Origin of the sequence: Mycolicibacterium chubuense, assembly GCF_001044255.1 — a bacterium.
GTDB lineage: Bacteria > Actinomycetota > Actinomycetes > Mycobacteriales > Mycobacteriaceae > Mycobacterium > Mycobacterium chubuense.
The window spans coordinates 1-53608 of sequence record NZ_JYNX01000015.1 but is presented as its reverse complement, the minus strand read 5'-3'; the positions used below and the strand labels follow the sequence as shown (position 1 = coordinate 53608).

At 69.4% G+C, this 53608-nt stretch carries 58 protein-coding genes and 1 pseudogene (1 of these 59 cut by a window edge); 37 read left to right on the top strand and 22 right to left on the bottom strand.

From position 1 onward, the window contains the following. Positions 1-556, bottom strand: partial view of a DUF3558 domain-containing protein gene (locus MCHUDSM44219_RS03140; protein WP_048416770.1) — the 5' portion only. 17 nt of this gene lie to the left of the window's left edge; 556 of the gene's 573 nt are visible here — the first part of the coding sequence; it begins with the start codon at positions 554-556; its stop codon lies off the left edge, out of view. A 140-nt stretch (positions 557-696) separates the two neighbouring features. On the opposite strand from MCHUDSM44219_RS03140, the gene MCHUDSM44219_RS03135 reads away from it, so the two are divergent. From MCHUDSM44219_RS03135 to truB, 3 genes are read left to right on the top strand one after another with little or no spacing between them, the layout of a single operon-like run. Beyond that, positions 697-1644, top strand: coding sequence for an ACP phosphodiesterase PptH (locus MCHUDSM44219_RS03135; RefSeq protein ID WP_048416769.1), 948 nt, complete (start codon positions 697-699; stop codon positions 1642-1644). Then, positions 1641-2318 carry a 4'-phosphopantetheinyl transferase PptT gene (gene pptT, locus MCHUDSM44219_RS03130; protein WP_048416768.1) on the top strand — a complete coding sequence of 226 codons (678 nt, stop codon included), beginning with the start codon at positions 1641-1643 and terminating at the stop codon, positions 2316-2318. Before MCHUDSM44219_RS03135 ends, pptT begins: the two co-directional genes overlap by 4 nt. Next, positions 2315-3196 (top strand): tRNA pseudouridine(55) synthase TruB, encoded by an 882-nt coding sequence (gene truB, locus MCHUDSM44219_RS03125; RefSeq protein WP_048416767.1) that lies wholly within the window; start codon positions 2315-2317, stop codon positions 3194-3196. The genes pptT and truB overlap by 4 nt, the downstream gene beginning before the upstream one ends. 1 nt (position 3197) lies before the next feature. Here truB and MCHUDSM44219_RS03120 read toward each other — a convergent pair whose 3' ends face one another. Next, entirely contained in the window at positions 3198-3629 is a 432-nt protein-coding gene (locus MCHUDSM44219_RS03120; protein ID WP_048416766.1) for a type II toxin-antitoxin system Rv0910 family toxin, read from the bottom strand. A gap of 12 nt (positions 3630-3641) precedes the next feature. Further along, a complete protein-coding gene (mntR, locus tag MCHUDSM44219_RS03115; RefSeq protein ID WP_048416765.1) occupies positions 3642-4343 on the bottom strand; it encodes a manganese-binding transcriptional regulator MntR in 702 nt (233 codons plus the stop codon). 93 nt (positions 4344-4436) lie between these two features. On the opposite strand from mntR, the gene MCHUDSM44219_RS03110 reads away from it, so the two are divergent. From MCHUDSM44219_RS03110 to bla, 6 genes and pseudogenes are all read left to right on the top strand, one after another. Beyond that, on the top strand, positions 4437-5411 hold the full coding sequence (locus MCHUDSM44219_RS03110) for a bifunctional riboflavin kinase/FAD synthetase (RefSeq protein WP_048416764.1): 975 nt from the start codon (positions 4437-4439) through the stop codon (positions 5409-5411). A gap of 122 nt (positions 5412-5533) precedes the next feature. Then, positions 5534-5803 carry a 30S ribosomal protein S15 gene (gene rpsO / locus MCHUDSM44219_RS03105; RefSeq protein ID WP_048416763.1) on the top strand — a complete coding sequence of 90 codons (270 nt, stop codon included), beginning with the start codon at positions 5534-5536 and terminating at the stop codon, positions 5801-5803. 30 nt (positions 5804-5833) lie between these two features. Next, complete coding sequence (locus tag MCHUDSM44219_RS28340) at positions 5834-6649, top strand: methyltransferase domain-containing protein (RefSeq protein WP_053081167.1); 816 nt, start codon at positions 5834-5836, stop codon at positions 6647-6649. Between the two features lie 279 nt (positions 6650-6928). Beyond that, positions 6929-9220, top strand: coding sequence for a polyribonucleotide nucleotidyltransferase (locus tag MCHUDSM44219_RS03095; RefSeq protein ID WP_048416762.1), 2292 nt, complete (start codon positions 6929-6931; stop codon positions 9218-9220). After that, positions 9198-10553 (top strand): M16 family metallopeptidase, encoded by a 1356-nt coding sequence (locus tag MCHUDSM44219_RS03090; RefSeq protein ID WP_048416761.1) that lies wholly within the window; start codon positions 9198-9200, stop codon positions 10551-10553. The genes MCHUDSM44219_RS03095 and MCHUDSM44219_RS03090 overlap by 23 nt, the downstream gene beginning before the upstream one ends. Beyond that, a pseudogene (bla, locus tag MCHUDSM44219_RS03085) lies at positions 10550-11357 on the top strand (class A beta-lactamase); the annotation flags it as partial. The gene MCHUDSM44219_RS03090 and the pseudogene bla, both read left to right, overlap by 4 nt. An 84-nt stretch (positions 11358-11441) precedes the next feature. Here the strand turns inward: bla and MCHUDSM44219_RS03080 are convergent. From MCHUDSM44219_RS03080 to MCHUDSM44219_RS03070, 3 genes are all read right to left on the bottom strand, one after another. Then, complete coding sequence (locus MCHUDSM44219_RS03080; protein WP_048416760.1) at positions 11442-11999, bottom strand: DUF4334 domain-containing protein; 558 nt, start codon at positions 11997-11999, stop codon at positions 11442-11444. 43 nt (positions 12000-12042) lie between these two features. Next, complete coding sequence (locus MCHUDSM44219_RS03075) at positions 12043-12510, bottom strand: 2,4'-dihydroxyacetophenone dioxygenase family protein (protein ID WP_048416759.1); 468 nt, start codon at positions 12508-12510, stop codon at positions 12043-12045. Positions 12511-12628: 118 nt separating this feature from the next. Further along, positions 12629-13915 (bottom strand): PucR family transcriptional regulator, encoded by a 1287-nt coding sequence (locus MCHUDSM44219_RS03070; RefSeq protein ID WP_048416758.1) that lies wholly within the window; start codon positions 13913-13915, stop codon positions 12629-12631. A gap of 134 nt (positions 13916-14049) precedes the next feature. On the opposite strand from MCHUDSM44219_RS03070, the gene MCHUDSM44219_RS03065 reads away from it, so the two are divergent. Beyond that, the gene (locus MCHUDSM44219_RS03065; protein WP_048416757.1) at positions 14050-15411 is read left to right on the top strand and encodes a WS/DGAT/MGAT family O-acyltransferase; all 1362 of its coding nucleotides are present in this window, start codon (positions 14050-14052) and stop codon (positions 15409-15411) included. A gap of 30 nt (positions 15412-15441) precedes the next feature. Beyond that, positions 15442-15837 carry a YchJ family protein gene (locus MCHUDSM44219_RS03060; protein ID WP_048416756.1) on the top strand — a complete coding sequence of 132 codons (396 nt, stop codon included), beginning with the start codon at positions 15442-15444 and terminating at the stop codon, positions 15835-15837. A gap of 3 nt (positions 15838-15840) precedes the next feature. Here the strand turns inward: MCHUDSM44219_RS03060 and ald are convergent, their stop codons facing one another. Further along, positions 15841-16956, bottom strand: a complete 1116-nt coding sequence (gene ald / locus MCHUDSM44219_RS03055) for an alanine dehydrogenase (RefSeq protein ID WP_048416755.1) — start codon at positions 16954-16956, stop codon at positions 15841-15843. A gap of 95 nt (positions 16957-17051) precedes the next feature. Here ald and aldR point away from each other — a divergent pair, with 95 nt between their 5' ends. After that, a complete protein-coding gene (aldR, locus tag MCHUDSM44219_RS03050; protein WP_048416754.1) occupies positions 17052-17564 on the top strand; it encodes an HTH-type transcriptional regulator AldR in 513 nt (170 codons plus the stop codon). Between the two features lie 3 nt (positions 17565-17567). Here aldR and hypB read toward each other — a convergent pair whose 3' ends face one another. Next, positions 17568-18344, bottom strand: coding sequence for a hydrogenase nickel incorporation protein HypB (gene hypB / locus MCHUDSM44219_RS03045; RefSeq protein ID WP_048416753.1), 777 nt, complete (start codon positions 18342-18344; stop codon positions 17568-17570). Continuing rightward, a complete protein-coding gene (locus MCHUDSM44219_RS03040) occupies positions 18337-18702 on the bottom strand; it encodes a hydrogenase maturation nickel metallochaperone HypA (protein ID WP_048416752.1) in 366 nt (121 codons plus the stop codon). The genes hypB and MCHUDSM44219_RS03040 overlap by 8 nt, the downstream gene beginning before the upstream one ends. A 120-nt stretch (positions 18703-18822) precedes the next feature. On the opposite strand from MCHUDSM44219_RS03040, the gene hypF reads away from it, so the two are divergent. The 4 genes from hypF to hypE are packed head-to-tail and all read left to right on the top strand — an operon-like array spanning position 18823 to position 23555. Further along, the gene (gene hypF / locus MCHUDSM44219_RS03035) at positions 18823-21141 is read left to right on the top strand and encodes a carbamoyltransferase HypF (protein WP_048416751.1); all 2319 of its coding nucleotides are present in this window, start codon (positions 18823-18825) and stop codon (positions 21139-21141) included. Next, positions 21114-21389, top strand: coding sequence for a HypC/HybG/HupF family hydrogenase formation chaperone (locus MCHUDSM44219_RS03030; protein ID WP_048416750.1), 276 nt, complete (start codon positions 21114-21116; stop codon positions 21387-21389). The genes hypF and MCHUDSM44219_RS03030 overlap by 28 nt, the downstream gene beginning before the upstream one ends. After that, positions 21386-22492, top strand: a complete 1107-nt coding sequence (gene hypD, locus MCHUDSM44219_RS03025) for a hydrogenase formation protein HypD (protein WP_048416749.1) — start codon at positions 21386-21388, stop codon at positions 22490-22492. The genes MCHUDSM44219_RS03030 and hypD overlap by 4 nt, the downstream gene beginning before the upstream one ends. Beyond that, positions 22485-23555: a hydrogenase expression/formation protein HypE gene (hypE, locus tag MCHUDSM44219_RS03020; protein ID WP_048416748.1), complete on the top strand. Its 1071-nt coding sequence runs from the start codon at positions 22485-22487 to the stop codon at positions 23553-23555. Before hypD ends, hypE begins: the two co-directional genes overlap by 8 nt. Positions 23556-23558: 3 nt before the next feature. Here the strand turns inward: hypE and MCHUDSM44219_RS03015 are convergent, their stop codons facing one another. Continuing rightward, the gene (locus MCHUDSM44219_RS03015; protein ID WP_048416747.1) at positions 23559-24620 is read right to left on the bottom strand and encodes an AraC family transcriptional regulator; all 1062 of its coding nucleotides are present in this window, start codon (positions 24618-24620) and stop codon (positions 23559-23561) included. Positions 24621-24841: 221 nt separating this feature from the next. Between MCHUDSM44219_RS03015 and MCHUDSM44219_RS03010 the strand changes: the two genes are divergently transcribed. The 9 genes from MCHUDSM44219_RS03010 to MCHUDSM44219_RS02970 all read left to right on the top strand — a co-directional run bounded on the left by MCHUDSM44219_RS03010 (position 24842) and on the right by MCHUDSM44219_RS02970 (position 33270). Continuing rightward, positions 24842-25369 (top strand): DUF1641 domain-containing protein, encoded by a 528-nt coding sequence (locus MCHUDSM44219_RS03010; protein WP_053081166.1) that lies wholly within the window; start codon positions 24842-24844, stop codon positions 25367-25369. Positions 25370-25443: 74 nt separating this feature from the next. Beyond that, entirely contained in the window at positions 25444-26409 is a 966-nt protein-coding gene (locus MCHUDSM44219_RS03005) for an NADH-quinone oxidoreductase subunit B family protein (RefSeq protein WP_048416746.1), read from the top strand. Between the two features lie 32 nt (positions 26410-26441). After that, positions 26442-28052, top strand: a complete 1611-nt coding sequence (locus tag MCHUDSM44219_RS03000; RefSeq protein WP_048416745.1) for a nickel-dependent hydrogenase large subunit — start codon at positions 26442-26444, stop codon at positions 28050-28052. 76 nt (positions 28053-28128) lie between these two features. Continuing rightward, complete coding sequence (locus MCHUDSM44219_RS02995; protein WP_082162005.1) at positions 28129-28902, top strand: hydrogenase maturation protease; 774 nt, start codon at positions 28129-28131, stop codon at positions 28900-28902. Between the two features lie 5 nt (positions 28903-28907). Further along, positions 28908-29150 (top strand): hypothetical protein, encoded by a 243-nt coding sequence (locus MCHUDSM44219_RS02990; RefSeq protein ID WP_048416781.1) that lies wholly within the window; start codon positions 28908-28910, stop codon positions 29148-29150. Between the two features lie 16 nt (positions 29151-29166). After that, positions 29167-30402: a tetratricopeptide repeat protein gene (locus tag MCHUDSM44219_RS02985; protein ID WP_048416743.1), complete on the top strand. Its 1236-nt coding sequence runs from the start codon at positions 29167-29169 to the stop codon at positions 30400-30402. Then, complete coding sequence (locus MCHUDSM44219_RS02980; protein WP_048416742.1) at positions 30399-31250, top strand: NifU family protein; 852 nt, start codon at positions 30399-30401, stop codon at positions 31248-31250. Before MCHUDSM44219_RS02985 ends, MCHUDSM44219_RS02980 begins: the two co-directional genes overlap by 4 nt. Then, the gene (locus MCHUDSM44219_RS02975; RefSeq protein ID WP_048416741.1) at positions 31247-32440 is read left to right on the top strand and encodes an NHL repeat-containing protein; all 1194 of its coding nucleotides are present in this window, start codon (positions 31247-31249) and stop codon (positions 32438-32440) included. Before MCHUDSM44219_RS02980 ends, MCHUDSM44219_RS02975 begins: the two co-directional genes overlap by 4 nt. Then, entirely contained in the window at positions 32437-33270 is an 834-nt protein-coding gene (locus tag MCHUDSM44219_RS02970) for a hypothetical protein (RefSeq protein ID WP_048416780.1), read from the top strand. The genes MCHUDSM44219_RS02975 and MCHUDSM44219_RS02970 overlap by 4 nt, the downstream gene beginning before the upstream one ends. Here MCHUDSM44219_RS02970 and MCHUDSM44219_RS02965 read toward each other — a convergent pair. From MCHUDSM44219_RS02965 to MCHUDSM44219_RS29720, 3 genes are read right to left on the bottom strand one after another with little or no spacing between them, the layout of a single operon-like run. Next, entirely contained in the window at positions 33257-33628 is a 372-nt protein-coding gene (locus MCHUDSM44219_RS02965) for a hypothetical protein (RefSeq protein WP_048416740.1), read from the bottom strand. The two genes, MCHUDSM44219_RS02970 and MCHUDSM44219_RS02965, sit on opposite strands and share 14 nt — an antisense overlap. A 27-nt stretch (positions 33629-33655) precedes the next feature. Then, positions 33656-34939 carry an HNH endonuclease gene (locus MCHUDSM44219_RS02960; RefSeq protein WP_048416739.1) on the bottom strand — a complete coding sequence of 428 codons (1284 nt, stop codon included), beginning with the start codon at positions 34937-34939 and terminating at the stop codon, positions 33656-33658. A gap of 37 nt (positions 34940-34976) precedes the next feature. After that, complete coding sequence (locus MCHUDSM44219_RS29720) at positions 34977-35156, bottom strand: hypothetical protein (RefSeq protein ID WP_131722272.1); 180 nt, start codon at positions 35154-35156, stop codon at positions 34977-34979. A gap of 51 nt (positions 35157-35207) precedes the next feature. Between MCHUDSM44219_RS29720 and dapB the strand changes: the two genes are divergently transcribed. Both dapB and MCHUDSM44219_RS02950 read left to right on the top strand, forming a co-directional pair. Continuing rightward, entirely contained in the window at positions 35208-35945 is a 738-nt protein-coding gene (gene dapB / locus MCHUDSM44219_RS02955; RefSeq protein WP_048416738.1) for a 4-hydroxy-tetrahydrodipicolinate reductase, read from the top strand. Beyond that, on the top strand, positions 35942-36409 hold the full coding sequence (locus MCHUDSM44219_RS02950) for a hypothetical protein (RefSeq protein ID WP_048416737.1): 468 nt from the start codon (positions 35942-35944) through the stop codon (positions 36407-36409). The genes dapB and MCHUDSM44219_RS02950 overlap by 4 nt, the downstream gene beginning before the upstream one ends. A gap of 16 nt (positions 36410-36425) precedes the next feature. Here MCHUDSM44219_RS02950 and MCHUDSM44219_RS29915 read toward each other — a convergent pair whose 3' ends face one another. Further along, positions 36426-36968: a TetR/AcrR family transcriptional regulator gene (locus MCHUDSM44219_RS29915; RefSeq protein ID WP_053081165.1), complete on the bottom strand. Its 543-nt coding sequence runs from the start codon at positions 36966-36968 to the stop codon at positions 36426-36428. An 84-nt stretch (positions 36969-37052) separates the two neighbouring features. On the opposite strand from MCHUDSM44219_RS29915, the gene MCHUDSM44219_RS02940 reads away from it, so the two are divergent. The 3 genes from MCHUDSM44219_RS02940 (at position 37053) to MCHUDSM44219_RS02930 (ending at position 39997) form a co-directional block, all read left to right on the top strand. Beyond that, positions 37053-38978 (top strand): FUSC family protein, encoded by a 1926-nt coding sequence (locus MCHUDSM44219_RS02940; protein ID WP_157868743.1) that lies wholly within the window; start codon positions 37053-37055, stop codon positions 38976-38978. Positions 38979-39055: 77 nt separating this feature from the next. Continuing rightward, positions 39056-39454, top strand: a complete 399-nt coding sequence (locus MCHUDSM44219_RS02935) for a flavodoxin family protein (protein WP_048416778.1) — start codon at positions 39056-39058, stop codon at positions 39452-39454. Positions 39455-39529: 75 nt separating this feature from the next. Then, positions 39530-39997 carry a hypothetical protein gene (locus MCHUDSM44219_RS02930; RefSeq protein ID WP_048416735.1) on the top strand — a complete coding sequence of 156 codons (468 nt, stop codon included), beginning with the start codon at positions 39530-39532 and terminating at the stop codon, positions 39995-39997. On the opposite strand, the gene MCHUDSM44219_RS02925 is transcribed toward MCHUDSM44219_RS02930, so the two are convergent. After that, positions 39991-40911 carry an HpcH/HpaI aldolase/citrate lyase family protein gene (locus MCHUDSM44219_RS02925; RefSeq protein ID WP_048416777.1) on the bottom strand — a complete coding sequence of 307 codons (921 nt, stop codon included), beginning with the start codon at positions 40909-40911 and terminating at the stop codon, positions 39991-39993. The two genes, MCHUDSM44219_RS02930 and MCHUDSM44219_RS02925, sit on opposite strands and share 7 nt — an antisense overlap. Before the next feature lie 5 nt (positions 40912-40916). After that, the gene (locus MCHUDSM44219_RS02920; RefSeq protein WP_048416734.1) at positions 40917-41654 is read right to left on the bottom strand and encodes a dienelactone hydrolase family protein; all 738 of its coding nucleotides are present in this window, start codon (positions 41652-41654) and stop codon (positions 40917-40919) included. A 42-nt stretch (positions 41655-41696) separates the two neighbouring features. Between MCHUDSM44219_RS02920 and MCHUDSM44219_RS02915 the strand changes: the two genes are divergently transcribed. Genes MCHUDSM44219_RS02915 through MCHUDSM44219_RS02905 form a run of 3 tightly spaced genes read left to right on the top strand, consistent with a single transcriptional unit; the run spans position 41697 to position 44184 of the window. Next, a complete protein-coding gene (locus MCHUDSM44219_RS02915) occupies positions 41697-42497 on the top strand; it encodes a thymidylate synthase (protein ID WP_048416733.1) in 801 nt (266 codons plus the stop codon). After that, positions 42494-42979 carry a dihydrofolate reductase gene (locus tag MCHUDSM44219_RS02910; protein WP_048416732.1) on the top strand — a complete coding sequence of 162 codons (486 nt, stop codon included), beginning with the start codon at positions 42494-42496 and terminating at the stop codon, positions 42977-42979. Before MCHUDSM44219_RS02915 ends, MCHUDSM44219_RS02910 begins: the two co-directional genes overlap by 4 nt. Beyond that, positions 42976-44184 (top strand): winged helix-turn-helix domain-containing protein, encoded by a 1209-nt coding sequence (locus MCHUDSM44219_RS02905; protein ID WP_048416731.1) that lies wholly within the window; start codon positions 42976-42978, stop codon positions 44182-44184. The genes MCHUDSM44219_RS02910 and MCHUDSM44219_RS02905 overlap by 4 nt, the downstream gene beginning before the upstream one ends. On the opposite strand, the gene MCHUDSM44219_RS02900 is transcribed toward MCHUDSM44219_RS02905, so the two are convergent. Both MCHUDSM44219_RS02900 and MCHUDSM44219_RS02895 read right to left on the bottom strand, forming a co-directional pair. Then, the gene (locus MCHUDSM44219_RS02900) at positions 44129-45538 is read right to left on the bottom strand and encodes an APC family permease (protein WP_048416730.1); all 1410 of its coding nucleotides are present in this window, start codon (positions 45536-45538) and stop codon (positions 44129-44131) included. The two genes, MCHUDSM44219_RS02905 and MCHUDSM44219_RS02900, sit on opposite strands and share 56 nt — an antisense overlap. 22 nt (positions 45539-45560) lie before the next feature. Continuing rightward, complete coding sequence (locus MCHUDSM44219_RS02895) at positions 45561-46478, bottom strand: proline iminopeptidase-family hydrolase (protein ID WP_082162003.1); 918 nt, start codon at positions 46476-46478, stop codon at positions 45561-45563. A 101-nt stretch (positions 46479-46579) separates the two neighbouring features. Between MCHUDSM44219_RS02895 and MCHUDSM44219_RS02890 the strand changes: the two genes are divergently transcribed. From MCHUDSM44219_RS02890 to MCHUDSM44219_RS02875, 4 genes are read left to right on the top strand one after another with little or no spacing between them, the layout of a single operon-like run. After that, positions 46580-47344, top strand: a complete 765-nt coding sequence (locus MCHUDSM44219_RS02890; RefSeq protein ID WP_048416728.1) for a FadR/GntR family transcriptional regulator — start codon at positions 46580-46582, stop codon at positions 47342-47344. Between the two features lie 19 nt (positions 47345-47363). After that, complete coding sequence (thyX, locus tag MCHUDSM44219_RS02885) at positions 47364-48116, top strand: FAD-dependent thymidylate synthase (RefSeq protein ID WP_048416727.1); 753 nt, start codon at positions 47364-47366, stop codon at positions 48114-48116. A 19-nt stretch (positions 48117-48135) separates the two neighbouring features. Continuing rightward, positions 48136-49044, top strand: a complete 909-nt coding sequence (gene dapA / locus MCHUDSM44219_RS02880) for a 4-hydroxy-tetrahydrodipicolinate synthase (RefSeq protein WP_172506251.1) — start codon at positions 48136-48138, stop codon at positions 49042-49044. 11 nt (positions 49045-49055) lie between these two features. After that, the gene (locus MCHUDSM44219_RS02875) at positions 49056-50732 is read left to right on the top strand and encodes a ribonuclease J (RefSeq protein WP_048416725.1); all 1677 of its coding nucleotides are present in this window, start codon (positions 49056-49058) and stop codon (positions 50730-50732) included. A gap of 181 nt (positions 50733-50913) precedes the next feature. Here MCHUDSM44219_RS02875 and MCHUDSM44219_RS02870 read toward each other — a convergent pair whose 3' ends face one another. The 4 genes from MCHUDSM44219_RS02870 to MCHUDSM44219_RS02855 form a co-directional block, all read right to left on the bottom strand. Further along, positions 50914-51786 carry an SAM-dependent methyltransferase gene (locus MCHUDSM44219_RS02870; RefSeq protein ID WP_048416724.1) on the bottom strand — a complete coding sequence of 291 codons (873 nt, stop codon included), beginning with the start codon at positions 51784-51786 and terminating at the stop codon, positions 50914-50916. Continuing rightward, positions 51783-52601, bottom strand: a complete 819-nt coding sequence (locus MCHUDSM44219_RS02865; protein WP_048416723.1) for a mycofactocin-coupled SDR family oxidoreductase — start codon at positions 52599-52601, stop codon at positions 51783-51785. The genes MCHUDSM44219_RS02870 and MCHUDSM44219_RS02865 overlap by 4 nt, the downstream gene beginning before the upstream one ends. Positions 52602-52603: 2 nt before the next feature. Next, entirely contained in the window at positions 52604-52918 is a 315-nt protein-coding gene (locus tag MCHUDSM44219_RS02860; protein WP_048416722.1) for a putative quinol monooxygenase, read from the bottom strand. Positions 52919-52992: 74 nt separating this feature from the next. Further along, on the bottom strand, positions 52993-53445 hold the full coding sequence (locus MCHUDSM44219_RS02855; protein ID WP_048416721.1) for a DUF2834 domain-containing protein: 453 nt from the start codon (positions 53443-53445) through the stop codon (positions 52993-52995). Between the last annotated feature and the right edge of the window lie 163 nt (positions 53446-53608).

Sequence of the window (53608 nt, the reverse complement as noted above, 5' to 3'; positions counted from 1 at the left end):
GGGCGAGCTCATGGGCGCGCTGCAGGTTGGTCTGCATGCAGTCCGGGTCGGGCTCGGAGTAGATCGGCGAATAGAACAGCGACTGCTGGATGAGGCCGTAGCTGGTCTTGAACGCGATCATGCAGGTGATCCACCAACGGTTGTTCCAGTCCGTCGGCTTCATGATCCAGTACTGCGCCGCGCGATGGCCGTCGATGTCGAGCTCCACGGCGTCGGGCGGCAGCGTCTGCTCATAGGTGCGCCACACGAACGCCTCGACGGCCATCTGGTAGTTGCCGGCGTCGTAGTGGCACCGGAGGCTGTCCTCCGGGTCCGGCGGCGTGAAGGCCAGGCCGATGCGCTGCACCACGTCCAGCGGGATGTCGCGGCACGGATCGAAGGGGTCCGGATCGGTGAGATCGAGCACGGGGGACTTGATCGTGGTCATCGGCGCGTCGGTCGACCGGAGCTCGACGGCGCCGGTGCCCAGGCGCGCGTCCGGCTGGGCCTGCCACACCACGATCACCGCCGCGACCAGCGCACACAGTGCCGAGAGCAGTCGCACCTTGGCGAACATCGCACCCCTTTGTCCCGGTTCGTCCGTCGCGTCCCTGCCCGGAGTGTAACGGGCGGTGACGCGCCGCACGGCGAGAACTTAGAACCTGTTCTAGTTGCCGGACGGCCTCGCTGTCGGCGCCACCAGTAGGCTGACGGGTTGTGAGTTCCGAGGACCGACGCCCCACCCTGTGGGCGGTCAGTGATCTTCACACCGGGCACACCGGCAACAAACCGGTCACCGAGTCGCTGCACCCCGCCTCTCCCGACGACTGGCTGATCGTGGCCGGCGATGTCGCTGAGCGCACCGATGAGATCCGCTGGGCGCTCGACGTGCTGAGGAAGCGCTTCGCGAAGGTGATCTGGGTGCCGGGCAACCACGAGCTGTGGACCACCAACCGCGACCCGATGCAGATCTTCGGTAAGGCGCGCTACGACTACCTGGTCAACATGTGCGACGAGATGGGCATCGTCACGCCCGAGCATCCGTTCCCGGTGTGGACCGAGGAGGGCGGGCCGGCGACCATCGTGCCGATGTTCCTGCTCTACGACTACTCGTTCCTGCCCCAGGGCGCGGGAACGAAGGCCGAGGGCCTGGCGATCGCCAAGGACCGCAACATCGTCGGCACCGACGAGTACCTGCTGTCCGCCGAGCCGTACGCCACACGCGACGCCTGGTGCCGGGACCGGGTGGCCTACACCCGCAAGCGGCTCGAAGACCTCGACTGGATGATGCCGACCGTCCAGGTCAACCACTTCCCGATGGTGCGTGAACCCTGCGACGCGCTGTTCTATCCCGAGTTCGCCATGTGGTGCGGCACCACCGCCACCGCGGACTGGCACACCCGCTACAACGCCCTCTGCTCGGTGTACGGGCACCTGCACATCCCGCGCACCACCTGGTATGACGGGGTCCGCTTCGAGGAGGTGTCGGTCGGCTACCCGCGGGAGTGGCGCCGCCGGCGGCCCTACCGGTGGCTGCGCCAGATCCTGCCCGATCCGCAGTACAGCCCGGGCTACCTCAACGAGTTCGGCGGGCATTTCCAGATCACCCAGGAGATGCGCGATCACGCCGAGAAGATGCAGCAGCGGATCAGGGACCGGACGTGATCGCCGCGACGCTGCTCGCCGGGGTGCTGCCCGGCGAGCTCGATGCGCTGGCCGCGGCCGAATTGTATTCGGATCCGCGGGAATTGGCGCCGCTGCCCGAAGAGGAGCCACTGATCGCGAAGTCGGTGCCCAAGCGGCGCAACGAGTTCGTCACGGTGCGGTACTGCGCGCGCCAGGCGCTCGTGGAGCTGGGAGCGGACCCGGTGCCGATCCTCAAGGGGGAGAAGGGCGAGCCGTGCTGGCCCGACGGTTTCGTCGGCAGCCTCACCCACTGCGAGGGTTTCCGCGGGGCCGTGGTCGGGCGCCGCGGCGAGGTCCGCTCGGTGGGCATCGACGCCGAGCCGCACGACGTCCTTCCGCAGGGGGTGCTCGACGCCATCAGCCTGCCCGCCGAGCGCGGCGAACTGCAGGCGTTGGGTGACGGCGTGCACTGGGATCGGGTGCTGTTCTGCGCCAAGGAGGCGACGTACAAGGCGTGGTTCCCGCTGACGCGGCGGTGGCTGGGGTTCGAGGACGCCCACATCACCTTCGATGCGGACTCCTCCGGGCAGGCGGGCACGTTCACCTCGACGATCCTGATCGACCCGGAAGCCCTGTCGGGGCCGCCGCTGACGTCGCTGACCGGGAGGTGGGCCGTCCGCAACGGGATCGCGTTGACCGGGATCGTGTTGTGAGTGCCCCGGGTCTGGTCGTCGTCGACAAGCCGGCGGGCCTGACGAGTCACGACGTGGTGGGCCGGTGCCGACGGCTCTTCGGCACCCGCAAGGTCGGGCACGCCGGGACTCTGGATCCGATGGCCACCGGTGTGCTGGTGGTCGGCATCGAGCGAGCCACCAAGATCCTCGGGCTGCTGACCGCGGCCGACAAGGGGTACACCGCCACCATCCGTCTGGGTCAGACCACCTCCACCGAGGACGCCGAAGGTGAACTGCTGCAGTCTGTTTCGGCGTCACAGGTGACCGACGGCGCGATCGAGGACGCGGTCGCGGCGCTTCGCGGGGACATTGCACAGATTCCGTCGTCGGTCAGCGCCATCAAGGTCGACGGGAAGCGCGCCTACGCATTGGTGCGGGAGGGCCACGACGTCGAACTGGCCGCCCGTCCGGTGCGGATCGACCGGTTCGACGTACTGGCGGTGCGCCGGGGTCCCGAGACGGTGGATGTCGATGTGGCCGTGGACTGCTCGAGCGGAACCTACATCCGCGCGCTGGCCCGCGATGTCGGCGACGCGCTGGGCGTGGGCGGGCACCTGATCGCGTTGCGGCGCAACCGGGTCGGCCGCTTCGGTCTCGATCAGGCGCGCACGCTCGAGCAACTCGCGGACGCGCCGACGCTGTCCTACACGCTGGACGAGGCGTGCCTGCAGGCGTTTCCGCGCCGCGACCTGACCGACAGCGAGGCGGTCGATGCCGGCCACGGCAGGCCGTTGGCACCGGCGGGGATAGACGGCCTGTATGCCGCGGTCGCGCCGGACGGCCGCGTGATGGCGCTGCTCGAGGATGCCGGACCGCGGACGCGGTCAGTGGTCGTGATCCGGCCGGCGACGCTGTGACTCAGGCGTAGAGCGTCTCGAACTGCTTGATCGACTTGTCGATGTCGCCCTTCACCGCGCGCACGGCCGCGGCGCCGATCGGGCCGAACAGCGGGGCGCCGCCCAGATCCATCCGCACCGTGAACGTGCACCCCTGCGCGGTGTCGGCCACGGACATCGCCAGCTTGTACCGGGTGCCGCCGACGCCCTCTCCGGTGATCGCCAGCGCGCTCGGCGGGTCGAACTCCCGGATCGTCCACGTGACGCGGTTGCGCATGCCCTTGGCGCCGGCCACCCCGACGATCGTCGTGCCGACGGTGAGCTCGTCGGGCAGCTCCGAACGCCAGCCCTGATGCATCGTCATCCAGTCCCCGAGTGAGGACAGGTCGGCCACGTGCTGCCAGGCTTCCCCGGCCGGCATCGGCAGGGATCGGGACAGTTCCAGCTTCGCCATCAGTGCGTACTCCTATGCAACGACCCAAATCGCTTCTGCGGCAGGGCTTCCCAGGTCTACGGTGATCTCCGCGGCTGCATCGGTGCCTGGACTCTGCACGGCGACGGAGATCATGCCGGCGAAGTCGCGGCGGGCCACGACGCGCACGTGCGAGTCCAGGCTGATGCCGACGGTGTCGAAGTATCGCAGCATCTCCGGGTCGGCGTCGGAGATCCGCGCGACGGTGCCGGCCTCCCCGTTCTGGCATGCCGAGAGCTGACGCGCCGGAGGAGTGGGCACCCGGCCGTCGGCGGCCGGGATCGGATCGCCGTGCGGGTCACGGGTCGGAAAGCCGAGCTTGGCGTCGATGCGGTCGAGCATCCGGTCCGACACCGCGTGCTCGAGCACCTCGGCCTCGTCGTGCACCTCGTCCCAGCCGTAGCCGAGCTCGCGCACCAGGAACGTCTCCATCAGCCGGTGGCGGCGCACCATCGCCAGCGCGGCCCGGCGGCCGGCCTCGGTCAGGGTCACCGCGCCGTACTTCTCGTGGTCGACCAGCCCCTGGTCGGCGAGCTTGCGGATGGATTCCGACGCGGTGCTGGCCGAGACGCCGATCCGTTCGGCGAGCAGCTTGGTGCTGACCTTCTCGTGGGACCACTCCTGGGCGGTCCAGATGACCTTGAGGTAGTCCTGGGCCACCGTCGTCAGTTCGGCGGGCTTCTGGTCAGGACTCACAGCAGAAGAGTTTAGGCAAACATCACCTGATCCGTGGATGTCGCTTCGCCGCTGCTGTAGGCCAGGGTTGCCCGCACGCCGTAGGCTGACGGCGTGCAGCGCTGGCGGGGTCAGGACGACATCCCCACCGACTGGGGCCGATGCGTCGTCACCATCGGTGTGTTCGACGGGGTGCACCGCGGACACCAGGAGTTGATCGGCCGTGCCGTGAAGGCCGGCCGTTCCCGTGGCGTGCCGACGGTGCTGATGACCTTCGATCCTCATCCGATGGAGGTGGTCTTCCCGGGCAGCCATCCCGCCCAGCTCACGACGCTGACGCGGCGCGCCGAGCTGGTCGAGGAGATGGGCGTCGACGTCTTCCTGGTCGTGCCGTTCACCGCTGACTTCATGAAGCTCACGCCCGAGCGCTACATCCATGAACTGCTGGTCGAGCGCCTCCACGTGGTCGAGGTGGTGGTCGGCGAGAACTTCACGTTCGGCAAGAAGGCGGCGGGCAACGTCGAGTTGCTGCGCAAGGCCGGGGAGCGCTTCGGGTTCGCTGTCGACTCGGTGAACCTGGTCGCCGAACATCATCGCGACGAGACCGTGACGTTCTCGTCGACCTACATCCGGTCGTGCGTGGACGCCGGTGACATGGTGGCCGCCGCCGAGGCGCTGGGCCGCCCGCACCGGGTGGAAGGCGTCGTGGTCCGCGGTGACGGCCGGGGCCGGGTGCTCGGCTTCCCGACCGCCAACGTCGCCCCGCCGATGTACTCGGCCATCCCCGCCGACGGCGTCTACGCCGCCTGGTTCACTGTGCTCGGACACGGTCCGGTGGTCGGCACCGTCACGCCGGGGGAGCGCTACCAGGCGGCGGTGTCCGTCGGGACCAACCCGACGTTCTCCGGCCGCACCCGGACCGTGGAGGCGTTCGTCCTGGACACCACTGCCGATCTGTACGGCCAGCACGTCGCCGTCGACTTCGTCGCCCGGCTGCGGGGCCAGGAGAAGTTCGGGTCGGTGGACGAGCTGGTGACGGCGATGAGCGCCGACACCGAACGGGCCCGCACCATCCTCTCGGCCCGCTAGCTCGCGATTCGGTCCTGCCGGTCGCCGCTGCTAAACTCCCACCTCGACCGGGCGTGTGCTGCAGTTCGCGGTGGCTGCGCCTCTGACGTTCCCCTCGCGGACCGAATCGATGGAGTTGTTTCGTGGCGCTCACTGCCGAACAGAAGAAGGAAATCCTGGGCCAGTACGGCCTGCACGACACCGACACCGGCTCCCCGGAGGCTCAGGTCGCGCTGCTCACCAAGCGGATCTCCGATCTCACCGAGCACCTCAAGGTGCACAAGCACGACCACCACTCGCGTCGTGGTCTGCTGCTGCTGGTCGGCCGTCGCCGCCGGCTGCTCAAGTACGTCGCCCAGGTCGACGTCGCGCGCTACCGCTCGCTGATCGAGCGCCTCGGCCTGCGCCGCTGACGTTCCCCGGCGCGGGGCTACCGTCGCAGCATGACGACACCCGAGTACGCGCTGGGTAGCGACGACGACGAGATTCAACGACTGCAGGCGCAGGCCGCGATCATCGCCGAACCGACCGCGGTGCTGTTCCGGCGCGGCGGTATCGCACCGGGCATGCGTGTGCTCGACCTCGGCAGCGGTCCCGGTGACGTGTCGTTCCTGGTTGCCGACATCGTCGGGCCCGACGGCCATGTCGTCGGTCTCGAGCGCGATCCCGCCCAGCTCGAGGTCGCCGAGCGACGCCGCGACGCCCTGGGGCTGTCGAACGTCGCGTTCAGTGAGGGTGACGCCAGAACCTTCGTCGCCGACGAGCCGTTCGACGTGGTGGTCTGCCGGCTGCTGCTGATGCACCTGCCGGATGCGGTCGACGTGCTGGCCCATCATCGGCGCAATCTGCGACCCGGCGGCGTCTTCGTCGCCGTCGACTACGACATGAGCGGCGTGCGGGCCCGTCCGGAGGTGGAGCTGTTCACCCGCGTCGGCGCATGGCTGGAGGCCGGATTCCGGCACGCGCAGGCGGATCCGAGCGTCGGGATGCGGTTCCCCGTCCTCTTCGACGAGGCCGGCTTCGCCGACGTCGGCACCCTGGGGTTGCAGATGTACTGGCCGCCGAGGGACCGGCAGGCGGCGGGCTACGTCGTCGGGGTGGTCCGTGCGCTCCGCGACGCCATCGTGGCCTCCGGTGTCGCCACCGAGCGCGAGCTGGACCTCGACACCCTCGAACAACGCCTCGGCGAGGCGGTCAGCGCAGCCGGCGCTGTCTGGACCACGCCGACGATCGTGGGAGGCTGGGGCCGGCGGAGCTGAGCCCGGGCGTTTTCCGTCGGGGAGCGGCCGCAGAGTACGATGGCCTGGTTCGGCTGCCGTTTCGGTCCGCCGGGCACTTGGGTGCGGTCATCGCAGACCCGCGAGAGCCGTTCCCGCGCGTCATATCGCCGACCCGCTTGATCGCGCGGTCTTCGGTAGTGGCTGCCGGAACGAAAGCCGGCAGCTTCGACTGATGGCCGTCGCCGCATCAGGCCCGGGGTTTGCACGCTGTGACGACGCGAAACAGCTGATTGAGCCAGAGAGGCCGTACGGACGTCTATGTCTGTAGTTGAAATTGAAGACGGCGTGTTCGAATCCACCGCCGTGATCGACAACGGGAGCTTCGGCACCCGCACCATCCGCTTCGAGACCGGCCGGCTGGCCCAGCAGGCCGCCGGCGCCGTCGTCGCCTATCTCGACGACGAGACCATGCTGCTGAGCGCCACCACCGCCAGCAAGGCGCCCAAGGAACACTTCGACTTCTTCCCGTTGACCATCGACGTCGAGGAGCGGATGTACGCCGCGGGCCGGATCCCCGGCTCGTTCTTCCGCCGTGAGGGCCGTCCGTCCACCGACGCGATCCTGACCTGCCGGCTGATCGACCGGCCGCTGCGGCCGTCGTTCGTCAGCGGCCTGCGCAACGAGATCCAGGTCGTCGTGACCGTGCTCAGCCTGGATCCCAAGGACCTGTACGACGTGCTCGCGATCAACGCCGCCTCGGCGTCGACGCAGATCTCCGGGCTGCCGTTCTCGGGTCCGGTCGGCGGCGTGCGCGTCGCGCTGATCGAGGGCCAGTGGGTGGCGTTCCCGACCGTCGAGCAGCTCGAGAAGGCCGTCTTCGACATGGTCGTCGCGGGCCGCAAGGTCGGGGATGACCCCAATGATGTCGCGATCATGATGGTCGAGGCCGAGGCCACCGAGAACGTCATCGAGCTGGTCGCCGGCGGTGCGGGTGCACCGACCGAAACCGTGGTCGCCGAGGGCCTGGAAGCCGCCAAGCCGTTCATCGCGGTGCTGTGCGACGCGCAGGCCGAGCTGGCCGGTGCGGCCGGCAAGGAGACCGCCGACTACCCGCTGTTCCCCGAGTACGGCGAGGACGTCTACTACTCCGTGGCGTCGGTGGCCACCGACGCGCTGAGCGAGGCGCTGACGATCGCCGGCAAGAACGAGCGCAACGACCGCACCGACGAAATCAAGGTCGAGGTGCTGGGCCGGCTCGCCGAGCAGTACGCCGGCCGGGAGAAGGAGATCGGCGCCGCGTTCCGGTCGCTGACCAAGAAGCTTGTGCGCCAACGCATCCTGACCGATCACTTCCGCATCGACGGCCGCGGCGTCACCGACATCCGGGCGCTGTCCGCTGAGGTGGCCGTGATCCCGCGGGCGCACGGCAGCGCGCTGTTCGAGCGTGGCGAGACCCAGATCATGGGTGTCACCACACTCGACATGGTCAAGATGGCCCAGCAGATCGACTCGCTCGGGCCGGAGACCTCCAAGCGCTACATGCACCACTACAACTTCCCGCCGTACTCGACCGGTGAGACCGGTCGCGTCGGTTCGCCCAAGCGTCGCGAGATCGGCCACGGCGCGCTCGCCGAGCGGGCGCTGGTGCCGGTGCTGCCCAGCGTGGAGGAGTTCCCCTACGCGATCCGCCAGGTGTCCGAGGCGCTGGGCTCCAACGGCTCGACGTCGATGGGCTCGGTGTGTGCCTCGACGCTGTCGCTGCTCAACGCCGGTGTGCCGCTGAAGGCTCCGGTCGCGGGCATCGCGATGGGCCTGGTGTCCGACGACATTGAAGTTGAAGCGGTGGATGGCACCAAAACCCTGGAGCGCCGCTTCGTGACGCTGACCGACATCCTCGGTGCCGAGGACGCGTTCGGCGACATGGACTTCAAGTGCGCGGGCACCAAGGACTTCGTCACCGCACTGCAGCTCGACACCAAGCTCGACGGCATTCCGTCCCAGGTCCTGGCCGGTGCGCTGGCGCAGGCCAAGGACGCCCGGATCACCATTCTCGAGGTGATGGCCGAGGCCATCGACGAGCCCGACGAGATGAGCCCGTACGCGCCGCGGATCACCACGATCAAGGTTCCGGTCGACAAGATCGGTGAGGTCATCGGGCCCAAGGGCAAGATGATCAACTCGATCACCGAGGAGACCGGTGCCTCGATCTCGATCGAGGACGACGGCACGGTGTTCGTCGGCGCGTCCAACGGCGAGGCGGCCCAGGCGGCGATCGACAAGATCAACGCGATCGCCAACCCGCAGCTGCCCAAGATCGGCGAGCGGTTCCTCGGAACCGTGGTCAAGACCACGGATTTCGGCGCCTTCGTGTCGCTGCTGCCGGGTCGTGACGGTCTGGTGCACATCAGCAAGCTGGGCCGCGGCAAGCGGATCAACAAGGTCGAGGACGTGGTCAAGGTCGGTGACAAGCTCCGCGTGGAGATCGCCGACATCGACAACCGCGGCAAGATCTCGCTGGTCCTGGTCGCTGAGGACAGCGAGGACAAGACCACCGAAGCAGCCGGTACAGAGGCACCCGCACCCGCTGATGCCGCGACCGCCAGCAGCTGACGCGGCGGCGCTGCGCCGGGTGCGCGGTGGCGGCGGGACGGTCGACAAGTCCACGGCGATCCGCCGTACGGATCTGCCCGGTGGCCTGCGCGTGGTCACCGAGCACATCCCGCACGTGCACTCGGCGTCGGTCGGGGTGTGGGTCAACGTCGGGTCCCGCGACGAGGGCCGCAGCGTGGCCGGCGCCGCGCACTTCCTCGAGCACCTGCTGTTCAAGGCGACGCCGACCCGCACGGCGGTGCAGATCGCCCAGGCGGTCGACGCCGTCGGCGGCGAGCTGAACGCGTTCACCTCGCGGGAACACACGTGCTACTACGCGCACGTGCTGGACTCGGATCTGGCGCTCGCCGTGGATCTGGTGGCCGACGTGGTGCTGCGGGGCCAGTGCTTCGCCGACGACGTCGAGATCGAGCGCGACGTCGTGCTCGAGGAGATCGCGATGCGCGACGACGACCCTGAGGACACTCTGGGCGACGTGTTCCTCTCGGCGATGTTCGGCGACCATCCGGTGGGCCGGCCGGTGATCGGCAGCGTCGACTCCATCTCGGCGATGACGCGCACCCAGCTGCACTCGTTCCACCTGCGTCGCTACACCCCCGATCGGATGGTGGTGGCGGTGGCGGGCAACATCGACCATCGCGAGGTCGTCGCGCTGGTGCGCGAGCACTTCGGCCCCCGCCTGGTGCGTGGCCGCTCGCCGGTGCCACCGCGCAAGGGTGCCGGCCGGGTGCCGGGACGTCCGACGCTGCAGCTGGTGAAACGGGACGCCGAGCAGACCCACTTGTCGCTGGGGGTGCGGACCCCGGGTCGGCACTGGGAGGAGCGCTGGGCGCTGTCGGTGCTCAACACCGCACTCGGCGGTGGGCTGAGTTCGCGTCTGTTCCAACAGATCCGGGAGACGCGCGGTCTGGCGTACTCGGTGTACTCGACGGTGGACACCTTCGCCGACAGCGGTGCGCTGTCGATCTATGCGGGGTGCCTGCCGGAGCGTTTCGACGAGGTGGTCCGCGTGACCACCGACGTGCTGGCCGAGGTGGCGCGCGACGGCATCACCGACGAGGAATGCCGGATCGCCAAGGGCTCGCTGCGTGGCGGTCTGGTACTGGGCCTGGAGGACTCCGCGTCCCGGATGAATCGGCTGGGCCGCAGTGAGCTGAACTACGGACAGCACCGCACCATCGCCGAGACCCTGGCCCGCATCGACGAGGTCACCCTCGACGATGTCAATGCCGTTGCGCGCCAACTGCTTGCGCGCCCATTTGGGGCAGCCGTACTGGGTCCGGTGCGGGGCCGGCGGTCACTACCGCGACCCCTGCAGACCATCGCCGGATGATCTCGCGGCGCACTCTGCTGCTCGGTGGGCTCTCGCTGGCGGCGCTCGCGGGGTGTGCGGGAACTCCGCAGACCCCGACGTCGTCGTCGGATCCGGCCGAACCATTGCCTCCGGTCTCGGATCGCATCGACGCGCTGCGTCGCCGGCACAACGCTGAGATCGGGCTCTACGCAGTCGATCTCGATTCGGGCCGGGAGGTCGCCGTCGGCGACGGTGGCACCTACGCCCTGTGCTCGACGTTCAAGGCGTACGCGTCGGCGGCGATCCTGCAGCGCGCGCAGCAGGGACGGCTGAGCCTGACCGACACGGTGCCGGTGGAGCGCACCGACATTCAGCCGCACTCGCCGGTGACCGAACCGCGGGTGGGCACCACGATGACGCTGGCCGAACTGTGCCGGGCGGCCCTGCAGCAGAGCGACAACGCCGCGGGGAATCTGTTGCTGCGCACGCTGGGTGGGCCGCCCGCGATCACCGAGTTCGCCCGCAGCGTGGGCGATGACCGGTCTCGCCTGGACCGGTGGGAGACCGCGCTGAACTCGGCGGTGCCCGGCGATCCCCGCGACACCAGCACGCCGCGAGCGCTGGGCACCGGCTTCCGGGCCCATGCTCGCCGGCGACGCACTCGATGGGGCGCACCGGCGCCAACTCGACACGTGGATGCGAGCCAACGAGACGTCGAGCATGCGCGCCGGCCTCCCCGCCGGATGGAGCACCGCCGACAAGACCGGCAGCGGGGGATACGGCACCACCAACGACGTCGGCATCGCCTACGGTCCGCAGGGGCAGCGGTGGCTGCTGTCGATCATGACCCGCGCGGTGGGCGATGATCCGGAGGCGCCGAACATGCGCGAGCTGATCGGCGAGGTCGCCTCGGTGGTGGTCGCCGAGCTACACCAGCCGCAGTGACGAATCGCGGTGCAGCACGAAGAAGTACGGCGCCCTGATGCCGCGCAGATCCATCGCACCCAGGACCGATTCGTCGTCGAGACGGCGGAAGACGTCGTTGATGGGCAACTGGTCGTAGATCATCGTCGCGGTGTCCACGCCGCGGTAGCGCGTCGTGCGCAGCCGCGCCTTGGGCCCCCGCGCCGCCAGCACGGGCCGCAGGGCGGTGATGACGCCGGAGAGGTTGCGGTGCTTGAGCGCCGGGATCTTCGTCGCGATGCCGAGGCCGGCGAACGCCGGCAGCGGGTTGAGTGGCCAGAGTCCGGCGCCGTCGCGGGTCGGGAACAGCAGCGGATGCACGGTCTCACTGTCGGTGTACTGCTTGCCCCACCAGCCGCTCGCCTCGAGCATGCCGTCGAGGGGGTGGCCGGTGGGCAGCTCGGCGCCGTGCCAGGTGCCGAGCATGAACTCGGTCTCGACGGCGGGCAGCGAGTCGAACAACGCCAGCGCGTCGGCCGTGGTGGTCGGGGCGGTCGGCAGGACATCGGTCAGCACGGACATGGCGGCAAGTCTACTTGACACCCGTCAAATCAGGCAGACCGCGTCAGGCGTCCCAGCTGGACAAGTCTCGGGGCTCGATGCCGTTGGCTTCGCAGAAGGTGGTGTAGCGCTCGATGGAGGTCTTGTGGTTCTCGGCCCACAGGATCTTCTTGTCCTCGTCGAGGAACAGCAGCTCGCCGACGAGGACGAAGAACACCTCGGTGTCGTCGAGGCTCTCGGGTGTGTGCGACGATCCGGCCACCTCGTATACGGTGTCGCCGGCGCGGGAGACCCAGTTGTTCTCCTGGTAGCGCCAGGCCCCCTTGACGGTGTGACCGATGACCATGCCGGTGTGATAGTGCGCGGGCAGCACCAGACCGTCCTCGAAACGCATCGAGACGACGATCTCGCCGCGCACCGGGTCGACCTTCCAGTACTTCAAGAACACCTGATCGCTGAGCGGCGTGAACGGAATCCACGGGTTGTCGGCACCGCCCATGAAGTTGACGTCGAGTTCCTGCGCAGTCTGCATGACTTCTCCTTGATCGAATGTGCTGCCGCACCTGCGGCGTACGTCTCAAGCTAGGAGAGCCGCCCACCGTGGCGCTCGGACCGCAACGACAACGTCACCGCCCGCGATTGTGAGTTCGTCACAGTCGGCTGCTGGGCGGCTGTCCAAGTCGCGGCAGCATGGGCAGTAGCGTCAGTGCCACGGAGAGCTCGAGGGTGTCGATGTCGATGCTGCGTCCCAGGATCGTCTCGGCTTGGTTGACCCGGTAGCTCACGGTGTTGGGGTGCACGATGAGCCGGCGCGCGGCCCGGGTGCGGCTCCGGTTCTCCTGCAGATAGACCGCCAGCGTGCTCGCCACCCGGACGGTGTCCTCGTCCGAGGCGGCCAGCGGTCCCAGCACCCGGGTGACGTACGACGCCGCGTGCTCGGTATCGGCGCTGGCCAGTGCGGCTACCGCCACGTCGCGGTAGTGCGTGACCCGAGCGCCGGTCGGCCCGGTCAGCGCTGCCACCCGCCGGGCGTGCCCGGCCTGGTGATGGGTCCGCCGGAATCCGGTCAGCCCTGTGCCCGGTTCCCCGAACGCCAACCGCACGTCGGGCCGCACGCCGGTCCCGGCAGACGCCACCGCGTCGGTGGTGAACGGCTCGCGACGGCTCACCCATCCGGCCACGGCCAAGGAGCTCACCGGGTGCAGAACGTTGCTGTCCGCACCAGCGGCGGACGCCACATCAGCGACGACGCCGCCGAGCAGCGTCTGCGCGTCACCCTCCGCGGGCATGTCATCGACCCAGGCGAGCAGCCCGAGGTGCGCCCGGTTGATGTCGTAGCGCAGCCGGATCGACGCGCGATGCGCGTCGCGCTCGCGCTCGGCGACGATGTCGTCGACGGCCGCCGACCTGGTCGCCGCCGCTCCCCGCAACCATGCCTCTCGTTCGGACGCGTAAGCCTCCTCGGCCCGCACGAGTGCCCCGTCGACATAGCCGAAGATCCAGCCGGTGGCCAATTCGATCGCCTTCGCCAGATCCGCCGGTTCGGGCTCGGCGGCGGCGATCCGCGCATACATCCACTGCCACACCAGCTCTTGGACCAGCCGGTAGATCCGCATCAGATCGGTCAGCGCCACCTGTGAGTGTGCCGCCGCCCGGGCGATCGCGGTCGTGGAGGGCGGCAGTTCTATCCGACGCGGGTCGGCGCCGGCCTCGATCACCTGCGCCAACTGGCGCAGACTGGCCTCGGTGCTGACCAGGTGCTCGACCGCCATCTGTTCATCGGGCAACAACTGGGGCAGCTCGGCGCGCACCCGGGCGACGGCTCGCGCGGACATCTCGTCGGCACCCGCACGCATCTCGGCGGCAATCGGCACCAGCACCCGCTGCCACACGCGATGCGCGCGCGCATCGTCGGGATCCGGCCACCGCAAGGCCATGGGCGGAATCTAGTCCGATTGTCACCTCGTCACAATGGCCGGCGCCGACGTTGGTTTTCGTCCACGAGACTGCGGCGGCGGTCCCGCCGTAGTTTGCCGACAAGACGAACGTCACCCGACCTCAAGGAATCCCGATGCATCTCATGTCCCCCCTCGACTCGACCTTCCTGCACGCCGAGTCCCGGGAGCACCCGCTGCACGTGGCCGGGCTTCAACTGTTCACGCCGCCGGCCGACGCAGGACCGGAGTTCGTACGCGAGACCTACGAGGCCATGCGCGGCAGCGAGGAACTGACCCCCACCTTTCGTCAGCGCCCCGCTGTCGCCCTGGGCGGAATCACCAACCTGGCGTGGGCATTCGACGATGCCGTCGACCTCGACTACCACGTGCGGCGCTCCGCGCTGCCGGCCCCGGGGCGAGTGCGCGAACTGCTCGAGCTCACCTCGCGGCTGCACGGCACGCTGCTCGACCGGCACCGACCGCTGTGGGAGATGCACGTGATCGAGGGGCTCGACGACGGGCGCTTCGCGATCTACACCAAGATGCACCATGGTGTCGTCGACGGGGTGTCCGCGCTGAACCTGCTGCAGGGCTCGCTGAGCCTCGATGCCGCGGACGCCGACGTCCAGGCGCCGTGGTCGATGCCGTCGCGGGCGACTGCGCACGCCGAGGCTGACGGGAGCCGGTTGCAGAAGCTCAGCGGTGCAGTGCAATCGACGGTCCGGCACGCCCTCTCGGCGGGTGTTCTGGCGCGGGCCGCGCTGTGGGAACAGCAGATGACCCTGCCGTTCCGGGCGCCGCGCACCATGCTGAACGTCCCCATCGGCGGCGCGCGCCGGTGCGCAGCCCAGTCCTGGTCGCTGGACCGGATCAAGGCCGTCAAGAACGCCGCCGGGGTGACCGTCAACGACGTCGTCCTCGCCATGTGCGCCGGCGCGCTGAAGAGCTACCTCATCGAGAATGACGCCCTGCCCGACGCCCCGCTGGTTGCCATGGTCCCGGTGAACCTACGGACCGCCCGCGACACCGACGGCGGCAACGTCGCCTCGGCTGTGCTGTGCACTCTCGCCACCGACCTCGAGGACCCCGCCCAGCGCCTGGCCACCATCGCGGCCTCGATGCGCGACAACAAGACCGTGCTCTCGCAGCTTCCGCGTTCCCAAGCGATCGCGATGGGGCTGACCACCACGCTGGCCCCTGCGCTGTTGAGTCTGATTCCCGGGATCGGTGCCGCCACCCCGCCGTCGTTCAACCTGTGCATCAGCAACGTACCGGGTGTTCAGCATCCGTTGTACCGCAACGGCGCCCGACTCGACGGCAACTACCCACTGTCGATGGTGGTGGACGGACAGGCACTCAACATCACGCTGGCCACCAGTGCCGACAGCCTCGATTTCGGGCTGGTCGGCTGCCGCCGGGCCGTTCCGCACCTGCAGCGGCTACTCGGCCACCTGGAGACCTCGCTCAAAGACCTGGAGTGTGCTGTCGGTCTGTGAGGGTGACGGGTGGCGTGAGAACGTATCCCGATGGTTCACAGCGCCGATCGCCCCGGTGCGAGTCCCGACGAACCCTGCCCGTGCGGCAGTGCCGCGGCCGCGGCGCAGTGCTGCCTGCCCCTGGTGCGGGGTGAGCGGCAGGCGGGCACGGCCGAGGAACTGATGCGCTCGCGCTATACCGCCTTCGCGCTCGGCGACGCCGACCACCTCTGGCGTACCTGGCATCCGCGGACGCGCCCCGAGCAGGTGACGATCGACCCCGGGGTGGTGTGGACGGGCCTGGAGATCATCGAGGCCGCGCCCGACGAGGTGGAGTTCCGGGCGTCTTATGCGGACAGCCAACGAACCGGGACGCTGCATGAGCGGTCCCGGTTCGCTGTGAGAGCCCGTCGCTGGTTCTACGTCGACGGGGATGTGTTCGAGTGACCGTCAGCCGATGAGGCCGGCCGGATCGGTGTAGGGCAGGCCCAGATCGGTGGCCACCTGCTCGGATAGCAGTCCGCCCTCGTGCGTCGACAGGCCCTTGGCCAGGGCGCCGTCGCCGCGGCACGCCTCCTGCCAGCCCTTGTCGGCGAGCTTGAGAACGTACGGCATGGTGGCGTTGGTGAGTGCGTAGGTGGAGGTGCGCGGCACGGCGCCGGGCATATTGGCCACGCAGTAGAACACCGTGTCGTGCACGGGGAACGTGGGATCGTCGTGCGTGGTCGGGCGCGAATCCTCGAAGCAGCCGCCCTGATCGATCGCGATGTCGACCAGCACCGCGCCCGACTTCATCGCCGCGACTGTCGAATTGGTGACCAGCTTGGGTGCCTTCGCGCCGGGGATCAGCACGGCGCCGATCACCAGGTCGGCCTCCTTGACCGCGGTCTCCAGGTCGAGCCGCGAGGAGTACCGGGTCTCGATGGCCCCGCCGTACTCGGCGTCGATCTTGCGCAGGATGTTGATGTTGAGGTCGAACACGGTGACGTGTGCGCCCATGCCCCAGGCGACGGCGGCGGCGTTGTCACCGGCCATCCCGCCGCCGATCACCACGACCTTGGCCGGAGCCACACCGGGCACGCCGCCCATCAGGACGCCGCGACCGCCCTGCGTGCGCATCAGGTGGTAGGCGCCGACCTGCGCCGAGAGCCGGCCGGCGACCTCGCTCATCGGGGCGAGCAGAGGCAGCGCGCCGTCTGCGGTCTGGACGGTCTCGTAGGCGATGGAGGTGGTGCCGGAGGCCAGCAGCGCATCGGTGCACGGCTTGGAAGCGGCGAGGTGCAGGTAGGTGAACAGCGTCTGGCCCGAGCGCATCTTGGCGTACTCCGGCTCGATCGGCTCCTTGACCTTGAGCAGCAGATCGGCCTCGGCCCACACCTCGTCGGCGGTGTCGACGATCTGCGCGCCGGCGCCTTTGAAGTCGGTGTCGGTGATCGCCGAACCGGCGCCGGCGCCGGCCTGGATCAGCACCTCGTGGCCGCGGTGCACCAACTCGGCCACACCCGCGGGCGTGATCGCGACCCGGTACTCGTTGTTCTTGATCTCGGTCGGCACACCGACACGCATTGTTACTCCTCGAATCGTCGAAAGGGTTACGTCGATTGTGAAGAACTATCGGTAGCAACACAATAATACTGACGATAATTCGCTACGATCCCGCTATGGCAGAGGAATCATCGGAGCGATCCGTTCCGCGAAACCCGGCTCCGAAGGATGTTCGAGCCGCCATCGACGATGTCGACCGGCGCATCCTGACCGCCCTGCACGACGACGCGCGGATACCCAACAGCGCGCTGGCCGACCTGGTGGGTATCGCCGCATCGACCTGCCACGGCCGGGTGCGCCGGCTGCAGGAGCTGGGCGTGATCCGCGGGTTCTACGCCGACATCGATCCCTCGGCGATCGGGCTCACCCTGCAGGCGATGATCTCGGTTAGCCTGCAGGCCAACGCGCGCGGCAAGATACGCAACTTCATCGGCCAGATCCGGCGCAAGCCGCAGGTGATGGACGTGTACTTCCTCGCCGGTGCCGACGACTTCCTGTTGCACGTCGCCGCGCGCGACACCGACGACCTGCGGTCGTTCGTCGTGGAGAACCTCAACGCCGACGCCGACGTCGCCGGCACACAGACGTCGCTGATCTTCGAGCATCTGCGCGGCGCGTCCCCGCTGTGAGCGTCAGCCCACGACGAAAGTGCGCAGCCAGGCGAACCATGCGTCCATGCCCTCGCCGGTCTTGGCGCTGACCGGCAGGATGACCGCACCCGGGTTCACCTGCCGGATGCGCTCGGTGTAGGTCGCGACGTCGGCGTCGAGGTAGGGGGCCAGGTCGATCTTGTTGAGCAGCACCACGTCCACGGCGCGGAACATCACCGGGTACTTCAGCGGCTTGTCCTCGCCCTCGGTGAGCGAGTAGACCATCACCTTGGCGTTCTCACCCACGTCGAATTCGGCCGGGCACACCAGGTTTCCGACGTTCTCGATGATCACCAGGTCCAGCCCGGGCAGGTCCAACCCGGCCAGTGCGCGGCTCACCATCGGCGCGTCGAGGTGGCACTCCCCGCCGAAACCGTTGTCGGTGTTGAGAAGTGAGATCTGCGCGCCGCGCCCGGACAGCCGGGCGGCGTCCAGGTCGGTGGCGATGTCGCCCTCGATGATGCCGACGGCCACGTCGCCGGCGAGTTCGTCGAGCGTGGCGGCGAGCACGGCGGTCTTGCCCGAGCCGGGGGAACTCATCATGTTCAGCGATCTGATCCCGTTGCGGGCGAAGGCTTCCCGGTTGCCCGCCGCGCGCACGTCGTTCTCGGAGAAAATCGCCTCGAGGACGTCGACCCGCTGGGTGGCGGTCTGGTAGCCGCTGTGGTCGCCGTGCCCGTGCGCCCCGTCGTGGTCGCCGTCGTGGTCGTGGTCGTGGCTGTGCACGGTGCCGTCGTCGTGGCGGTGGAACCTACCCATGGTGGGCCTCGGTTGCTTCGTGGGACCGGATGTCGATCGAGGTCACCAGGAACTCCTCGCCGCGCACCACCGCGACGTCGCCGCTCCCGCAGGCCGGGCAGCGCACCGACCACCGGGACGTGATCTCCGATTCCCGGCCGCACGCTCGGCAGCTCACCGCGGCGGGCACCTGCTCCAACTCCAGGACGGCGTCACCCAGACCCTCGTGTTCGGCCGCGATCGTCCAGCAGAACAGCAGCGATTCGGCAACCACCTGCCGCAGCGCTCCGACGCGCACCCGCACCACCTCGACCGGGCGGCCGTCGGCGTGGGTACGCACCACGCCGGCGATGGCGTGACACAGCGACAGTTCGTGCACGGGCGCCAGCGTAATCCCGACGGGGCGTCGGAAATGCGCAGAAGTCTGTGCGAGATTTCGATAGTTGGGTTCGGTGCGCGGAGATAGCCTGAGGGCACTGAGGTTCGAGGAGTCCGCGCCATGAGCGCACACACGCGCGTACGGCTGAGCATCACCGGCGTGGTCCAGGGAGTGGGGTTCCGCCCCACGGTCGCGCGGATCGCCGCTGCGCACCGGCTGGGCGGGTTCGTGCTCAACGACGCGGGATCGGTGCAGTGTGAACTCGAGGGGCCCGGCGTGCGTGTTGAGGCGGCGCTCCAGGATCTGCGCGACGCCCCGCCGCCGCTGGCGCACGTCGACACGTTCGTGGTGACCACCCGCCCGCTCCTCGGGGAACGGGTGTTCCGCATCCTCGACAGCGCCCCGGGCGGTGACGACGGCAGGCGGACCCTCGTCTCGCCCGACATCGCGACGTGCCCGGACTGCCTGCGGGAGTTGTTCGACCCGGCCGACCGGCGGCACCGCCACCCCTTCATCACGTGCACGAACTGCGGGCCGCGCTACACGGTGATCACCGACCTGCCCTACGACCGCCCGGCCACCACGATGGCGGACTTTCCGATGTGTCCGACGTGCGCCGCGGAGTACCGCGACCCTGCCGACCGGCGCTATCACGCCCAGACCATCGCCTGCCCCGAGTGCGGGCCGCGGCTGACCTGGCACGGTTCGCACGGTGGCGGCTCCGCCCTGGATTCGGCCGCGGCCGCGCTGCGGGACGGACTGATCGTCGCGATCAAGGGCATCGGCGGCTACCACCTGGCGTGCCGCGCGGACGACGACGCCGCCGTCGCCCGGTTGCGGCAGCGCAAGAATCGGCCCGCCAAGCCGTTCGCAGTGATGGTGGCCGACCTCGACCACGCGCGGCGGATCTGCGTCGTCGACGACTCGGCGGCGCGGTCACTGACCTCGCCTGCCGCACCCATCGTGCTGCTCGCGGCGCACCCGGGCACGGTGAGCGACGAGGTGGCGCCGCACCTCCGCGACCTCGGGGTGATGCTCGCGTATTCGCCCGTCCACCACCTGCTCTTCGCCGACCTCGACGTGCCGGCACTGGTGATGACCTCGGCCAACCAGGGCGGCTCGCCGATCGTCTACCGCACCGAGGATCTGGGATGGATCGACGGACTGGCCGACGCGGTGCTCGACCACGACCGCCCCATCCACGTGCCCTGCGAGGACTCGGTCGTGAGCATCGACGCGGACGGAAACGAGTTGCCGCTGAGGCGATCTCGCGGCTTCGCGCCGCTGCCCGTCCCGCTCGGCGCCGGCGGAGCGCCGTGCATCCTGGCCACCGGCGGCGACCTGAAGACCACGTTCGCGCTGACCGGCGGCCAGGGCCGGGCGCATCTGTCGTCGCATCTGGGGGACATGGCCGACCCGCGCACGCAGGGCTGCTTCGCCGCGACGGTGCACCATCTTTCGTTCCTGACCGGGAGCGTGCCGGAGGTCGTCGTCCACGATGCGCATCCGGGGTACGCGACGACGCGGTGGGCGCAGCGCCACGGCGGTCGGCTGATCGCGGTGCAACACCACCACGCCCACGCCATGTCGCTGCTGGCCGAACACCGGCGCCTCGGCGACCCGATGCTCGCTGTGGCCTTCGACGGCACCGGGTTCGGTACCGACGGCACGATCTGGGGCGGCGAGCTGCTCGCCGTCACCGGCCCCGCCGAGTTCACCCGGGTCGGCCACCTGGCGCCGTTCCGGCTGCCCGGCGGCGACGGCGCCGTCCGGTCCCCGGCCCGGATCGCAGTCGACCTGCTCCGGCGCGCCGGCATCGATCCGGCGGGCGACCTGCCACCGGTGGCCGCGCTCGGAGCGCGGGGCATGCACATCCTGACCCAGCAGCTGGACCGCGAGGTGGGATGCGTGGCGACCACCAGCATGGGCCGGCTCTTCGACGCAGTGTCCAGCCTGCTCGGGGTGTGCCAGCTCGTGACCTACGAGGGTCAGGCGGCTGTCGAACTCGAGCACCTGGCCCGGGCGGGGCGGGACAGCATGGCGGCGGACTTCGACGTGTCGGCCGGTGTGCTCGACCCGGCGCCGCTGATGCGGTGCCTGGTCGACGGTGTGCGCGCCGGGGCGGCACGCGCCGACCTGGCGCGGCTGTTCCATGACGCCGTCATCCGCGCGACGGTGCGCGCCGCCGGCGACGCGGCAACCGGGGTGGGGATCCCCACCGTGGGCCTGACCGGCGGCGTGTTCGCCAATCGCCTGCTGCTGGCCGGGATCGCGGCCGGACTGCGGGCGCGAGGACTGGAGGTGCTCACCCACCGGGTGGTGCCGTGCAACGACGGCGGGCTCGCGCTCGGGCAGGCGGCAGTGGCCGCGCTGTCCGTGTCGCCGGGTGCGCTGCGGGAAAGGAGTGAGCCATGTGCCTCGGTATCCCCGGGAAGGTGATCGACATCTGGGAGGAGGCCGGGACGCGGATGTCCACGGTCGAATTCGGGGGCACCACCAAAACGGTGTGCCTGGCGTATCTGCCCGACATGCAGGTCGGCGAATACACCATCGTGCATGCGGGTTTCGCGATCACGCGGCTCGACGAGGCGTCGGCGCACGAGACCTTGCGCATGTTCGCCGAACTGGGGGTGCTCGACGAGGAACTCGCCGGTGAGCAGCCGCTCGCGAGGAGGGATCCGGCGTGAAGTACCTCGACGAGTTCCGCGATCCGGTGGCGGCCCGGACGTTGGTCGACGCGATCCGCCGCCGCGCCACCCGGCCGTGGACCGTGATGGAAGTGTGTGGCGGTCAGACGCATTCGATCATCCGCAACGGTATCGACCAGCTTCTCGACGGCGCGGTGGAGTTCATCCACGGACCGGGCTGCCCGGTGTGCGTCACCCCGCTGGAGATGATCGACCGGGCATTGGAGATCGCTTCGCGCGACGACGTGATCTTCTGCTCGTTCGGGGACATGCTGCGGGTGCCGGGCAGCAGCCGGGACCTGTTCGCGGTGCGGGCCCGCGGCGGCGACGTCCGGATCGTCTATTCACCGTTGGACGCCACCCGGGTGGCCGCCGACAACCCCGACAAACAGGTGGTGTTCTTCGGCGTCGGCTTCGAGACCACCGCGCCGGCCAACGCCATGGCGGTGGTGCACGCGCAGCGGCTGGGGCTGACGAACTTCTCGATGCTGGTCTCGCACGTGCTGGTGCCGCCGGCGATGACCGCGATCCTGTCCTCGCCGACCAACCGCGTGCAGGGCTTCCTCGCCGCCGGCCACGTGTGCTCGGTGATGGGCACGGCCGAATACCAGCCTCTGGTCAAGGAGTACGGGGTGCCGATCGTCGTGACTGGCTTCGAGCCGCTCGACCTGCTCGAGGGCGTCCGTCAGGTGGTCGAACTGCTGGAGGAGGGCACGCCCGCGCTGCGCAACGCCTATCCGCGCGCGGTCAGCGCCGAGGGCAACGAGGTGGCGCAGCAGACCCTCGCCGACGTCTTCGCCGTCACCGACCGGCAGTGGCGCGGCATCGGGATGATCCCCCGATCGGGATGGACGCTGTCGCCCCGCTACGCCGATTTCGACGCCGAGCGCCGCTTCGGGGTCGCCCATCTGCAGGTCGCCGAATCCGCCGAATGCCACAGCGGGGAAGTGCTGCAGGGGCTGCTGAAGCCCAACGAGTGTCCGGCGTTCGGCCGCACCTGCACCCCGCGCACGCCGCTCGGCGCGACGATGGTGTCCAGTGAGGGGGCGTGCGCGGCGTACTACCAGTTCCGCAGGCTCGAAGCCGCGGCCACCCATGTCTGAGACCCCGGTGTCGGTCGACCCCGCCGACTGGGTGTGCCCGCTCCCGCTGCGGGAGACCCGGCGGGTGGTGCTCGGCCATGGCGGGGGAGGTGTGCTGTCCGAGGAGCTGATCGAGAACCTGTTCCTGCCGGCATTCGGCGGCGCCGCGGGTCCGTCGCGGGATTCGGCGGTGCTGCACACCGGAACCGGCCGCATCGCGCTGACCACCGACTCCTACGTCGTGCAGCCGCTGTTCTTCCCCGGCGGCAACATCGGCGACCTCGCGGTCAACGGCACTATCAACGACCTCGCCTGCAGCGGCGCCCAACCGATCGGGCTCACCGCCGGCTTCATCATCGAGGAGGGGCTGGAACTCGACGTGCTGGGCGCCGTCGCCGCGACGATGGGCAAGGCGGCTGCCGCAGCCGGGGTGCCGATCGTCACCGGTGACACCAAGGTCGTCGGAAAGGGCGGCGCCGACCAGCTTTTCGTCAACACCGCCGGTGTCGGCGTCGTGCCGGACGGCGTCGACATCGGGCCGGAACGCGCGCGGCCGGGCGACGTGGTGATCGTGTCCGGCGACATCGGCGAGCACGGCGTGGCGATCATGAGCGTGCGCGAGGGCATCGACTTCGGCACCGTGGTGCGTACCGACAGCGCCCCGCTGCACCGGCTGGTGGCCGCCATGCTCGCCGCCGCCGGCCCGGCGGCGGTGCACACGTTGCGCGACCCGACCCGCGGCGGTCTGGTGGCATCGGTCGTCGAGATCGCCCGGGCCGCCTCGGTGGGGGTCCAGCTCGACGAGGCCGCGATCCCGGTGCCCGAGACCGTGGCTTCGGCCTGCTCCTTTCTGGGCCTCGATCCGTTGCAGGTCGCAAACGAGGGCAAGCTGGTCGCATTCGTGGCGCCCGAGCACGCCGAGGCGGTGCTGGCCGCGATGCGCGCGCACCCCGACGGCGCCGCATCCGCGGTGATCGGCAAGGTCGTCGACGAGCACCCCGGGATGGCGGTGGCCCGGACCCCGTTCGGTACCACGCGGGTGGTGGAACGCGAACTCGGCGAACAGCTTCCGCGGATCTGCTGACGCTCAGCGGCGCAGCGTCTCCGACGGCGCCTCACCCCAGCGTTTACGGTATTCGACGGAGAAGCTGCCGAGGTGGTGGAAGCCCCAACGTTCCGCCACGGCTGTCACCGTCACCCCGTCGGACGGGATCGCATCGGTGAGTTCCTCGTGCACCCGCTCGAGGCGGCGCTCGCGCACGAACGCCATCGGCGACATGCCCAGCTCCGAGCGGAAACCCTGCTGGATCGACCGCACACTCATGTGCACCGCGTTGGCCAGCGACTCCATCGTGATCCGCTCGGCGAGGTGGTCGTCGATGAAGTCCATGGCCTGCTGGATGACCGTGCGGCGCGGATCGGGCGACGACGGCTGGGTGATGTCGGCGTGGTAGTTCGACGGCTGCAGATAGAGCAGGCTGCTCATCACCAGTTCCTCGACCGGGCCGATGGCCCGCCCCTTCTGGATCAGCGAACCGGCGTGGTAGACCTCCGTGTGCACCAGTTGCACCGCGGCGTGCCAGCGCATCGCCGCCTCGGTCGCCAGATCGAACTCGGGCTCGAACACCAAGGGGCGCACCAGGTTTCGTCCGATGAGCCGGGTCACGTGGGCGGACATCGCCTGCGCCTCGATCCGGATCAGCAGCTGCGGGGTGTCGACGCCGAGCTCCAGACGCAGCGGCACTCCAGGGCTCGAGACCAGTGACCGCATGGTGTTGGCCTGGAATGTCGAAGACGGGTGGACGACGGTGGCGACCCCGTTCATCGGCATGTGCACCGCGTAGTAGCGGCCGGATTCGGGGATGTCGATCGTCGCGGGGACGTGCAGGTCGACGTAGAGCATGCTGACGTTGCGCAGCCGCACGCCGTGCATCGTGGCCGCGAACCGATCGGCCTCGGCGGGATCCACGGTGAGGGCCAGCGGGGACAGCGCGCGACCCATCAGCCGTGTCGCCTTGGCGATGTCCTCGGTGTAGAAGATCTCGTGGTCGGTCAGTGCGGGCGGGACGCCGCGCGATCGCACCTTGCGACGCACCGGGTCGCTGGTGCGGCGGATGTCGATGAAGCCGAGACGGGTCAGACGCGACATCAGAACTGGTGCGGAGGATTGAGGAAGGAAAGGCTAACTTCGCAGTCGGCTATGGTAATTCGCGTCCGCAAGGCAAGACTCCTAAACATCGGTCTCGCTTCAGCGTAACCATCTGTGCGCAATCCTGATAGGAGTTGCGCGAAAGCGATAGGCAGGGCGAGCACCGCTGGGTACGTTGGGGCTGTTCCCCCGATCAGGGGAGTCCGCCAGGGAGGTCGAGCATGGGCACCAACGGTGAAGCGAGCGCTCCCGTCCTGGAACCGGCCCCTCTCGCCGGGCCTTCGGCCACCCTGCGGGAACGACTCGACGACCCCCGCGTCGCCGACGCCCTCAACACGTTGCTCGAGCATGCCGATCTCCTCGCGGTGCTCGTCACCGGCCTGGACGGTTTCGTGCGCCGCGGCGACGACATCACCGCGAACCTGACGTCGGCGCTGGGCGAGCTCAAGGGGCAATCCGTTGAGCTGGGCCAGTTGTCGTCGAGCCTGGCGCAGTTGTCGGGCGGGCTGGTGCACGCGGCGCCGGCCATCACCACGCTGCTGAACTCGCCGCTGACCGACCCGCAGGGCGCCGAGGTGATCGCCGCGCTGGGCGACGCCATGGTGTCGGCGCGCACGTCCGTCCCGCCGGCGCCCCGCGGGGTGCGCGGCCTGTGGAAGACGTTGCGCGGCGCGGCCAAAGACCCCGATGTGGCACGTGGTGTGGCGTACCTGCTCGAGGTGGCTCGCGTCTTCGGACGACGAGTCTGACAACACTCACGCACAACAGAATTCGCTCCGGAGGTCCGCGTCGCCGACGCCTCCGGTGATGGAGAGGAGTCCTCATGGCATCGGTGCTGTGGTTCCAGGGTGGTGCCTGTAGCGGCAACACCATGTCGTTCCTCAACGCGGAGGAACCGAACGTCGTCGACCTGATCGTCGACTTCGGGCTGGATCTGCTGTGGCATCCGTCGCTGGGGCTCGAACTCGGCCAGAACGCCCAGAAGGTCTTCTACGACTGCGCCAGAGGCGAACGGCCACTGGACATCTTCGTGTTCGAGGGCACCGTGATGGAGGCCTACGGCGGACGCGCCGACATGTTCGCCGACCGTCCGATGAAGGACTGGGTCACCGATCTGGCCGGTGCCGCCCAGATCGTCGTCGCCATCGGTGACTGTGCCTGCTGGGGCGGCATTCCGGCGATGGAACCCAACCCGTCCGGCTCGACGGGGCTGCAGTTCCACAAGCGCGAGAAGGGCGGATTCCTCGGGCCCGACTTCCGGTCGAAGATGGGCCTGCCCGTCATCAACGTGCCCGGCTGCCCGGCCCATCCGGACTGGATCACCCAGATCCTGGTCGCGCTGGCCACCGGCCGCGCCGGCGACATCACCCTCGACGATCTGCATCGTCCCGAGACGTTCTTCAAGACCTTCACCCAGACCGGCTGCACCCGCGTGCAGTTCTTCGAGTACAAGCAGTCGACGCTGTCGTTCGGCGAGGGCACCCGAACTGGCTGCCTCTTCTACGAATTCGGCTGTCGCGGGCCGATGACGCATTCGCCGTGCAACCGCATCCTGTGGAACCGGCAGTCGTCGAAGACGCGGGCCGGTATGCCCTGCCTCGGCTGCACCGAGCCCGAGTTCCCGCACTTCGACCTCGCTCCGGGAACGCTGTTCAAGACCCAGAAGGTCAGCGGCATGATCCCCAAGGAAGTGCCCGAGGGAACCGACCACCTCACCTACATGGGGCTGGCGGCGGCCGCGCGTATCGCGGCGCCGCAGTGGTCCAAAGAAGACATGTTCGTGGTCTGAGACCACATCTCGATGATTGGGAAGGACCCTTCATGACGTCACAATTGGATCTGTTCGTCAGCCCGCTGGGCCGCGTCGAGGGCGACCTCGATGTGCGCGTCACGATCGAGGACGGGGTCGTCACCTCGGCCTGGACCGAGGCCGCGATGTTCCGCGGCTTCGAGATCATCCTGCGCGGCAAGGATCCTCAGTCCGGGCTGGTGGTGTGCCCGCGCATCTGCGGCATCTGCGGAGGCAGCCACCTGTACAAGTCGGCCTACGCGCTCGACACGGCGTGGCGAACCCACATGCCGCACAACGCCACGCTGATCCGCAACATCTGTCAGGCCTGCGAGACGCTGCAGTCGATTCCGCGCTACTTCTATGCGCTGTTCGCGATCGACCTGACGAACAAGAACTACGCGAAGTCCTCGCTGTACGAGGAGGCGGTGCGCCGGTTCGCGCCCTATGTCGGCACCAGCTACCAGCCCGGTGTGGTGTTGAGCGCCAAGCCCGTCGAGGTGTACGCGATCTACGGCGGGCAGTGGCCGCATTCGAGTTTCATGGTGCCCGGCGGGGTGATGTGCGCGCCGACGCTGTCGGACGTGACTCGCTCGATCGCGATTCTCGAGCACTGGAACGACGCGTGGCTGGAAGGTCAGTGGCTGGGCTGCTCGGTGGACCGCTGGCTGGAGAACAAGACCTGGAACGACGTGCTCGCCTGGGTCGACGAGAACGAGGCGCAGTACAACAGCGACTGCGGCTTCTTCATCCGCTACTGCCTCGACGTCGGACTCGACAAGTACGGCCAGGGCGTCGGCAATTACCTCGCCACCGGAACGTATTTCGAGCCGTCGCTCTACGAGAACCCCACCATCGACGGCCGCAACGCGGCGCTGATCGGGCGCTCCGGGGTGTTCGCCGGCGGGCAGTACTACGAGTTCGACCAGGCCAACGTCCGCGAGGACGTCACCCACTCCTTCTATCAGGGCGACCGCCCGCTACATCCGTTCGACGGCGAGACCATCCCGCTCGACCCGGAGCAGGGGCGCAAGCAGGGCAAGTACAGCTGGGCCAAGTCGCCGCGCTACGCCGTCGGCGACCTGGGCAACATCCCGCTCGAGGCGGGCCCGCTGGCCCGCCGGATGGCCGCGGCCGGTCCCAACGCGGCGGCGCACCAGGACGACGACCCGCTGTTCGGCGACATCTTCAACACCATCGGTCCGTCGGTGATGGTGCGCCAGCTCGCGCGGATGCACGAGGCGCCGAAGTACTACAAGTGGGCCCGGCAGTGGCTCGATGCGCTGGAGCTCAAGGAGAGCTTCTACACCAAGCCGACCGAGTACGCCGAGGGCAAGGGCTTCGGGTCCACCGAGGCGGCCCGCGGTTCGCTGTCGGACTGGATCGTCCTCGAGGACAACAAGATCAAGAACTATCAGGTGGTGACCCCGACGGCGTGGAACATCGGTCCGCGCGACGGCTCGGAGGTCCTCGGCCCGATCGAACGGGCGCTCGTCGGGTCCCCGATCGTCGACGCCGAAGACCCTGTGGAGCTCGGCCACGTCGCCCGCAGCTTCGACTCGTGCCTGGTGTGCACGGTGCACGCCTACGACGGCAAGACCGGCCGGGAACTGAACAAGTTCGTCATCAACGGGATGGTGTGAGCTGCCCTCTGCAGAGGTGAACGCAGGCGCGGACAACCCGGCGGCGCCCCTCCAGCCGCCGGGTTGTCACGTGCTGGTGATCGGCTGCGGCAACCTGCTGCGCGGCGACGACGGCGTGGGCCCGGTGCTGGTCCGTCACCTGTGGGAGCGCGGTGTGCCCGAGGGCGCCAAGCTGGTCGACGGTGGTACCGCCGGCATGGACGTCGCGTTCCAGATGCGCGGCGCGCGGCAGGTGGTGATCGTCGACGCCGCTGCCACCGGTTCGGCGCCGGGCACGACGTTCCGGGTGCCCGGCGAAGAGCTCGCCGAGCTTCCGCCGCTGCAGGGCTTGCACACCCATTCGTTCCGGTGGGACCACGCGATCGCGTTCGCCCGCTGGGCACTGGGGGAGGACTGCCCGACCGACATCACGGTGTTCCTGATCGAGGTCGCGGGCGTCGAGATGGGCGCCGACCTGTCCGAGCCGGTGTCCGCGGCGATGGAACAGGTCATCGCGCTGATCGAGCGCGACTATCTCGGGCCGCTGCGGCCCGAGGCCCCCCGCGAGGTGACCGTCGAGTTCACCGTCGACGGGTATCTGCGGCTCGACGCCGCGACCGCCGCCGCCCGGTTCCCGTCCGACGCGGTGGCCGCCGTGCTGCGCGACGGCGCCCTGTGGCTGATCCCGCTGCGCGGTCCGCGCAGCGGCGGCCTGCTGCTCAAGCAGCGCACCCCCGCCGGGGACAGGTCCGTCCTGGTCAGCGAGTTGTTGAGGGAGACTCCCCTGCGCGGCGTTCATCGCGCATGCTGGGACGATGAGCAATCCGCGATGCGCATCGAGGTGCCGGCCCGCGAGGAGCGGGACACGTGATCGCCATGGTTGATCAAGAACACCCCCTGGACAGGCCGCGGACCGTGGTACGCCCCGACAGCTCGGCCGCGGAGGCCCGCGCGGTCGACACCGTGGTCGTGCCCGACCGCGGACAGTGGGCCGTGGAGATCGTCGTGGTGTTCGACGACGGCGTGGTCCGCAAACGGATCAACACCCACCGCACGCGCCGGCGCGCCGACCTGGCCGCCGACCTCATCAAGCGCGCCGCGGAGCGCGATCTGTCGTGAAACGCAGGGGAGGGCCGTGACCGATATCGCCGTCGAACCGACCGAGGCGGGCGCCGGGCTGGTGGCGCGCCCGCAACCGCTGGGCGTGTTCGGGCTTCCCCTGGGATACCTGCTGATCCCCGCCGGACAGGACACCGACGCGGCGCGCGTCGCCCTGGTCTCGGGATGCCTGCCCGATGTCTGGCCCGAGCGCATGGCCGCCCACCGGTACGTCCACGACGGTGACCGCGACGCCGCGCTGGCCGCGCTGACCGGTGACGATCCGGTGTCGCGCTACAACCGCTTCGTCCTCGACCCGGATGGCGTCTCGCCCGACGTCGTGCGCGCCGGTCTCGGCGAGCTCGGGGTGCTCGTCGACGTGGTGCTGTTCGTGCTCGGACGCAGCGACACCGTGCCCGACGCCGAGGGCCTCGACGGCGAACTGGCAGCCACCGTTCTGGCGGTCGCGGCGTCGGCCGCCGTCGACGCGCACGCACCGACCGAAGCCGTGGCGATCCTCGATACCGCCGCGCAGGCGGCGACGCCGGTGAGCCGCGCCTTGGCCGGCGTGCTGGCGGGTGCGGCGGCGGGGCTGTGCCGCGACGCGGGCGACCCGTCCGCGGTGGGCCGGTTCGAGCGCGCGCTGACGCTGCTGGGCGGCGCCGACGGACTCAAGGTCGCCCGTGCCGAACTGCACCTGGCCGCGGCGGGTGTGCTGCACGAGCAGGCCGCGCAGCGGCCAGAGCTGATGCCTTCCGCGATCCCGCACTATCACTCGGCGCTGCAGCTGATCCGGCGCGAGGATGCGCCGCTGCTGTGGGCGTCCGGTCACGCCGACCTGGCGACGGCCTACCTGACGATGCCGATGGTGGAAGCCTCCAGCCAGTTGCGGTTGGGCATAGCCGCACAGTCGCTGCGTCAGGCGCTGACCGTGTTCACCCGCGACGAGCATCCGCAGCGGTGGGCGAGCGTCCAGCTCAATCTCGCGAACTCATTGGTGTACACCCCTTCTCGGCATCGTGAGGAGAATCTGGTGGAGGCGGTCGAGATCTACGAGGCCGTTCTCGAAGCCCGCGACCGCGAGACCGACCCGAGCGGGCGCGCCCGGGTGCTGGCCAACCAGGGCAACGTGCTCGCCCACCTCGGCGTGTTCGACCAGGCGAAGGCGAAACTCTACGAGGCGCGGTTCCTGTTCGAGGAACTCGGGGACACCGATGCGGTGCGCTCGGTGCGCGGTGTGCTCGACGAGATCTCCCGGGAGGGGGCGCGATGACGCTCACCGACACCACGGATCTCGACACGCTCGCCGGGCGGGTCGACGCCGCGGTCGCGGCGCTGGCCGATCTGGACCCCGCCGCGCGGGCTGCGGCCGAGGAACTCAAAGCCGCGCTGGAGGCCATCCACCGCGCCGGGTTGACGACGATCGTGTCGCGGATGCGGGCCGACGACGGCGCACGCCCGTTGCTGTTCGACCTGGTCGACGACCCAGTGGTGCGGATGCTGCTGACGCTGCACGGCATCATCCGGCCCGACCCGGTCACGCTGGCCGAGCGCGCGCTGGCCGCGGTGCGTCCGCAGCTCCACAGCCACGGGGGCGACGTCGCGCTCGTCCGCATCGAGGACGGCGTCGCCTTCGTGCGTCTCGAGGGTGCCTGCAACGGATGCTCGATGTCCTCGGTGACGCTGCGCGAGCTCGTGGAAACTGCTTTGCGGCAGGGTGTTCCGTCGCTGCGCGCGGTCGAGGTGGTGCCCGCCGAGCCGTCACCGGCGGTGATCCCGGTCGAGGCGCTGCGGATGCCGCCGCGCCCGGCCGACGACGGCTGGGTCAAGGTGATCCGCGCGGAATCGGTCCCGGTCGACGGGATCACGGTGCCCGCCGACGGCGTCATCGTGATCAACATCGGGCAGCGGCTGGCGGCGTACCGCAACGAATGCGCGCACGAGGCGCTACCGCTCGACGAGGCGATCCTCGACGCGTCCGCGGGAACGCTGACCTGCCCGTGGCACGGCTTCTGCTATGACGCGACGTCGGGGGAGTGCCTGTCGGCGCCCGGCGTGCAACTCGAACAACTGCCGCTGCGGATCGACAACGGAGATGTCTGGGTTCGGACCGGCCGATGAGTCGCTACACGGTGCGGCACACCGTGGCGGGCCGTCCCGCCGGGCAGATGCCGACCGCGGTACTGGCTGATGACCGCGGCGGCGGTTGGCGACCGCAGACCTGGCTGGGTGCACCCGCCCCGGGTGGTCTCGCGCTGCCGCAGGCGATGCCGAGCATGTCGTGGATGTATTCGCCCCGTGGGGTTTTCGTCGACGACGATCACGTCGTGGTCGCCGACTCCGGCAACCATCGGGTCCTGATCTGGCACGGTGTCCCGCAGGCCGACGAGCAGCCGGCCGACGTGGTGCTCGGTCAGCCCGACGGCGGTACCGAGGGCCGCGCGGCGGGCGGTCGCGGACCCGAGCGCGGCATGAACCTGCCGACCGGCGTCGCGATCGTCGACGGGCGGCTGATCGTCGCCGACGCCTGGCATCATCGGATCCTGATCTGGAACGTGGTGCCGCAGTCCGACGACGTCGCGCCGGATGTGGTGATCGGTCAGCCCGACAGCGCTTCGGTGGACCCGAATGCGGGCGGCGAGTGCTCGGCGGGAACGCTTTATTGGCCGTTCGGTTTCGCGGTGCTCGGTGGGCGGTTCTGGGTGGCCGATACCGGCAATCGGCGGGTGCTGGGATTCAGCGGCGGTGTGCCGGAGCCGGGACAGGCCGCCGACATCGTGCTCGGGCAACCGTCACCGAGTGGCCGCGAGGAGAATCGAGGTGCGGCGGCGGGCCCGTCGAGTTTCCGGTGGCCGCACGCGATCACCGGCACGCCGGACCTGCTGCTGGTGGCCGACGCGGGCGATCACCGGGTACTGGGCTGGTCGCCGCACCCGGTCGTCGATACGCCGGCGAATTCCGTTCTGGGACAGCCGGACTTCGTCACCGCGCAGGAGTGGCCCTACGGCCCGCACACCGGTGACCGGTTCCGATTCCCGTACGCGGTGGATTACGACGGCGAGCTCCTGGTGGTCGCCGATACCGCCAACAACCGCATCCTGATGTGGGACGGGCTGCCGGAGGAGCCGCTCGGTGGCCGGCCCGCCGACCATGTGCTGGCGCAACCCGACTTCGCGTCGAACGGCGAGAACCGGTGGGCGCTGGTCGGCCGCGACACGCTGTGCTGGCCCTACGGGTTGAGCCTGCATGGTGACCTGCTCGCGGTCGCGGATTCGGGGAACAACCGCGTGATGCTGTGGCGGCGATCGTGAGGCCGCGGATCATCCAGCAGGACAACCAGATCGGGTTCCACTGGGCGACCGCTGGCGGCCTGCCAACCACCTTGGTCGATCTCGTAGGTGACGACGACGAACCCGACCGCTTGGCGGCGACGCACCTCTCGGCGCTCGACGACGCGATGATCGATGCGGCGCGCCGGTTCGGCGAACTGCTGGGCGGGGGACGGCGGCCCACGCAGCAGGACCGCGAGGATCTCGCGGAGCTGTACCGGAGCCTGGACGATGCCTGCCTGGACTACGCGCGGGCCGTCGATGTACTCGACATGAGGCCCGACTCCCGGGCCGGCCGCATCATCGGCACGGCGGTGCTGATGTCGATCCTGGCGCGGCAGCCCTTGGACATGCTGGGGCCGGCGCCGTTGGACGGTGAGTTGCAGGAGCCGACGCTCGGTGTCGTCGGCGGCTACGGCGAGATGGTGTACGTCGACGCGGCCCGGCCCTGGAAGGGCAGCCGCTGGGTGGTGCGCACCGAGTCGGGCGCGCGGCTGCCGTTGACCCTGTCGATGCTGCTGTTCGACAGCTCAGGCACCAACCGGGATGCGGCGCGTACGGAACACATCGAGGCGTTGCGGGCGGTGACCTCTGCCGCGGCGCACCCCGATGCGGATCCCTACGGCGTGGCGTGCGCGCTGGACTGGTTGCTCTACGACTACCTGATGGCGCACCGCGACGGACCCGACAGTGCGGAGATCGTCTTCGCGAAAGGGCGGGACGGCGACGCCGGTGTCGTGGTGGCGGCCGCGGCCGCGTCGGTGGCGGCGCGGGCGACGTTCGATCCGGCGCTGGCCGTCAGGCGGGGGTGAGCGTGACGTTGTGCAGCGCGATCGCGACGTCGGTCGGCAGGATGTCGACGAACGTCGGCGTATCGCGCAAGGCGTCGCCGTTGCCGATGATGTTCCCCGGAGATGTTCCGGCACAGGGGAAGTCGCGGCACCGCAGCCAGAAGCCGGGCGGACTCTGGTATGGCTGCATGCTGGGTGACTGGTCCACCCGGTAGCGCCCCGGCGGGATGAATGTCGTGGCCCAGCCGTCGCGTGGTTGGGTGGTCACCCCGAAGACGCCGTTGCTGCCGTAGCTCGGCGCGGCCCCTGCCGGAGCTGCCAGCACACACGCGGATGCCACGGCACCGGCCGCGACGAGGGCGGCAACGTCGACGTTCATGCCGCCGAGCGTAACCGGGCTGTCGGCTCACGCGGCGTCGAACGTGACCAGGTCGATGCTGAGTCGGCCTTCGAGCAAGCTGATGCGTTGTCGGATGGGTGGTCCCGGTAGTCGTAGCGCGGCTGAGCGGTACACCGCCCCGGTGGGGGTGTGGAACTCGGCGATGTGTTGGCCGCCGTGTTCGCTGGTGGTGACGGTCCAGCCCGGGGCTTCTTTGGCGATGTTGCAGCCTTGGCACGCCCCTAAACCGTTGCGGGCGCTGGTGGGTCCGCCCAGGCGGTGGGGGGTGGCGTGGTCGTGGTGGCGGATGGGGGCGTTGCAGTACGGGGTGCGGCAGGTCTGATCGCGCAGCCCGATGAACGCCGCCAGACCCTTCGGGAACAGGCGAGCTCTGGATTCCATCGCGACCAGTTGTCCACTGGTGGGGTGGCGATAGAGCCGGCGCAGGGTGGCCTTGGTGTTGTCGTCGACGACGGCGTCCCTGACGATTGCCCGCACCACCGCGGCGGGTACCGGCCCGTAGTTCTGGATCCAGCCGGGGCAGTCGTCGTCGCCGTAGAGGGTGGTGTCGGCCAGCACCAGGTTCACCGCCACCGGTGCCGGCGAGGTGCAGGGGCGCCCGGTCACGCGCACATAGAGGGTGTCGGCCATGACCTGGCCGCGGCCACGGCCGTCAGAGGTCGCATCGGCGTGCCGCTTCAGCGCGGCGTAGATCCCGATTCCCTGCGTCAGCGGCAGGAGTGCGGTGACATACACCATGCCTTCGGGGGCGGGACGGGTCCAGACGCACCGGTCCCCGACAGCTTTGGCGTTGCGTTCCACCACCGCCGCGGCATCGAGGCGGGCGGTGATCTTCTTGGCTTCGGCTTCGACCTGCGCATTGCCCCACCCCTGCAACGTCGCGGGGTCGGCGCACAATTCGGCATCCAGCTGGCGGCGAAGCTCGACGCTGAGGCAAGCGGACTGCTTGACGATTAGGGTTGCCCGATACTCGGTGAGCACCCCGCTCTCCAGCGCGGCCAGAGTGTGGGGCATCTCGTGGACCAGGGCGTGGGCGAACCCGAGGTGCCGGCCACCGGTGCAGGGGGCGTCGCGGCGCGCCAACGCGACCTCAGAACCCAGCCCGCGACCTCGTTTCGCGGCAGGCACCCCCGCGGCCTGCTCGGCAGCATGCCGCTTGGCGGCCCACAACGCCGTCGCGCGGGCCTGGGCCGCAGCGGCTCGGGCTTTGACCCGCTCGTAGTGTGCGACGGCATCGCACAGCGCCTTCTCCGACGCGCCCTGGTCTATTTCGAACATGCGTTCGATCATGGATCCCACGGTACAACCGCCCACCGACAACTGTCGATCAGTTGAGCCGCATGTCGGACGTCCAGCTGGGGTTGACGAGCGGGTCCACTCGACCCTCGCGGATGCGCCGGAAGTACCAGAGCGCGGCGACGACAAACAGCGCCATGAGCGCCAGACAGCCGACAGTGACCAGGATTTCCGGTGAGCCACCACCGGAACCACCCATACGCAGCGTCATTGTGTGATAGCGGTCCCGCTCGTCGACGCACCCCTCGTCTAGGCTCAGCCCATGCGAGTCGGAGTGCTGGGAGCCAAAGGCAAGGTCGGCGCCACCATGGTCGCGGGGGTCGAAGCCGCGGATGACCTGACGTTCACCACCGGGGTGGACGCCGGCGATTCGCTGTCGGCGCTCACTGACAGCGGCACCGAGGCCGTCATCGACTTCACCCATCCCAGCGTCGTCATGGACAACCTGAAGTTCCTGATCGACAACGGCATTCATGCCGTCGTCGGCACCACCGGCTTCACCGACGAGCGGCTCGACCAGGTCCGGCAATGGCTTGCCGGCAAGCCGGACGTCTCCGTGCTGATCGCGCCGAACTTCGCGATCGGCGCGGTGCTGTCGATGCACTTCGCCCAGCAGGCTGCGAAGTACTTCGAGTCCGTCGAGGTCATCGAGCTGCACCATCCGCACAAGGCCGACGCGCCGTCGGGGACGGCCGCGCGCACCGCCAAACTCATCGCCGAAGCACGAAAAGGCATGCCGCCCAACCCCGATGCCACCAGCACCGGGCTCGAGGGCGCGCGCGGCGCGAACGTCGACGGCATCCCCGTGCACTCGGTCCGGCTCGCCGGCCTCGTCGCCCACCAGGAGGTCCTCTTCGGCACCCAGGGCGAGACGTTGACCATTCGGCACGACAGCATCGACCGGACGTCGTTCGTCCCGGGTGTGCTGCTGGCCGTCCGCAAGATCCGCGAGTTCCCCGGCCTCACCGTCGGTCTGGAACCCCTGCTCGACCTGACATGAACGAGGGCTCCCGCGCGCTGCGCACCCAGCTGCTGATCGGGTTCATGTGCCTCGCGCTCGTCGTCTACTTCGTCCTGCTCGGCAGGGCCGCGGTGATCCTCATCAGGTCCGGGGAGGCGGCGGCCATCGGACTCGGCGCGGCCATCCTGATCCTGCCGATCGTCGGCGCCTGGGCGATGATCGCCACGCTGCGGGCCGGTCTCGCGCACCAGCGGCTGGCGCGCCTGGCGCGCGAGCAGGGTATGGAACTCGACGTCAGCGACCTGCCGCGCAGGCCCTCCGGACGGATCAGCCGCGACGCCGCCGACGCACTGTTCGCCACCGTCCGCGAGGAAGTCGAGGCCGACCCCGACGACTGGCGCCGCTGGTACCGGTTGGCCCGCGCCTACGACTACGCCGGGGATCGCAGCCGCGCGCGCGAGACCATGAAGAAGGCCGTGCGCATGCAGGAGGCGGCGTCGTGAACGACTCGGCCACACCCTAATTCGGTCGCGGCCGCAAGCCGTCGGCCAGCACGCGGCCGGCGGCGCGCAGCGCCTCGGACGCGTCGGATGTGCCCGCCCGCGGGTCCAGCGCCGCCGCGACCGTTCCGGTGAGCAGGCTGACAGCCAAGTCGGGGGTGATGTCATCGCGCAGGCGTCCCGCCCGCTGCCCCCGCACGATGCCCTCGCGCAGCGGCCGCAGCACGGCGGTGACCTCCTGCCGTGTCCGGTCGTCGACCGGCCTCAACTGACGCACCGCGCGATACCGATCGCCGATGGCGCCGAACGCTTCGACGACGTCGGCAGCGATCTCCGGGGTGACCTCCGGCTCGGTACCCAAGGTGCGCTCCAGAGCCTCGCGCGTCTCCGCCAGAGATCGGCGGTAGAGATCGGCCAACAGTTGCTCCCGTGACCCGAGGTGCCGCCACGCCGTCGCCCGGCCCACTCCGGCGGCGACCGCGATGTCTGCCATGGAGGCTGCGGGATCCTCGGCGAGCGCCTGCGCGGCGGACTCGAGCAGGTCGCGACTGGACTGGCCCATGGTCGTGTCATTACCACCGCAGAACGCCGTGAAACAAACTGTTTCATCTCTCGGTGGTGGGGGTACCTCCCGACCGTGGCAGGCGTGCGTCGAGTGATGGAGCGGGCGGTCGCCCGCATCGTCGCCTCCGACCCGTCGCATCAGCGGCTGCGGATGGCCGCGCGGGGGACGCTCGCCGTCGGCGGAGCGGTTGTCGTGGTCGCCCTGCTCGCCCGGGCACTCGGTCAGTCCATCCTTCCCGCCGCGCCGGGAGTGGTCGTCGCGATGATCGGCACCATGGCCGTCAACGACGAGTCGCGACGTGCCCGGATGATCACTCTCGGTCTCGGTGTGCTCACCGCGTTCGGTGGCGTCGCGGTAGGCAGTCTGCTGTTCGACGCGAGCATCGCCAGTCATGTCGCCTTCGTCGCCGCGGCGGGCGCGGCCACCTACGTCCAGCGCTACGGGCCGCGGGGAATGGCCCTGGGGATGTTGGGCTTCATGTCCTACTTCATGGCGATCTTCCTGCGCATCCCCGCCAGCGGGCTGTGGTGGACCGCGCTGGCCGTCTGCGCCGGCGCCGTCGTCGCCGGTGTGGTCAAGGACGTGCTCGTGCCCGACCGGCCGGTCGGCGATCTACGTCGCACCGTCGACGCCTTCGTCACCCGGGTCGGGCAGGTTCGACGCGCGGCCGACCAGGTGGTCCGCGACGGTGACGACGGCATCGACGGCAGGCGGCGCAGTCGGCTCCGGCGGAAGATCCTCGGGCTGCGCGAGACGGAACTGGCGATCGACGGTCAACTCGGCGACTCCGACGATGAAACGTCGCTGCGTTTGCACGATCTGGTTCTGCACGCGACGTTGGCTGCCGAGGCTCTCGGTGAGCGCGCCGTGCACGGTGCCAGCGTTCCCGACCTCACCGAAGACGAACTCGACCAGATCGTCGCGGAGCTTCGCGAGGCTGGACGCACGGTCCGACCGGAAGAGGAGGGCCAACGCGACGAGACGGACAGCGACGACGAGGATTCCGCCGAGGATGACGAACCGTCCAGCCGGCTCTCGCCCGACCTCCGCAAGGCGCTGCAGGCCACGGTCGCCACCGGGCTGGCCGTGCCGATCGGTCTGCTCGTCTCCACCCAGCGGTGGTACTGGGCGGCGATCGGCGCGTTCGTGGTCTTCACCCGTCCGGCGACCGCGGCCGAGAGCGTGGTGCGCGGCTCCGAGCGACTGTTGGGAACGACGATCGGCGCGGCGGCCGGCATGGCGCTGGGCACCGCCGGCAGCGGTCATCCCGACGTTCAGCTCGTGCTTCTCGGGGTCGGTGTCTTCGTCTCGCTGTACCTGTTCGGAGTCTCCTACATCCTGGCGATGGCGGGCATCACCACGATCCTGGCGATCGTCTACGACCTGATGGGTCAGTTCAGCGGCCAGGTGCTGGAACTGCGGGTGGCCGAAACGGCCATCGGTGTCGCGCTCGGCGGCGTGGCCGCGATGCTCGTGTTCCCGACCAGCTCGCGGAACAAGATCCGGGAATCCGAGAGCGACCTCCTCGAGGAACTGCAGAGCTTCATCGACACCCTGGCCGACCCCGACGCAACCCGTCGACCGCGCGACCTGCGCGACGCCGCCCGCGCCGTCGAGCAGAAAGCACACGATCTGCGTCTGGTGGCCGCGCCTCTGACGCAACCCTTTCCGGGGATCGGCTCGGGCCGGCGCCGCCGACGGGTGGTCATGCTGACGGCTCTGGGCCGCTCGGCGCGTCAGCTCGCGCGGGAGGTCTCCGCCGATCCGGGATCTCTGCGCGAGGCTGCAGTCCGCGAGGACCTCGAGGCGCTATCGTGTCGGCTGGCAGCGTTACGTTCGGAATCCGATGCCGCGCAGCAGGTTCCGGTTCGAGCAGCACAGATCGACGGGCCGATCGGACGCGAACTGCACCGTATCGCCCGCATACTCGACAGCCTGTCCGACGACCCAGAGGCGACGACGCCGCTCGGCGGTGCCGACACCACGACGACCGGTCACCGGATCTGACGGTGATTTCCGTGGACAATCGGTCGGTGCCCCGCCTGCTGATCGTGCATCACACGCCGTCGCCGCACTGCCACGAGATGCTCGACGCCGTCGTCTCGGGCGCGACCGACCCCGAGATCGAGGGTGTGGAGGTGGTGCGACGGCCGGCGCTGACCGTGTCGTCGGTGGAGATGCTCGAGGCCGACGGCTACCTGCTCGGAACCCCGGCCAACCTGGGCTACATCTCCGGTGCCCTCAAGCACGCGTTCGATCAGAACTACTACCAGCTGCTCGACGCCACCCGGGGCCGGCCGTTCGGGGTGTGGCTGCACGGCAACGAGGGCACCGAGGGAGCCGAGCGGGCCATCGACGGGATCACCGGCGGCCTCGGATGGGAGCGCGCTGCGGAGACGGTCGTGGTGTCCGGCAAGCCGACCAAGGCCGACCTGGAAGCGTGCTGGAACCTGGGCGCGACCGTCGCCGCTGCACTCATGTGATGCAGCCGTTCGTCAGCGCGCCCCACCGTGGGACGGCACACTTGCTCCGACGCTGACGTACTGACAAGGAGTGACATGCCCGGTATCGCCGAAATCGCCCTCGCCGGGGCTCCTATCGCCGGCGGCGCACTGCTGGGAATGGCTGCGGGCAACCTCAAGGGACCCGACATCCAGGGTCTGATCGTCAAGGACATGGACCTGCTGGCCCGCATTCCGGAGGATCAGGTCGAACGGCGCGCCGAACTGCAGCGCATCATCAATCTGCGCATCGACGACCTGATCGCCGCCGTGCACAAGAACCGCGAACTGCGCCAGCTGGCCGCGTCCTACGAGGGCAACTGGCGCGACATCGTGGTGTTCGTGTGCGCGGTCCTCTTCACCATCGTGTGGTGGAACGTCGACCACGGCAGGACGAACTGGCTGGTGATGTTCATCGTGCTGATCGTGTTGTCGGTCGTGGCCTTCGTCTACGCGGTCCGGGGCATCGTCCGGGGCGTGCGCAGGCTCCTGCGCGCTCGCCACCGCGCCGCGCACGGTCAGTAGTGATAGGTGTCCGATGGCGCGGGGATGTGCACCGGGTCGTCGACGTCCTCGAAGTGCGAGGGTTCGATGCCATACGAGCGGGCGAGATCGAGGATCTTGTTGGCCCGCGCGATCCGGGGCAGATCCGAGCCGTTGCGGATCTCGCCGCCGTCGCGTTCGAACTCGACCAGGAACTCCTTGGCCCAGCTGATCTCCTCCACCGACGGGGACAGGCCTTCGTTGACCGTCGGGCACTGATCCGGTGTCAGGCAGATCTTGCCGGTCATGCCGAACTCGGCGGACACCGCGGTGGCCTCGCTGAGCCGCAGCGCGCTCGACCCGACGGTCGGACCGTCGATCGCGCCCGGCAGGTGCGCGGCCTTCGCCGCGATGGTGAACCGTGAGCGCGCGTAGGCCAGCGTCGTCGGATTGTCGCCGAAGCCGGTGTCGCGGCGGAAGTCGCCGATACCGAACGCCAGCCGGAAAGTGCCTTTCGCCGAAGCGATCTCGGTGATGCGCTCCAGCCCGCGGGCGGTCTCCACCAGCGCGACGATCGGCACGTTCGGGAGCCGCTTGGCGGTCTCGGTGACGTGATCGACCGACTCCACCATCGCCAGCATCACGCCGCCGACCGACGTGCCGGCCAGCATCTCGAGATCGCCGGCCCACCATTCCGTGCCGAACCCGTTGACCCGCACCCAGTCGTCATGTCCCGCGGCGAGCCAGCGTGTGACGTTCTCCCGCGCCGCGGCCTTGTCCTTCGGGGCGACCGCATCCTCGATGTCGAGGACGACGATGTCGGCCCGGGACTCCGCGGCAGGTGCGAACCGTTCGTAGGAGGCGCCGTTGACGAGCAGCCAGCTGCGCGCGAGTACCGGGTCTATCCGCGTGCCGTGCTCGCTGGCGGCTGAGTCGCTGAAAGTCTGGTCATACACGCCGCTCACCCTAGGTGAGCGCCGAAAAACGAGCGCATCGCCTCCCAGTGCCGCCGTGCCGCGGGCTCGTCGTAGGGCCCGTTGTCCGGCACCGCGAAGCCGTGGAAGGCGTCGTAGAACTCGACGGTGTGCTCGACGCCGGCAGCGGTGAGCGCCTTGTCCAACGTCTCGCCGTCGGCGACGGTGAACGAGCGGTCGTTCTTGGCCGCACCGACGTAGACGGCCGCGCTGATCTGATCGGCCCTCAGGTGAGGGCTCGACGGATCGTCGGTGACCAGGCCGCCGCCGTGAAACGACATCGCCGCCGCCACCCGGTCCGGCAGCCGGCCCGCGACCACCAGCGACGTCCGCCCACCCATGCAGTAACCCGTCGTCCCGAACGAGGACCCGCTGACCTCCGGGCGGTCCGCCAGGTAGTCGAAGAACGCTTGCGCATCGGTGGCCATGACCTCCGGGGTCACCTTCGCCATCATGTCGAACAGCCGGGTGCGCTCGGCCTCGTCCTCGAACACCGTGGCCATCGAGAACGGCGCCCAGTCGCCGTCGCGGTAGTAGACGTCGGGCACCAGCACCGCGTACCCGTACTCGGCCAGTTTGTCGGCCATCGCGCGGAACGTCGGCCGGGCCCCGCCGGCGTCGGGATACATGACGACGCCGGGCCACGGCCCGTCGCCGTCGGGGGTGTGCAGGCTGACGGGGCAGGAGCCGTCGGCGGTGGTGACAGTGTCGGTGATCCTCGGCATGGGTTCCGTTCTACTCCGGGCCGTTGCACGTAAGCTGAGCGCGTGCCGATCCCCACCCCCTACGAGGACCTTCTGCGCCTGGTGCTCGAGCACGGAACCGCCAAGTCCGACCGCACCGGCACCGGCACCCGCAGCCTGTTCGGCCACCAGATGCGCTACGACCTGAACGCCGGGTTCCCGTTGATCACCACCAAGAAGGTGCACACCAAGTCGATCGTCTACGAGCTGCTGTGGTTCCTGCGCGGCGACTCCAACGTCGGCTGGCTGCAGCGGCACGGCGTCACGATCTGGGACGAATGGGCTTCCCCGACAGGCGATCTCGGCCCCGTCTACGGCGTGCAGTGGAGGTCGTGGCCGACGCCGTCCGGCGAGCACATCGACCAGATCAGCGCCGCGCTCGACCTGCTGCGCAGCGACCCCGACAGCCGCCGCAACATCGTGTCGGCGTGGAACGTCGGCGAGATCCCGCAGATGGCGCTGCCGCCGTGCCACGCGTTCTTCCAGTTCTACGTCGCCGACGGCCGGCTGAGCTGCCAGCTCTACCAGCGCAGCGCCGACCTGTTCCTCGGCGTGCCGTTCAACATCGCCAGCTACGCGCTGCTGACGCACATGATGGCCGCCCAGGCCGGACTGGACGTGGGGGAGTTCATCTGGACCGGCGGGGACTGCCACATCTACGACAATCACGTCGAGCAGGTCACCCAACAGCTCTCCCGCGAACCCCGCCCCTATCCGGAACTCGTTCTGGCGCAGCGTGATTCGATCTTCGACTACACCTACGAGGATGTCATCGTCAAGAACTACGACCCGCACCCGGCGATCAAAGCCCCGGTGGCGGTGTGAGCCAGAGCCTGAACCTGATCTGGGCGCAGTCCTCCTCCGGCGTCATCGGCCGCGGCAACGGCATTCCCTGGCGGCTGCCCGAGGACATGGCGCGGTTCAAGGACCTCACCATGGGCCACACCGTCATCATGGGGCGCCGGACCTGGGAGTCGCTCCCGGCGAAGTTCCGGCCGCTGCCGGGCCGGGAGAATGTCGTACTCACCCGTCATGCTGACTACATGGCTGAGGGAGCACGGACGGTGACGCGCCTCGAGGACGTGACGCTCGACGGCGCCTGGGTGATCGGCGGGTCGGAGATCTACGGGCTGACGCTGCCGCTCGCGACACGGTGCGAGGTGACCGAGGTCGACATCGACTTGCGCCGGGAAGACGACGATGCGCTGGCGCCGGTCCTCGACGGGGACTGGATCGGGACCGAAGGGGATTGGCAGGACAGCTCCTCGGGGCTGCGCTACCGGTTTTACAGCTACCGACGGGCATGAGGCTCACCGCTGCGCAGGCGCGGCGGGTGGCGGTGGCGGCCCAGGGTTTCGCGGACGCCAAGCCGGCAGGACCGGTCACCCGCGCGCACCTGAAGAGACTGATCGCCCGGATCCAGGTGCTGCAGCTCGATTCGGTGTCGGTGTCGGTGCGCGCCCACTACGCGCCGGTGTTCAGCCGGCTCGGCCCCTACGACCGCGACCTTCTGGATCGGGCGGCCTGGAGTCACTCGGCGCGCTCGCCCCGGCTGCTCGTCGAGTACTGGGCGCACGAGGCGGCCCTGATGGCCGTCGACGACTGGCCGCTGATGCGGTGGCGGATGCGCGAGTACTCGCACGGCCGGTGGGGGACCGAGATCGTCAAGCGCAACGCCAAGCTCGCCGAGGACATCGTCGCCGCGGTCGCCGAACTCGGCCCGGCCACCGCGGGGCAGATCGAGGCCCATCTGGAATCCGAACCGCGCGGGCGCAAAGGTCCGTGGTGGGACCGCAGCGACACCAAATGGGTGGCCGAGGCGCTGTGGTCGGCGGGCGTGCTGACCACCGCGACCCGCATCGGGTTCGCGCGGCACTACGACCTCACCGAACGGGTGCTACCCCCGGAGGTCGTGGCGCGACACGTCGACGAGCAGCAGGCCGTCCGCGAGCTCACGCTGCGGGCCGCCACCGCGCTGGGGGTGGCCACCGAGGCCGATCTGCGCGACTACTTCCGGCTCGGTGCCCGGCAGGTCAAACCGGCGATCGCCGACCTGGTGGCTGCCGGCGAGATCGAGCCGGTCCAGGTGGACGGCTGGACCGCGCCGGGCTACCTGCGCGCCGGGCAGACCGTGCCGCGCCGCGACCGGGGCACCGCGCTGCTGTGCCCGTTCGACCCGCTGATCTTCTTCCGGCCCCGGGTCGAACGGCTCTTCGGCTTCCACTACCGCATCGAGATCTACACGCCGGCGCCCAAGCGGCGGTTCGGCTACTACGTGTGGCCGTTCCTGGTGGACGGCCGGCTGGTCGGGCGGGTGGACCTCAAGGCTGACCGGGCCGCCGGTGCCCTCCATGTGGCCGGCGCATTCTGCGAACCCGGCGAGGAGCCCGCCCGGATCGCCGAACCGCTTGCCGCGGAACTGACGTCGATGGCGGGCTGGCTCGGGTTGGGTGACGTCACGGTCGGCTCGCGGGGACAGCTGCCGCGTGATCTGGCGACGGCCCTGCGGTGACGCCGCGCACCCGGTTGACGATGTAGACGACCGTGCCGATCGCCAGCCACACGATGCCGCCGATCTTGGCCAGCGAGTCGGCGTTGATCAGCACGTAGGCGATGATCACGAATCCCAGCGCCGGCACCACCAAATGGAGCAGGTAGTTCTTGGACTTCTTGCGCCCCAGGTAGTACCACGCCACCGAGATGTGCAGCAGGCAGAACGCGAACAGCGCCCCGAAGTTCACCAGCGACGAGATCAGGCCGATCTGGCCGACGAAGAACAACACCAGCACGATCGACAGCGCGCTGACCGTCAGGATGGCCGCGATCGGGACCTGCCGGGAGCTGATCTTCGACAGGAAATGGGGCAGCTGGCGGTCGCGACTCATCGAGAACAGCAGTCGGCTGGTCGCCGCCTGGGCGGCCATCGCGTTGGCGAACCCGACGGCGAGGACATTGACCACGAAGAACGCGTTCATCCAGCCCGTCGACGACGCGGCGCGTACCAACTCGAAGAACGCGTTGCCCACCTCGTCGTCGGGGAACGCCTCACGGCCGCCGGCCAGCAGGCTCGCCAGCCAGGTCTGCACGATGAACAGGAACGCGACGATGAACAGCGCGCCCACCATGGCCTTGCCCGCCGGGTTGCGGGTGCCGGTCGACTCCTCGGCCAGCGTGGAGATGCCGTCGAAACCCAGGAAGCTGAGCACCGCGATCGACAGGGCGGCGGCGAGCAGGGGCGCGCTGACCGTCTCGGGATTCCAGATCGGGCTGGTGCTCCAGCCGACGTCGGGCAGGCTCGCCCCGCTGATCGCACGGACCGCGATGACGACGAAGACCACCACGAACACCAGCTCGATCGCCAGGAACACCCGATTGGCCATCTTCAGCGAGTCGACGCCGAGAAGGTTGATCGCGGTGTTGACGAGCACGAACAGCACCGCCCACATCCACCGCGGGGTGTCCGGGAACAGGCCGATCATCGATTCGGCGGCGAACACGTACAGCAGCGTCGGCACCAGCAGGTAGTCCAGCAGCATCGCCCACCCGGCGAAAAACCCTGCACCCGGATGGATTCCGCGACCGACGTAGGCGAAGACCGACCCCGCCAGCGGGAACGACTTGGCCATCTGCGAGTAGGCGAGCGCGGTGAAGATCATCGCGATCAGGCCGATCACATAGACCAGCGGCACCATGCCGGCCGAGCTGTTGTACACGGTGCCGAAGATCGCCCACGGCGCGATGGGCACCATGAACACCAGCCCGTAGACCAGCAGGTCGAACGTCGACACCGAGCGGTGCAGTTCCTGTTTGTAGCCGAAGGATTCGAGCGTGTGCGTAGCGCTGGCGGAGCGGTCTGGGTCGGTCATGGTCTGTCCTCGTGACGGCGGGTCAGTTCCGGGCGGCGTCGGCCGGATCGTGTGCGGAGAGGAATGCCCCGATGACGGCGCGGAACTCCTCGGGCTTCTCGAGATGCGTGCAGTGGCTGGTGTCGGCGAAGACGTGGCTACGGGCCCCGGGGATGTGCTCCGCATAGGGCTGCCAGGTGGCGGGCGTGGCTTCGTCGAACTCACCCGCGACCACCAGGGTCGGGACCTCGACGGCGTCCAACCGGTCGATGATCGTCCAGTCCCGTAGCGTGCCGATCACGTGGAACTCGTTGGGGCCGTTCATGGTGTGGTACACCGTCGGTTCGGCCTCCATCTGGGCCTCGCTGTCGAGGAAGTCCTGCGGGGTGGGCTGCACCCGGCAGACGTGGCGGCGATAGAACTCCCCGGTCGCCTCGAGATACTCGGGGTCGGTGACGGTGCCCGAGGCTTCGTGGCGGTCCAGCGCGTCGCGTGTCTTCGAAGGGAGCTGAGCCCGCAGTTCGGCGGCTCCGGCCACCCACAGCTCCATCGATGCGGGAGAGTTGCAGATGGCCAGCGACGCCACGCCGGCAGGCCGGCGCACCGCGATCTCTGCGCCGAGCATCCCGCCCCACGACTGCCCGAGCAGGTGGTAGTGCTCGATACCGAGAGTGGTTCGGACCGTGTGGAATTCGTCGACGAACAGGTCCGGGGTCCAGAAGTCCGCGGGCGCGTCCGGCAGGTGCGTACTCTGCCCGCACCCGACCTGGTCGTAATGGATCACCGTACGTCCGGTCTCGTCGGCCAGGCCGGCGATGTTGGCGACGTAGTTGTGGGCCATACCCGGACCGCCGTGCAGCACGATCAGCGGCAGCGCAGCGGGCGCGGGACGCTCGGGAGAGGTGATCTTGACCCAGGTGGCGTAGTCACGGAACGGCACGGACAGCGTCTCGACAGGCACGCTCACCAGCTTCGCCCCGGAAAGGTCTCATGGCAATACCATTTAGGCACCATCGAGCCGAATTAACCTGACGTTGACACCGGAAGGATTGGATAGCGCTCATGGCCAGTGGATCGCCGGCGAAGCCGGGAGTGCTGTCCCGGCAGCTGGACTCCCCGACGCGCGTCGACGAGATCACCGATCGGCTGATCACGGCGATCGCGGTCGGCGAGTACCTGCCCGGTGCGCGGCTGCCCGTCGAACGCGAACTCGCCGAGGCGCTCGGCGTGGGCCGGATGACGGTCCGAGCCGCGCTCGCACGCCTGGTGGAACGCGGCGTGCTGGAGACCCGCCGGGGCCGCGGCGGCGGGTCCTACGTGCGCGAGCAGTGGCCCGACTCGGTCGCCGGCGCCCTCGGGCGCACGTTGAGCATCCGCCTCGAAGAGCTGCGTGACCGGTGCGACGCGATCTGCCGGCTGCACGGGGCGGTGTGCCGCGCGGCGGCCGAGGCCCGCACCGAGGCCGACGTGGCGATACTGCGGGGCTGCCTGGAGGACTACCGCCGCGCCGCATCGGGCGAGTCGGCTCAGCAGGCCGACAGCCGCCTGCACGTGGCGATCATGGAAGCCGCCCACAACGCGGTGCTCAAGCAGGTGCTCGTCGATCTGGAGGCGTCCGTCAGCGTCGGCGCCCCGGTGCATCCCTGGGGGGAGCCCTCGACGATGCGCGCGATGGAGTTGCGTGCGCTGCGCGACCACGAGCTGCTGGTGGACGCGATCGAACACCGACGGCCCGACGACGCCGACGAGATCGCCCGGGCCCACGTCGCGATCGACTTCGAGCTCATCTCCGCGGCCCTGCGCCGGGCCGGGGTGCTCACCGACTGAGCTCGGTTAGGCTTCGCCGGTGGCCGAGATCGCGCCGCTGCGCGTGCAGCTGATCGCCAAGACGGAGTTCACCGCGCCCCAGGACGTGCCGTGGAGCACCGACGCCGACGGCGGCCCCGCCCTGGTCGAGTTCGCCGGCCGCGCCTGCTACCAGAGCTGGGCGAAGCCCAACCCGCGGACCGCGACCAACGCCGCGTACCTGCGCCACATCATCGACGTCGGCCACTTCTCGGTGCTCGAGCACGCGTCGGTGTCGTTCTACGTCACCGGCATCTCCCGGTCCTGCACCCACGAGCTCATCCGGCACCGCCACTTCTCCTACTCGCAGCTGTCGCAGCGTTTCGTCCCCGAACACGATGCGGACGTGGTCGCCCCGCCCGGGATCGAGGACGACCCCGAGCTGACGCAGATCTTCACGGAGGCGGCCGACGCGAGCCGCGCGGCGTACACCGAGTTGCTCACCCGCCTGGAGGAGAAGTTCGCCGACGCGCCCAACGCGACGCTGCGACGCAAGCAGGCCCGGCAGGCCGCTCGGGCGGTGCTGCCCAACGCCACCGAGACCCGCATCGTCGTCACCGGGAACTACCGGGCATGGCGGCACTTCATCGCGATGCGGGCCAGCGAACACGCCGACGTCGAGATCCGACGGCTGGCCATCGAGTGTCTGCGCCAACTCGTCGTGGTGGCGCCGCAGGTGTTCTCCGACTTCGAGATCACCGTGCTGTCCGACGGCAGCGAGGTCGCGACCAGCCCGCTGGCCACGGAGGCGTGAGGCGAGGAGGGTAATCTTGGTGCCCGTGAGCACCACTGCCCTCGACGTCACCGCCCGCTTGGGCACCCTGTTGACGGCCATGGTCACTCCGTTCAAGCCCGACGGCTCGCTCGACCTCGACACCGCTGCGCGCCTGGCCACCCACCTGGTGGACGCCGGTTGCGACGGCCTGGTGCTGTCCGGCACCACCGGTGAATCGCCGACCACCACCGACGACGAGAAGATCGCGCTGTTGCGTGCGGTGCTCGACGCGGTGGGGGACCGCGCGCGCATCGTCGCCGGCGCCGGCACCTACGACACCGCCCACAGCATCCATCTCGCCAAGGCCGCGGCCGCCGAGGGCGCGCACGGCCTGCTCGTGGTCACCCCGTACTACTCCCGGCCGCCGCAGGCCGGGCTGCTGGCGCACTTCACCGCGGTCGCCGATGCCACGGACCTGCCGGTGATCCTCTACGACATCCCGCCCCGGTCGGTGGTTCCGATCGAATGGGACACCATCCGCACCCTCGCCGAGCACCCCAACATCGTCGCGATCAAGGACGCCAAGGGCGACCTGCCCGGCGGGGGTCAGATCATTGCCGAGACCGGGCTGGCCTACTACTCGGGCGACGATGCGCTCAACCTGCCCTGGCTGGCGATGGGTGCGGTCGGATTCATCAGCGTGTGGGGTCATGTCGCGGCCGGCCAACTGCGAGACATGTTGTCCGCGTTCGCCTCCGGCGACGTCGCGACCGCCCGCAAGATCAACGTGACCCTCGGGCCGCTCTCGGAGGCGCAGAACCGGCTGGGCGGCGTCACGCTATCGAAGTCGGCGTTGCGGCTGCAGGGCTTCGAGGTGGGCGACCCGCGCCTGCCGCAGGTGCCCGCCACTGATGACCAACTCGAGGCCCTGGCCGCCGACCTACGTGCCGCCGCGGTACTTCGGTAACGGGACCGTCCGTGGAAACAGAACTCGTCGCCCCGGGGCCGCTGGCCGCGGGCGCACTGCGGGTGACCGCGCTGGGCGGCATCAACGAAATCGGCCGCAACATGACCGTTTTCGAGCATCTCGGCCGGCTGCTGATCGTCGACTGCGGGGTGTTGTTCCCCACCCATGACGAGCCGGGTGTCGATCTCATCCTCCCGGATCTGCGCCACCTCGAGGGTCGCCTCGACGACGTGGAGGCGCTCGTCGTCACCCACGGCCACGAAGACCACATCGGGGCGATCCCGTTCCTGCTCAAGCTGCGCGCCGACATCCCGGTGGTCGGCTCGAAGTTCACGCTCGCCCTGATCAAGGAGAAGTGCCGCGAGCACCGCCTCTCCCCGACACTCGTCGAGGTCGCCGAGGGGCAGAGCTCCCGACACGGCGTGTTCGAGTGCGAGTACTTCGCGGTGAACCACTCGGTGCCCGGCTGCCTGGCCATCGGCATCCACACCGGCGCCGGCACCGTGCTGCACACCGGCGACATCAAGCTCGATCAGTTGCCGCTCGACGGCCGGCCCACCGACCTGCCGGGGATGTCGCGGCTCGGTGACAGCGGGGTGGACCTGTTCCTCTGCGACTCCACCAACGCCGAGATCCCCGGGGTGGGCCCCTCGGAGAGCGAGATCGGGCCCGCACTGCACCGCCTGATCCGCGGTGCGCAGGGCCGGGTCATCGTGGCCTGTTTCGCCTCCAACGTCGACCGCGTGCAGCAGATCATCGACGCCGCGGTGGCCCTGGGTCGAAAAGTGTCGTTCGTCGGCCGCTCGATGGTGCGCAACATGGGCATCGCGCGCGAACTCGGGTACCTCACCGTCGCCGACGACGACATCCTCGACATCGGCGCCGCGGAGATGATGCCGGCCGACCGCGTGGTGCTCATCACCACCGGCACCCAGGGCGAACCGATGGCCGCACTGTCGCGCATGTCGCGCGGCGAGCACCGCAGCATCACGCTGACCGCCGGGGACCTGATCATCCTGTCCTCGTCGCTGATCCCCGGCAACGAGGAGGCGGTCTACGGCGTGATCGACGCGCTGGCCAAGATCGGCGCCCGAGTGGTCACCAATCGTCAAGCGCGCGTGCATGTTTCCGGACACGCGTACGCGGGAGAGCTGCTGTTCCTCTACAACGGGGTGCGGCCGCGCAACGTCATGCCGGTGCACGGCACCTGGCGGATGCTGCGGGCCAACGCCGCGCTGGCGGCGAGCACGGGTGTGCCCGAGGAGAACATCGTCATCGCCGAGAACGGGGTCAGTGTCGACCTGACGGCGGGCCGGGTCGGCATCGCCGGGGCGGTGCCGGTCGGCAAGATGTTCGTCGACGGACTGGTCACCGGGGATGTCGGGGACGCCACGCTCGGTGAGCGACTCATCTTGACGTCTGGTTTCGTGTCGGTGACCGTGGTGCTGCGCCGTGGCACCGGACGGCCCGCAGCGCCGCCGCACCTGCAGTCACGCGGCTTCTCCGAAGACCCCAAGGCGCTCGAACCGGTCGCCCGCCGCGTCGAGGCGGAGCTGGACAGCCTGGCCTCGCAGAACATCACCGATCCCGGCCGCATCGCCCAGGCGGTCCGGCGCACGGTCGGCAAATGGGTGGGGGAGACCTACCGTCGTCAGCCGATGATCGTGCCCACCGTCATCGAGATCTAGCCGATCGGCGCGCCCGCCCGGTCATGGCTACCCCTCGCGAGCCATGGCCGGCGCGTTGCCCGTACCTCATTAATGCACACTATGCGGTGCGCCGACAGTGGCTCCGGGAAGAAATCCTCCGTCATTAATGTGCTTGTCCGTCAATACTTTTGGACCTGCATGGGGTGGGCGACACCAGTTGTCAGCGGTGGGCGAGCGCCGTCCACTCGATGGGCGACGCCGTCAGGGCACGCCCCGTGGGCCGGATGTAGAGGTCGCGGAAATAGCTGGGTCCGGCCTGTTCGTCCAGTCGCCAGCCGAGCTCGGCCAGCCATTCCCCCAGCCGCTCGGGGACCAGACCCGACAGCCACACCGGGCGGCGCCCGCGGAACCGCCGGTACACCGCGTCGGCGCCGTAGGTGTCGGTGCCGTCCACGAAGTCCTGCCGGATGTAGGTGAACACCAGCCGGCTGCCCGTCGCGGCGCCGCCGAGCTGGGACAGTGTGGCGGTCACCGCGTCGGGCGTCAGGTACTGCAGGAGTCCCTCGGCGATGAAGAACGTGCGCGCCGTGTCGTCGTATCCCGCCGAGCGCAGCGCCCCCATCAGGTCATCGCGTTCGAAATCTGCCGGCACCAGGTGCACCGACGCCGGGGTGCCGCCGAGTGCGCGCCGCAGGGCGTCGGCTTTGCGCGCCACGTTGCTCGGCAGATCCACCTCGAAGACCGGCAGATCGCTGTGCCGGGCGATCCGGCATCCGCGGCTGTCCAGGCCGGCGCCGAGCACCACGACGGCGTCGGTCTCGTTCAACGGGTCCGACAGCCGCTCGTCGATCAGCCGTTTGCGGCAGGCGATGCTCGGCCACAGGCCGGGTCCCTGGCGCTCCGATCCGGCCATCAGGGCACGGCGAACCGCCTCGGTCCGGGCCAGCGCGGCCAGCGCCCGCAGGTGCGCCGGCAGGAACGACGCGGCCAGGTCGTCGTCGACCAGCCGACGCTCCGGTGGCTCCTGGTGCTCGACCGCCGCGATCAGCATCGGGCCGACGGCGGTCTGCGCGGCCGCGCTGCGGCGCGTCATCGTTTGTTGACGTAGCCCGCGTCGACGGGCAGCGCGACACCGGTGACGTAGCGCGCGGCATCGGACACCAGCCAGAACACCGCGTTGGCGATGTCTTCGGGCTCGAGAGCCTGCACCGGGAGCGCATTGCCCATGTCGGGGCCGCCCGTGCTCGCCTGGGCCAGACCGTCGAGCCAGGATCGGGTGAAGTCGTTGTCGATCATCGGCGTGTTGACGCCGGCCGGGTGCACGGAATTGACCCGGATACTGTATGCGGCAAGGAAATTCGCATAGGCGCGCATCAGCCCGACGATGCCGTGTTTGGCCGCGGCGTAGCCGACCGAACCGGCCATCGGGGCGCCGATACCGACGAGTCCCGCCACGGAGCTGGTCAGCACGATCGCCCCGCCGTTGCCGAACTTGATCATGGGCTTCATCGCCACGTCGATCGTGTGATAGACGCCCGTGAGGTTCACGTCGATGACGTCCTGCCAGGCCTCGGCGGCCGCCATCGGGGCGATCCCCGCGTTGGCGATCACGATGTCGAGGCGTTCGCCGAGCCTCTCGGTGCCGTCGCGTACGGCGGCCTTCACCGCGTCGCGGTCGCGGACGTCGGCCTGGTACGTCAGGATCCGCGCGCCCGTCTCCTCGACGAGCTTCACGGTCTCCGCGAGGTCGTCGGGGGTCGCCAGGGGATAGGGCACCGACTCGATCTGCGCGCAAAGGTCGAGCGCGATGATGTCCGCGCCCTCCGAGGCGAGTTTCACCGCGTGCGCGCGTCCCTGCCCGCGCGCCGCGCCGGTGATGAAGGCGACCTTGCCGGTGAGTTCACCCATGCTTACGGCCGCAGCGCACCTTTGGCCGGATCTCCCGCCACCACGGGGCTCAGCATCTTGATGTCGGGCGCCCCGGCGAGGTGCTCGCCGATCGTGCCGAACAGCGTGGCCACCGCCGGCGCACTGCTGTGGGTCTTGAGCGCACCGGCGTCGGCCCACTGCTCGACGAAGACGAACGTGCCGTCGGCCTCGTGCAGGGAGTAGAGGTCGCAACCGGGCTCCGAGTGCACGGCCTCGATCGCCTGCTTACACGCCTCGCGGACGGTGTCGACAGACTCGGGCTTGGCGGTCATGGTGGCGACGACGGTGACAGGCATGTAGACGTGCTCCTCGGTCTCGGCGGTGAGCTGGACAGGTGTCCACCCTATTACGGCGGACCCAGCAGAGGGAGTCAGGCCAGTATCCACACCGTCAGGCCGGCGATGGCCGCGGCCGCGGCCACCAGACCCGCGACGTCGACCGCGCTCAGCTGCGACGCTGTCCGGTCGATGCGCAACTCGCGGGCGATGAGGAACAGCGGGAACGTCACGCTGATGGCGATCAGCGCGCCCAGCACGATGTATGCCCAGACGAACCTGATCCCGCGCCGACGGGCCTCTGAGACCATGAAGATCGCGGCGGACAGAAAGACAAGAGCGAGGTCGGCGGAGAACGACCGACCTCCGGGCGTCGCCGACACGTCGGCGACGAAATCGTTCAGGAAGTGCACCGGATCGCCCAGATAGGCGACGTTCTGGCTCCAGGTGGCGATCAGTGCGGCGAGCGCGATCGCGGCGTAGCAACCGCACAGGACTCGGGTCGATACCGGTAGCGGTGTGGCGGCGACGCCCTCGGTGCTGTTCATCCCCGCACAGTAGGACGACGGGTTCACCGGTCGATATCGATCTGTGACCTGTGTGGCAGATGGTGCATCTGAGGCTAGTGCGACTAGGCTTGACCCTATGGCGAGTAAGACCGCGGCCCGATCTGGCGCCCGCTCGGATGCACGCAATCGGTGCTCGACGCCA

Bases quoted from the DNA above. Each gene is read 5' to 3' on its own strand.
- MCHUDSM44219_RS03120 (WP_048416766.1), bottom strand. From the start codon at position 3,629: ATGGCGAAGCTGGAACTGTCCCGATCCCTGCCGATGCCGGCCGGGGAA.
- MCHUDSM44219_RS28340 (WP_053081167.1), top strand. From the start codon at position 5,834: ATGACGACACCCGAGTACGCGCTGGGTAGCGACGACGACGAGATTCAA.
- MCHUDSM44219_RS03095 (WP_048416762.1), top strand. From the start codon at position 6,929: ATGTCTGTAGTTGAAATTGAAGACGGCGTGTTCGAATCCACCGCCGTG.
- MCHUDSM44219_RS03090 (WP_048416761.1), top strand. From the start codon at position 9,198: ATGCCGCGACCGCCAGCAGCTGACGCGGCGGCGCTGCGCCGGGTGCGC.
- MCHUDSM44219_RS03080 (WP_048416760.1), bottom strand. From the start codon at position 11,999: ATGTCCGTGCTGACCGATGTCCTGCCGACCGCCCCGACCACCACGGCC.
- MCHUDSM44219_RS03075 (WP_048416759.1), bottom strand. From the start codon at position 12,510: ATGCAGACTGCGCAGGAACTCGACGTCAACTTCATGGGCGGTGCCGAC.
- MCHUDSM44219_RS03070 (WP_048416758.1), bottom strand. From the start codon at position 13,915: ATGGCCTTGCGGTGGCCGGATCCCGACGATGCGCGCGCGCATCGCGTG.
- MCHUDSM44219_RS03065 (WP_048416757.1), top strand. From the start codon at position 14,050: ATGCATCTCATGTCCCCCCTCGACTCGACCTTCCTGCACGCCGAGTCC.
- MCHUDSM44219_RS03060 (WP_048416756.1), top strand. From the start codon at position 15,442: ATGGTTCACAGCGCCGATCGCCCCGGTGCGAGTCCCGACGAACCCTGC.
- ald (WP_048416755.1), bottom strand. From the start codon at position 16,956: ATGCGTGTCGGTGTGCCGACCGAGATCAAGAACAACGAGTACCGGGTC.
- aldR (WP_048416754.1), top strand. From the start codon at position 17,052: ATGGCAGAGGAATCATCGGAGCGATCCGTTCCGCGAAACCCGGCTCCG.
- hypB (WP_048416753.1), bottom strand. From the start codon at position 18,344: ATGGGTAGGTTCCACCGCCACGACGACGGCACCGTGCACAGCCACGAC.
- hypF (WP_048416751.1), top strand. From the start codon at position 18,823: ATGAGCGCACACACGCGCGTACGGCTGAGCATCACCGGCGTGGTCCAG.
- MCHUDSM44219_RS03030 (WP_048416750.1), top strand. From the start codon at position 21,114: ATGTGCCTCGGTATCCCCGGGAAGGTGATCGACATCTGGGAGGAGGCC.
- hypE (WP_048416748.1), top strand. From the start codon at position 22,485: ATGTCTGAGACCCCGGTGTCGGTCGACCCCGCCGACTGGGTGTGCCCG.
- MCHUDSM44219_RS03015 (WP_048416747.1), bottom strand. From the start codon at position 24,620: ATGTCGCGTCTGACCCGTCTCGGCTTCATCGACATCCGCCGCACCAGC.
- MCHUDSM44219_RS03010 (WP_053081166.1), top strand. From the start codon at position 24,842: ATGGGCACCAACGGTGAAGCGAGCGCTCCCGTCCTGGAACCGGCCCCT.
- MCHUDSM44219_RS03005 (WP_048416746.1), top strand. From the start codon at position 25,444: ATGGCATCGGTGCTGTGGTTCCAGGGTGGTGCCTGTAGCGGCAACACC.
- MCHUDSM44219_RS03000 (WP_048416745.1), top strand. From the start codon at position 26,442: ATGACGTCACAATTGGATCTGTTCGTCAGCCCGCTGGGCCGCGTCGAG.
- MCHUDSM44219_RS02990 (WP_048416781.1), top strand. From the start codon at position 28,908: ATGGTTGATCAAGAACACCCCCTGGACAGGCCGCGGACCGTGGTACGC.
- MCHUDSM44219_RS02980 (WP_048416742.1), top strand. From the start codon at position 30,399: ATGACGCTCACCGACACCACGGATCTCGACACGCTCGCCGGGCGGGTC.
- MCHUDSM44219_RS02975 (WP_048416741.1), top strand. From the start codon at position 31,247: ATGAGTCGCTACACGGTGCGGCACACCGTGGCGGGCCGTCCCGCCGGG.
- MCHUDSM44219_RS02965 (WP_048416740.1), bottom strand. From the start codon at position 33,628: ATGAACGTCGACGTTGCCGCCCTCGTCGCGGCCGGTGCCGTGGCATCC.
- MCHUDSM44219_RS02960 (WP_048416739.1), bottom strand. From the start codon at position 34,939: ATGATCGAACGCATGTTCGAAATAGACCAGGGCGCGTCGGAGAAGGCG.
- MCHUDSM44219_RS29720 (WP_131722272.1), bottom strand. From the start codon at position 35,156: ATGACGCTGCGTATGGGTGGTTCCGGTGGTGGCTCACCGGAAATCCTG.
- dapB (WP_048416738.1), top strand. From the start codon at position 35,208: ATGCGAGTCGGAGTGCTGGGAGCCAAAGGCAAGGTCGGCGCCACCATG.
- MCHUDSM44219_RS02950 (WP_048416737.1), top strand. From the start codon at position 35,942: ATGAACGAGGGCTCCCGCGCGCTGCGCACCCAGCTGCTGATCGGGTTC.
- MCHUDSM44219_RS29915 (WP_053081165.1), bottom strand. From the start codon at position 36,968: ATGGGCCAGTCCAGTCGCGACCTGCTCGAGTCCGCCGCGCAGGCGCTC.
- MCHUDSM44219_RS02935 (WP_048416778.1), top strand. From the start codon at position 39,056: ATGCTCGACGCCGTCGTCTCGGGCGCGACCGACCCCGAGATCGAGGGT.
- MCHUDSM44219_RS02930 (WP_048416735.1), top strand. From the start codon at position 39,530: ATGCCCGGTATCGCCGAAATCGCCCTCGCCGGGGCTCCTATCGCCGGC.
- MCHUDSM44219_RS02920 (WP_048416734.1), bottom strand. From the start codon at position 41,654: ATGCCGAGGATCACCGACACTGTCACCACCGCCGACGGCTCCTGCCCC.
- MCHUDSM44219_RS02905 (WP_048416731.1), top strand. From the start codon at position 42,976: ATGAGGCTCACCGCTGCGCAGGCGCGGCGGGTGGCGGTGGCGGCCCAG.
- MCHUDSM44219_RS02900 (WP_048416730.1), bottom strand. From the start codon at position 45,538: ATGACCGACCCAGACCGCTCCGCCAGCGCTACGCACACGCTCGAATCC.
- MCHUDSM44219_RS02890 (WP_048416728.1), top strand. From the start codon at position 46,580: ATGGCCAGTGGATCGCCGGCGAAGCCGGGAGTGCTGTCCCGGCAGCTG.
- MCHUDSM44219_RS02870 (WP_048416724.1), bottom strand. From the start codon at position 51,786: ATGACGCGCCGCAGCGCGGCCGCGCAGACCGCCGTCGGCCCGATGCTG.
- MCHUDSM44219_RS02865 (WP_048416723.1), bottom strand. From the start codon at position 52,601: ATGGGTGAACTCACCGGCAAGGTCGCCTTCATCACCGGCGCGGCGCGC.
- MCHUDSM44219_RS02860 (WP_048416722.1), bottom strand. From the start codon at position 52,918: ATGCCTGTCACCGTCGTCGCCACCATGACCGCCAAGCCCGAGTCTGTC.
- MCHUDSM44219_RS02855 (WP_048416721.1), bottom strand. From the start codon at position 53,445: ATGAACAGCACCGAGGGCGTCGCCGCCACACCGCTACCGGTATCGACC.